Genomic DNA, 57,671 nt, shown 5'->3' with positions numbered 1-57,671 from the left:
CGCCCATCGCCTCGACCGGGTCGAACAGGCCCTCGCCCTCCTCGCTCGGGGTGCCCTCGTTGGCCCGGTGCAGGCAGAGGTAGTTGGAGCGGCCCTTGAGCATCGCGAACAGCGGGCGGCGCCGCAGCACCGGATGGAGCGCCTCCACGGTGCGCGGCAAGTCCCGCTCGACGAGCTGGCGTTGGAGCGCCAGGGTGGCGGTGGCGACCACCACCCGGTCGCCGTGGGCGAGCGCCGGCACCAGGTAGGCGAGGGACTTTCCGGTGCCCGTGCCGGCCTGCACCAGCAGGTGCTCGCCGTGGTCGACGGCGTCGGCGACGGCCTCGGCCATCCGGAGCTGGCCGGGGCGCTCGACGCCGCCGACGGCCGCCACCGCGGCGTGCAGCAGCTCGGGGACCTGGGCGCGGGGGACGGCCTCGACCGGGGCGTCCGCGGAACTCCCGGCCGGGTCGGCGTCCTCGGCGGGGAGCTGGGATTCGGAGTCGTTCGTCATGACCCTCCCACCCTACGGGGCGGGGGTGACAATCCGGTCCCGTTGTCCCGGCAGCGGCGTCGTCCCGTCCGCGGCGAGCGGGTTGGGCACGGTGCCGTGCCGGGCGGCGTGCGGACGGTGCGGGCGGTCCCCGTAGCCGTCCAGCAGCAGCCGGTTGCGGTTCAGGCAGAGCCGGTCGATCCGCGGCCGGAACAGGTCGAACAGCGCGAACCGGTCGGCGAGTTCCGGGAACCGCGCCTGGTGGCGCAGCACCTCGGCGCGCAGCAGCGCCCAGAACCGCGCCTCGGCCAGGCCGGTCCGCGCCTCCAGCAGCGGCGCCAGGAAGCGGAACACGCCGATGAACAGCCCGGAGTGCAGGAACTGGCACAGGCCCTGCGGGTCCTCGCGCAGCAGCACCGCGTCCACCTCGGCGGGCAGGCCGCGCAGCTCCGGCAGGTCCTGGTCGCTGAGGTTGACGTCGTCGACGAAGTCCTTGACCGCCAGCCGGACCGGCACGTCCCGCTCGTCGAACACCACGATGGCGTTCTCGCCGTGCGGGGAGAAGACCAGCCCGTACCGGTAGAGGAAGTGCAGCAGCGGCGGCAGCAGCGCGGCGAACAGCCGGGCGGTCCAGTCGGCGGGGGCGAGCCCGGAGCGGGCGATCAGCTCGGCGGCGAGCGGTCTCCCGTCGCGGCCGGTCTGCAGCAGGGCGGCCAGGGTGCGGGCGCGCTCGCCGGGCGCCAGCGCGGGGCCGAGCGGCTCGCGCCAGATCGCGCCGAGCAGCTCCTTGTACTGGTACGGGGCCTCGGGCAGCTCCCGGTAGAGCGGGTGGTCGACGGTGACCGAGGCGATCTCGCCGAGCAGCACCACCCGGCACTCGTCGCGCAGGAACGGGTCGGCGTCGCGCAGCCCGTGGATCCAGGCGGTGACGGCGGGCGCGGCCAGCGTGCGCTCGGTGGGCAGGCCGCGCCAGACCAGGGTGTTGAGGACGGCCAGCGGCAGCTTGACGGTGCAGCGCTCGGGGCGGCTCTCGTTGAAGAACGAGCGGATCGACTGCTGGGGCAGCCGCAGGTCGCCGTCGGTGCCGAGCGGGACGATCTCGCCGGAGGCGATCCACGGGGCGAACAGCGGCAGCACCGTCTCGTCCCACTGCCAGGGGTGCACCGGCAGCAGCAGGTAGTCGCCGGCGGCGGCGCCGAGCGGGGCGCACAGCGCGTCCGGGTCGTCCAGTTCACGGCGGTACAGCGCCGCGGGGTCGGCGACGCCGGCCACGCCCCGGTACTCGGCGAGCCGGCGGTGGACGGCGATCCAGGGCAGCGCGCGCGGGGTGCGGGCCTCGGGGGCCCAGTGGGCGGTGTCGGCGGCGGAGAAGCCGATCCGGCCCTTGTTGGGGACGATCCACGGGTGGCCGCCCTGCCGGCCCTCCAGTTCGGTGTGGCCGAGGTCGGCGAGTTCGGCGGCGGTGAGCTCGGTGGCGAGCAGCCGGGTGTCGGCGGTCAGCGTGGCGGTGAGTTCGCGCAGCAGGTGGCCGGTGGTGTCACCGCGCAGGCCGAGGGTGTGCCGGGCGCGGATGAGGAAGCGCAGCGGGTCGAGGTCCTCGGGCACGTCGCAGGTGACCGAGCCGGGGTCGACGAGCCAGCCGTCGTAGGCGCCGCGCCGGGCGGTGAAGCGGTACTCGGCCCCGGGCAGTCCGAGCGCGTAGCCGCCGGGGGCGCCCGTCCCGACGGGGGTGACGAGCTCCTCGTAGGCGAACTCGCCGAGCATCTTGGCCAGCAGCGCGCGGCCGGCCCGCCGCCAGTGCCCGGCGGTGAGCTGCGGCGGCAGGTACAGCGGTGGTTCAGCGGCCGGCGGTTGCGGCACGGGTCGGCTCCTGGGGTCGGGGAAGGGCGGGTACGGGAACGGGTGCGGCCGGCGGGGCGAAGCCGGTCCAGGCGGTGCGCTCGGGCAGCCGGTGGACGGTCCGCCCGGTGACGGCGTTGAGGATCACCGCGGCGCGGTGGGCGCCGAGGCCCAGGTCGGGGGCGCCCACCCCGTGGGTGTGCAGTTCGCCGTTCTGCACGTACAGCCCGCCGGTGACCTCCGGCCGGGTGGCCACCCGGTGGTCGAGGCCGACCCGGTAGCGGCCGGCGGCGTCCCAGTCGACGAGGTGGGCGAGCGGTTCCAGGGCGGCCGGGCGGGCGGCCCGGTAGCCGGTGGCGAGCACCACGGCGTCGGTGCGCAGCACGTGCCCGGTGCCGGAGTCGGTGTGCAGGCAGTCGAGTTCGAGCCCGCCGCAGGGGCCGGAGCGGGCGTCGGTGACGGCGGTTCCGGGGGTGATCTCGACCGGCGCCTCGCCGACCGGCCGGCCGACGGTGCGCGCGTAGAGGTGGTCGTGGATCTCGGCGAGGGTCTCGGCGGAGGCGGCCTTGTGCAGCTGCCACTGGGCCTCGACCAGGGTGTCGCGCACGGCGCCGGGCAGACCGTGGAAGTACCGGGTGTAGTCGGGGGTGAAGTGCTCGAGGCCGAGCTTGGAGTACTCCATCGGCGCGAGCGCCCGGGTGCGGGTGAGCCAGCGCAGCCGGACGCCGTCGCCGTCGTGGCGGCGCAGCAGGTCGAGGAAGACCTCGGCGCCGGACTGGCCGCTGCCGACGACGGTGATGTCCCGGGCGCCGGCCAGGTCCTCGCGCCGGTCGAGGTAGGAGGCGGAGTGGAAGACCCGGGGGTGGCCGTCGAGGGCGGCGAAGGCGGCGGGCCGCACGGGCAGGGTGCCGACGCCGAGCACGACGTTGCGGGCCTCGACGGTGTGCTGCCGGCCGGTGGCGCTCTCGCGCAGTTCGGCGCGGTAGCGGTCGCCGGTCCAGCGCAGGGCGGTGACCTCGGTGCCGAAGCGGCAGTTGGCGAGCCGGTCGGCGGCCCAGCGGCAGTAGTGGTCGTACTCGCGGCGGGTGAGCTGGAAGCGTTCGGTGAAGTAGAACGGGAACAGCCGGTCCTGTTCGCGCAGGTGGTTGAGGAAGGACCACGGGTTGGTCGGGTCGACCAGGGAGACCAGGTCGGCGAGGAACGGCACCTGCATCCGTGCGCCGTCGACGAGCATCCCGGGGTGCCAGCGGAACTCCGGGCGCCGGTCGCAGAAGAGGGTGCGCAGGCCGGGGACGGGGTCGGCGAGCGCGGCGAGCGAGAGGTTGAACGGGCCGATGCCGACGCCGAGCAGGTCGTACGGCCCGGGCGGGGGTGCGGGGGTGTCCATGGGCGGGTGCAGTCCTAGGCGGGGTGCGGGGTGCGGTCGCGGACCATCAGGGCGGCCCGTTTGCCGGGCAGGTCGATTTCGGCGGCGAGCCGGAAGCCGGCCCGTCGGAAGGCGTGGACGGAGCGCCGGTTGCGGACGTCGGGTTCGGCGAGCACCCGGGCGCAGCGCGGCCGTGCGTGCAGGAGTCGGTCGGCCAGGGCGGCGAGCAGGGTGGCGCCGAGGCCCCGGCCGCGGCTGGTGGCGGGGCCGAGCAGCAGGTGGAGGCCGGTGTCGTGGGGCCGGGCCGGGTAGTGGGCGGCGAGCGGGTCGAGGTCGGCGCGGTAGACCTCCCAGTAGCTCATCGGGGTGTCGTCGAGCAGGCCGAGGCAGGGCAGGCTGCGCCCGTCGCCGCCGAGCTGTCCGCGCAGGTGCCGCTCGGTGACGGCGGGCGGGCCGGCGAGCTCCCAGAAGGCGGCGACCTCGGGGTCGTTCATCCAGCCGGTGAGCAGGCCGAGGTCGGCGGGGAGCCGGACCGGGCGCAGCCGGAACTCGCCGGCGGCGGTGGGCATGGCGCCCCACCGGGCCGGTTCCCCGCCCGCGCCGGGTCCGGCCGGCCGCGCGGCGCCGCTCACGCGCCGGCCACCGGGTTGGGGATGTCGACGTACACGGACTGGGTGGCGACCGGGCCGACCAGTTCGTCCAGGCCCTGGATCCGGGTGAGCAGGTTGGCCTTGCAGGGCAGGGTCGGCGCGTCCAGCAGCAGGCCGGGCAGCGCCGAGCCGGTGGCGGTGGCGGCGGGCCCGGTCAGGAAGCGCCGGAGCGCGGCGAGCAGGACGGCCTCGTCGGCGAGCTGCTGGGAGCCGAGCGCGCCGACCAGGCCGAGCACGTGGTTGATGCCCAGGTAGTAGGCGAAGTGGTGGTCGATCACCGGGTCGTCGAGGAAGGTGTCGCTGCGGGTGCCGAGGCCGGACAGCCGGGCGGTGAGCCGGTCGGCGGCGCTGCGCCGGTAGTAGTAGCCCTGGTTGTCGCGGTAGCGGCCGCCGGTCGGCCAGCCGGCGGCGTCCAGCAGCACCAGGCTGTTCTGCTGGTGGGCCTCCAGGGCGATGCCGGCCACGCCGTCCAGCCAGAGCACGGGCAGGACGACGGCGTCCAGGTAGCGCAGGAGCCATTCGGCGGTGACCGTGGGCAGCGGGCGGCCGGTGCGGGCGGCGAGCGCGCGCAGCAGGTCGCCGAGCCGGGAGGGGACGGTGTCGCCGCCGGCGCCGTGCGGGCGTTCGGCGACCAGCCCGGCCACGCAGTGGACGCGGTCCCCGGGGGCGAAGGGCTGGGCGCGCAGCACGGTGTCCAGGCCGCCGGGGTCTCCGAGGCCGGGGTGGTCGACGCCGATCCAGGCGGGGTCGCGGACGATGTCGAAGCCGGGGTGGGCGGCCCGCCACTCGTCGGCCAGGCCGCTCTCCAGCAGCCGGTGCATCTCCAGGCCGCGGTGGAGTTCCTTGCGGAGGTTCTCCCGGCGGGAGTTGGTGATCCGCAGGCCGAGCGAGAGCTTGAGCATCCAGGGGGTGCCGGGCCGGTAGACGGTGCGCACCGAGGAGGTGGGGTACCAGGGGTCGCCGGCCTGGCCGAGGTCGTGCAGCCGGCCCTCGGCGAGCAGGGCGGCGACGGCGGGGCGGTGGGCGAGTTCGCGGGCCTGCCAGGGGTGCAGCGGCAGGGCGGCGGTGCCGGGCGGCAGCAGGGCGGGGTCGTCGAGCAGCCGGGCGGTGATCCGGTCGGCGCTGTCGGCGACGGCGGAGCCGGCGGCGAGCAGTTCGCGGTCGACGGCCCACCAGTGCAGTTGGAAGGAGCCGTGCAGTTCGGGCGAGTAGGCGGCGCTCTGGGCGGGGCCGAGGCCGTCGCGGCTCTTCGGGGTGGGGTGCATCGGGTGGCCGAGCAGCAAGGACTGCTCGGTGGCGAGGAACTCCGAGCGCTCGGGTCCGCCGGGCACCGGGGCGGTGGCGGCCCGGTGGTGGGCCAGGATGTCGGCGGTGCGGACCACCGAGTCGGCGACCCGGGCGGCGAGGTCGGCGATCTGCCCGGGGTCGGGCCGGTCGGCGGCCGCGGCGGCGAGCAGGGCGGCGGCGGTGACGGCGTCCACCGGGGCGTCGGCGAAGTCCCCCGCCGCGTCGGCCTCGCCGGCCGCGAGGGTGGCCGGGCCGAACCGGTGCCAGCCGGCCGGCGACCAGTGCCGCACCGGGGCGGAGAGCCGGGCGGCGCCGCCGAGGACGGCGATCCGCAGGTACCCGTCGGGGCCTGGGAGGGCGCCGGTCTCCCGGGCCCAGCAGCGCAGCAGGGCCTCCAGGGCGGCCTGTTCGGCGGCGACGACCGGGTCCGGGTGGAGCAGCCGGTCGGACGGGGCGGGCGCCGCTTCGGCGGCGGTCCTGGGGGCCGGGAGTCGGGGCGGGGCTCCGGTCAGGGCGGTGCTCAATGCTGCTCCTTGATGCGCGTGGAGTGCCGACGCGCAGGGGGTGGAGAGAACCGGCGGGCGCTCACACCGTCGCGTCAGGTAAGGGTTACCTATCCCTGAGGGGTGATCACAAGGACCGCTCACTCGTCCGGGTGAAGATCGGTGATTGTCCGCCGCGCGGGCGGGAAGGCGGGCCCGTCGTACGGCCGGACCGCCCGTCACCGCGTCACGGATCGGTGACCCTCGCCGGGGTCCGGAACCCGGGGGCCGCCGGGGGCCGTCCTGGTGGCCAGTGGCAGACTCCAGGACGGCGGTCCGCCGCCCACACCGAACTACCCAGGGGGACAGCACCATGCCAGCGATCCACCGGTCAGCCGCGGCGGCGGTCCTCGCCGCGGGGACCCTGTTCGCCGTCACCGCCTGCGGCCCGGACGGGCCCTCGGGCGGGGGCACCGCCGCACCGCCGCCCTCCGGCGGCGCCACCGCCTCCGCCACCGCCGCGGGGGGCGGCAGTGGCGTGATCGGCGGCATCACCCTGCCCTCGGGCCTTCCGACCGGCCTGCTGGAGGGCCTGCCGAAGAGCTGGGACGACCTGACGAAGTGGAAGTTCGAGGACTGGGACAACTGGGCGTCCAAGCACGTCTTCAACAACCCGATCGTCAAGGACTTCTGGAACCCCGACAAGATGGGCGACTCCAAGCCGGCCGACCCTGCGCCGCCCACCGCCAAGCCCGCCGAGGACGCCGGTGTCACCGACCCGGAGCCGTCGGTGGTCAAGGCCGTGACGGTGCCGCGCCCGTACACCAAGCAGCCCTCCGGCAAGGTCTTCTTCTCCGCCGAGGGCGGCCGCGGCAACTGCTCGGCCACCGTGATCCAGGACCCGGCGCACCCGGGGAAGAGCAACCTGGTCTGGACGGCCGGCCACTGCGTCCACCCGGGCAAGGGCGGCAACTACTTCAAGGACCTGGTCTTCGTCCCGGCCTACAACAACTCGGGCGCCTCCAGCGGTGGCAGGAAGGCCCCGCTGTCCGAGCTGGCGCCGCTCGGCACCTGGTGGGCCAAGGACGTGGTGACCTCGCCGCAGTGGCTGGTCGAGGGCGGCGGCACCGGTGACGCGGCGAACCAGTACGACTTCGCGATCATGCGGGTGAGCAACCAGAACGAGGGCGGCAAGTCGCTGGAGGAGACGGTCGGCGGGGCCGTCCCGGTCTGGTTCGACGCGCCGCGCGACAAGCTCGCCGTCACGGCGGTCGGCTACCCGCTGTACAAGCCGTTCGACGGCCAGGAGCTCTACAAGTGCGAGGGCGGGAAGCCGACCCGGCTCTCCTTCGAGCCCAAGCGCCCGTCGATGCTCACCATCGGCTGCAACATGACCCAGGGCTCCAGCGGCGGCGGCTGGTTCGCGCCGATGCCGGACGGCCGGCTCGCGCTGGTCTCCAACACCTCGATCGGCACCCAGGAGCACACCTCGCTGAGCGGGCCGTACCTGGAGACGGTCGCCGAGCAGGCGCTGGGCTGGATCTCGAAGAAGAAGTAGCCGGCGGAACGACGCGACGGGCCCCGGTTCCCCCTCACGGGAGGGAACCGGGGCCCGTTCGCGCGGTGCGGCTCAGCCCTGCGGGCTCAGCGCCACCGCGAAGTGCTCCAGTTCGGCGGCCAGCTCGGCCGGCACCTTGGCGTGCAGCAGGGTGCCCTCGGCGGTGTGCTCGGTGGCGAGCAGCTCGCCCTCGGCGTGCACCCGGGACACCAGCGCGCCCTGGGTGTACGGGACGAGCGCGTGCACCTCGACGGCCGGGCGCGGCAGCTCCTCGTCGATGAGCCTGAGCAGCTCCTCGATGCCCGCACCGGTGCGGGCCGACACCACGATGGCGTGCGGCTCGCGGCGCAGCAGGCGCTGCAGCACGTGCGGGTCGGCCGCGTCGGCCTTGTTGATCACGACGATCTCGGGCACGTTCTGCGCGTCGACCGAGACGACGACCTCGCGGACGGCGGCCAGCTGCGTCTCCGGCTCGGGGTGCGAGCCGTCCACCACGTGCAGGATGAGGTCGGCGTCCGCGACCTCCTCCATGGTGGAGCGGAACGCCTCGACCAGGTGGTGCGGCAGGTGCCGGACGAAGCCGACGGTGTCGGCCAGGGTGTAGACCCGGCCGCTCGGGGTCTGCGCCCGGCGCACGGTCGGGTCAAGGGTGGCGAACAGCGCGTTCTCCACCAGCACGCCCGCGCCGGTGAGCCGGTTGAGCAGCGAGGACTTGCCGGCGTTGGTGTAGCCGGCGATGGCCACGGACGGCACCTGGTGGCGCCGGCGCTCCTGGCGCTTGGTGTCGCGGCCCTTCTTCATGTCGGCGATCTCCTTGCGGAGCTTCGCCATCTTCTCGCGGATCCGGCGCCGGTCGGTCTCGATCTTGGTCTCACCGGGACCGCGGGTGGCCATGCCGCCGCCGGACGAGCCGGAGCCGCCACCACCCATCTGCCGGGAGAGCGACTGGCCCCAGCCGCGCAGCCGCGGCAGCATGTACTGCATCTGCGCGAGCGAGACCTGCGCCTTGCCCTCGCGGGACTTGGCGTGCTGGGCGAAGATGTCCAGGATCAGGGCCGTGCGGTCGACGACCTTGACCTTGACCACGTCTTCGAGGTGGATCAGCTGGCCCGGGGTGAGCTCACCGTCGCAGACCACGGTGTCCGCCCCGGTGGAGGCGACGATGTCGCGCAGCTCCTGGGCCTTGCCGGAGCCGATGTAGGTGGCCGCGTCGGGCTTGTCGCGGCGCTGGATGACGCCGTCCAGCACCTCGGAGCCGGCCGTCTCGGCCAGTGCGGCGAGCTCGGCCATCGAGTTCTCCGCCTCCTCCAGCGTGCCGTCGGTCCAGACGCCGACGAGCACCACGCGCTCCAGGCGGAGCTGGCGGTACTCGACCTCGGTGACGTCCTGGAGTTCGGTGGAGAGGCCGGCGACACGACGGAGCGCGGCGCGCTCGCTGCGGTCGTACTGGTCGCCGTCGAAGTGGTGGTCGAGGTCCTCGTCGATGGCCGCGCGGTCCTCGTCCATGAGGGCTTCCGCCCGCAGACCGTCGAGGCGGCGCGGGGCGTCGGCGTGGTCGCGGGTGTCGAACGTGGAGGTCATTCTGTCCTTAGGCTGCTGGAACGGGTGGCCTGTGCGCGACCGTACGGACGGTCGTGCCCGGAGTCTGCCCAGCTGCCGCCCCGTCTAGCACTCGGGCGAGGTGTGAGCTACCCCTCGGGGCCGCGGGACGGGCTGAGACTCCTCCGCCCGGTCAACGCCGCAGTCCGGCCGTGAATTCCCCATGATGGTCGCACGCCGGGCGTGCGCCGGTCATCCCCATTTCCCCGGACGGCGCCGCCGCGGCCGGCGGACGGCCCGGTCCCCCGCCCGCCGGGGCGTGCGGGCGCTCCACGTCGTACACCCCGGAGACCCGCAGCATGGCCCGCAGCACGGCGGCCAGCGCGGCCGGGTCCGGCAGCTCGACGGTGTAGGTGTGCCGCACCCGCAGCTCCTGCGGCGGCTCCACCTCGGCCGAGACGATCCCGACGCCCTCGGCCGAGATCGCGGCCGTGAGGTCGGCCAGCAGCCGGGGGCGGTTCAGCGCCTCGGCCCGCAGGGTGGCCCGGAAGCCGGCGGCCGGGGCGCCGCCGGGGCGCCAGTGGACCTCCAGGGCGCCGCGCCCGTCGGCCCGCATCCGCTCCCCCGCCGGACAGCCGGCCCGGTGCACGGCGACCGCGCCGGCGCGGATCGGGTAGCCGGCGATCTCGTCCGGCGGCACCGGGGTGCAGCAGCGGGCCAGCCGGACGGGCGCTCCGGGGCGCCCGGCCACGACGACCGGGGCGGCGGGCCGGCCGGCCGCGACCGGGCGGTCCGGCGGCGCGGGCTGGCCGGCGGACGGGCCGGTGCGGACCGCCGGGCGGCGCGGCGGCTGGTCGGCCGGGTGGTCGGCCAGCCAGCGCTCGATGGCGAGCCGGGCGGCCGGGGTGCGGGCGTGCGCCAGCCACTCGGGCGCCGGTCCGGCGGCGTCCTCGGTGAGGATGGCCACCCGGTCGCCGTCGTGGAGCACGGTGGAGAGCGCGGCGAGCCGGCCGTTCACCCGGGCCCCGATGCAGCGGTGGCCGGTCTCCTCGCCGAGCAGGTAGGCGGCGTCCACACAGGTGGCACCGGCTCTGAGCTGAAGCGTTTCGCCGCGCTCGGTGACCACGGTGATCTCGCGGTCCCCCGCCAGGTCGGCGGTGAGCGCGGACCAGAAGGCGTCCGGGTCCGGGGTCTCCTGCTGCCACTCCAGCAGGCGGGAGAGCCAGCCGGGCCGGGCCGGGTCGGTGCGGTCCAGCTCGTCGCGGCCCTGGTCGCCGCCGGTCCCGGGCTGGCGGGGGTCGCCGAGCGCGACCACCCCGGTCTCGGCCACCTCGTGCATCCGCCGGGTGCGCACCAGCACCTCGACCACCTCGCCGCCGGCCAGCGCCACCGCGGTGTGCAGCGACTGGTAGAGGTTGAACTTGGGCGCGGCCACGAAGTCCTTGAACTCCCCCGGCAGCGGCGTCCAGCAGGTGTGCAGCTCGCCGAGCACCGCGTAGCAGTCGGCGTTCTCCTCCACCACCACCAGCAGCCGCCCGAAGTCGGCCGGCTGCGGCCCCTGCGGCTTGCCGTCCGGCCCGGGGGCGGCGGCCCGCTTGAGCAGTACCCGGTGCAGCGAGACGCAGTGCCGGGGGCGGACGGTGACCTCGGCGGCGATCCCGGCCTCGGCGAGCTGGCGGGCCAGGCTGCGGGCGAACGGCGCCAGCAGGGAGTCGGGACCGGCCTCGTGCCGGCCGAGCAGGGCCCGGGCGCGGGTGTGCTCCTCGGGGTGCAGGGTGGCGAAGACGATGTCCTCCAGCTCCGCCTTGAGCACCTGGATGCCGAGCCGCTCGGCCAGCGGGATCAGCACGTCCCGGGTGACCTTGGCGATCCGCACCTGGCTGGCCGGCTTCATGTGCCGGATGGTGCGCATGTTGTGCAGCCGGTCGGCGAGCTTGATGACCATCACCCGGACGTCGTCCCCGGTGGCGACCAGCATCTTGCGGAAGGTCTCCGCCTCGGCCGCCGCGCCGAAGTCGACCTTCTCCAGCTTCGTCACCCCGTCGACCAGGTAGGCGACTTCGGGCCCGAATCCCTCGGCCACCTGGTCCAGCGTCAACTCGGTGTCCTCGACCGTGTCGTGGAGCAGCGAGGCGACCAAGGTGGTCGTCCCGGCGCCGAGTTGGGCCAGGATCATGGTGACGGCCAGCGGGTGGGTGATGTACGGCTCGCCGCTCTTGCGCTTCTGGCCGCGGTGGCTCGCCTCGGCCAGCCGGTAGGCGCGGCCGAGCAGGCCGAGGTCGGCCTGCGGATGGTGCCGGCGGTGGGCCTGGACCAGCGGTTCGAGCGCGTCCGGCACCGGCGGACGGCCGGTGGCCAGCAGCGCGGCGCGCCCGGCGCGGCCGAGCGCGGCCCGGCCCAACCCGCCGAGCGGGCGCCTGGGCCCGGTTTGCCGTGCGGGCGTCGGCTGCCCCGCCAGGGGCTGACCGGCTTCGATGGTCATCGGCACCTCCGGCAGCAGTACCGGGGGCGTGGGCCGACCCGGTGGTCCATGCTACCGAGCAGAGCACGTTCCGCGAGGCCCCGCTTCCCGTCCGCAGGGGGTATCACTCGAACGGGGGGATTCGATCCCGGACGAAATGGGCAAACGCGGGCCGTCGGGTGACGTCGGGTCAGGCTCCGCGCACCAGCGCCGACCAGGACGGGTCCAGTTCGCCGCGGGCGACGACGACCGCCGGACCGGTCTTCTCCACCCGGCCGTCCGGGTGCTCGGTGATCGTCAGCCGGCCGCCCAGGACGTCCACCGTGTACGTGACGGCCTCACCGGTGACCGCCGGGTCCACGCCGTCCCGGCGGGCGGCGGCCACCGCGACGGCGCACGCGCCGGTGCCGCAGGAGCGGGTCTCGCCGGAGCCGCGCTCGTGCACCCGCATCGCGACGTGCCGCGGCCCCCGGTCCACCACGAACTCGACGTTGACGCCCTCCGGGTAGACGCCCTCGGGGCTCACCGGCGGCGCGGTGCGCAGGTCGCCGGCGTGGTCCAGGCTCTCGACGAAGGCGACCGCGTGCGGGTTGCCCATGTTGACGTTCAGGGCCGGCCAGGTCCGGCCGCCGACCGTCACCTCGATCCCGTCCGGACCGGGCAGCAGGGCGCGCCCCATGTCGACGGTGATCTCGCCGGGCGTGCCGTCCTCGGCGTCCTCGGCGACCCGCACGGTCCGCAGTCCGGCCCGGGTGGCCACCGGCAGCTCGCCCGGCTTCGCCAGCCCGGCCTCGACCAGGTAGCGGGCGAAGACGCGGACGCCGTTGCCGCACATCTCGCCGATCGAGCCGTCGGAGTTGCGGTAGTCCATGAACCACTCGGCCCGGTCGGCCTGGCCGGCCGCCACCGGGTCGGCGGCGGAGCGCACCACGCGCAGCAGCCCGTCACCACCGATGCCCGACCGGCGGTCGCACAGCGCGGCCACGGCCTCGGGGCCGATGTCCAGCCGGCCCTCCGGGTCGGGGACGATCACGAAGTCGTTCTGGGTGCCGTGCCCCTTGAGGAAGGGGAGGCCGACGGGCTGCGCGGAGGATGCGGTCACCCTCCCGATGGTACCGAGGAGCACCGGACCGCCGCGCTCCGGTTCCCGGGGCGAAAGGGCCCGGGGCGCCCCGGGGGGCGGGCGGAGGAATCCGGTGGCTACCGTCCGGAGAGCCGGACCACCCGGTACAGCGCCAGCGCGCAGGCGGCCAGCACGATCAGCGTGTAGATCACGATCGCCTTCCACCCGGCCCGCTCGCCGGTGCCGCGGCGCGGCAGGCCGGGCCACTTGTACCCCGCGTGCCGGGCCGCCATCGCGCCCCAGCCGAGCGAGGCCGCGGTGAGCAACAGGCCGAGCATCCCGATCATCGCCGAGCCCGCCCCGGCCGAGCCGAAGGCCAGCGGGAAGGCGAACATCAGCGAGCCGGCGGTGGCCACCAGGGCGATCGGCAGGGTCTGCCACCAGCGGAGCCGGCGGCGCGGCCGGATCTCCCGCTCGTGCACCGCGCCGGCGGGGGCGCGGGTGTCCAGGGCCGGCAGCGCGACCGCGTAGGAGGTGGGCCCGTCGAGGCCGGGCAGCACCGGCAGGTCGGGCAGCGTCGAGGAGTCCAGGTCGTCGGCCTGTGCCGTGGCACTGCCGCCGTTGCCGGGCGCACCGTTCACGGACCTGGCGCTCTGGCCGGTTTCGGGGCCGGTACCCGTGGACACGCGGCCTCCCCTGACAGTTCGACACGAGTGCGGACTCGCGGTCGGGCACGGTCGGCCCGCCCGGGCCGACCCTTATGGCATCGATGATGGCATGTCCAGAGTGGCGTTCCGGGCCTGACCGGGGCAGACGGGTGATCCGTGGCCATCACGTGATCCGGCCGTGACCGCCATGCCGTCCTGCACGCCCGTCTGCGCGCGCAACTGCACCGCCGGATGGCCGGAAAGCGCCTACCGGACGGCGGATTCCTGACGGTCGATCAGTTCCAGCGACCGGTCCAGCAGCGCGACCGGGTCGGTGCCGGCCGGCCTGGCGAGCCAGTGGATCCGGTCGTCCCGGCGGAACCAGGACTCCTGCCGGCGGGCGAACCGCTTGGTGGCCCGGACCGTCTCGGCGCGCGCCTCGTCCTCCGTGCACGCGCCGGCGAAGTGGTCGAGCACCTGCTGGTAGCCGAGCGCCCGGGAGGCCGTCCGGCCGTCGCGCAGCCCGGCCTTCTCCAGCTCCCGCACCTCCTCCAGCAGGCCGTCCCGCCACATCCGGTCGACCCGCAGGGTGATCCGCTCGTCCAGCTCGGGGCGCGGCACGGCGACGCCGATCTGCACCGCGTCGTACACGGCGGTGTTGCTCGGCAGGTTGGCGGTGAACGGCTGCCCGGTGATCTCGATGACCTCCAGCGCCCGGACGATCCGCCGGCCGTTGCCGGTCAGGATCGCCTCGGCCGCGGCCGGGTCCAGCCCGGCCAGCCGGCGGTGCAGCGCGTACGGGCCGACCTGCTCCAGTTCCTCCTCCAGCCGGGCACGGACCACGGGGTCGGTGCCCGGGAACTCCATCTCGTCGATCGCCGCCCGGACGTACAGGCCGGAGCCGCCGACCAGCACGGGGGTGCGGCCGGCCGCGAGCAGGCGGTCGATCCCGGCCCGGGCCAGCCGCTGGTACTCGGCCACGCTGGCGGCCTCGGTGACGTCCCAGACGTCCAGCAGGTGGTGCGGGATGCCGCCGCGCTCCTCCTCGGTGAGCTTGGCGGTGCCGATGTCCATGCCGCGGTAGAGCTGCATCGAGTCGGTGTTGATCACCTCGCCGCCGAGGGCGCGGGCCAGGGCGACGGCCAGGTCGGACTTGCCGGCGGCGGTCGCGCCGACGACCGAGACGACGCGGGGGCGGGCGGACTGGGCGGTGGTGGGGCTGCTCACCGGTCAAGTCTGCCAGGGAACGCCCGCTCGCCGTCGGGCCGGCCGGTTGCGACCGGTTTCAGCCGATCCGCCCTCTTGCGAACGGTTCCGCCCTGACGGACGTTGTGAGAGGAACAGAGAGGAAGGGTGAGGCGTCATGGGTCTGATGGACAACCTCAAGGGCAAGGCCGGAGAGCTCAAGGGCAAGGCCAGCGAGTTCGCCGGCAAGCACAGCGACCAGATCGGGAGCGCGGTGGAGAAGGCCGGCGGAGCGATCGACAAGGCCACCAAGGGCAAGTACACCGAGAAGATCGAGCACGGCACCAGCAAGGCCAAGGGCGCCGTGGACGACTTCGCCCACAAGCCCCAGGCCCCCGGCGCCACGGCGGACGGTACCCCGGGCCCGGGCGGCACCCCAGGCCCGACCGGCTGACCGGCCCCGGCGGCCCGGCCCTCAGCTCCAGGAGGCGACCAGGTACCCGACGCCGTACGGCGCGTCCTGGTACCCCAGCCGCGCGGTGAGGCCGGCGCCCTCGGCGGCGCCGGCCAGCACCTGCCAGGGCGCCCGGCCCTCGGCCTTCAGCTCGGCGGCCAGTCCCGCGTCCAGGGCGGCCAGCGCCGCCGTGTCCGCCGAGCCCAGCGCCCGCGCCAGCCCGGCGTCGAAGCCCTCGGCGCGCTCGTCCAGGTAGCCGGGCGCCTTCAGCGACCGGCAGGCGCTGCCGTCCCCCATCACCAGCAGCCCGACCCGGTCGGCCAGCCCGGCCAGCCCCTGGCCCAGCCCGAGCATCCGGTCGGCGGGCGCGTCGGCGGGCACCGCGCAGGCGTGCGTCGGCAGCGTCACCCCGGCGCGCCCGAGCAGCCAGGCGCCGACGGTCAGCGAGGATGCCAGCTCCGGCCCCTCGGCCCGGCCTCCCGGCAGCGCGGCCACCAGCGGCACGCCGTACCGGTGGAACGACCCGGCCCCGCCCTCGGTCCACACCTCGGCCTCCGGCCCGGTGCCGACTACCACGAGCAGCTCCGGCCCGGCCGCGAGCACCACCCCGAGCGCCTCGTCGCAGGCCGCGCGCAGCGGCTCCAGCTCGGCCGCCGCCCCGGCGGCGACCTCGGGGACGAGCAGCGGCGGACAGGGACAGACGGCGGCGGCAACCAGCATGTGGATCACTCTAGCCAAGAACGCCGAACGGCCCGGCAGGACCGAAGGGTCCCGCCGGGCCGCACGCGCGTTCGGACGCGGTCAGTCGCCGCAGCAGGCGCCGCCGGCCGGGGCGGCGAGCGGCAGCGCCGCCGGGGCGCCGATCGACGGCAGGCCCAGCATCACGCCGGCCGGCTTGGCGGCGGGCTTGGCCTGGCGCTTCTCCCAGGCGTCGCCCGCCCGGGTGCGGCGCACCGAGAGCGCCGGGCCCTCGGCCAGCAGGTGGTGCGGGGCGGCGTAGGTGATCTCCACCGTGACCATGTCGCCCGGGCGGACCGGCTCGGCGGGCCTGGTGAAGTGCACCAGCCGGTTGTCGGGCGCCCGGCCGGAGAGCCGGTCGGTCCTGTCGTCCTTCTTGCCCTCGCCCTCGGCGACCAGGATCTCCAGGGTGCGGCCGACCTGCTTCTTGTTCTCCTCCCAGGAGATCTCCTCCTGGAGGGCGATCAGCCGGTCGTAGCGGGCCTGGACGACCGCCTTCGGGATCTGGTCGTCCATCTCGGCGGCCGGGGTGCCCGGGCGCTTGGAGTACTGGAAGGTGAAGGCGTTGGTGAAGCGGGCCTCGCGGACGACCTTCATGGTCTCCTCGAAGTCCTCCTCGGTCTCGCCGGGGAAGCCCACGATGATGTCGGTGGAGATGGCCGCGTCCGGCATCGCCTCCCGCACCTTGCGGATGATGTTCAGGAAGCGCTCCTGCCGGTAGGAGCGGCGCATCGCCTTCAGGACGGTGTCGGAGCCGGACTGCAGCGGCATGTGCAGCTGGTGCATCACGCTCGGGGTCTCGGCCATCGCGGCGATCACGTCGTCGGTGAAGTCGCGCGGGTGCGGCGAGGTGAAGCGGATCCGCTCCAGGCCCTCGATCTGGCCGGCGGCGCGCAGCAGCTTGGAGAAGGCCTCGCGGTCGCCCAGGTCGGAGCCGTAGGCGTTGACGTTCTGGCCGAGCAGGGTGACCTCGATGACGCCCTCGTCGACCAGCGCCTCGATCTCGGCGAGGACGTCGCCGGGGCGGCGGTCCTCCTCCTTGCCGCGCAGCGCGGGGACGATGCAGAAGGTGCACGTGTTGTTGCAGCCGACCGAGATCGCGACCCACGCGGCGTAGGCGGACTCCCGGCGGGTGGGCAGCGTGGAGGGGAAGGTCTCCAGCGACTCCAGGATCTCGACCTGGGCCTTGCGCTCGACCGCGGCCCGCTCCAGCAGGGCCGGCAGGTGGCCGATGTTGTGAGTGCCGAAGACCACGTCGACCCAGGGGGCCTTGCGGACGATGGTGTCGCGGTCCTTCTGCGCCAGGCAGCCGCCGACGGCGATCTGCATGCCCTGGTGGCGGCTCTTGACCGGGGCCAGCTGCCCGAGGTTGCCGTACAGCTTGTTGTCGGCGTTCTCCCGCACCGCGCAGGTGTTGAACACCACCAGGTCGGGGTCGCCGTCCCGCCCGGCCTTGACGTACCCCGCGTCCTCCAGCAGCCCGGAGAGCCGCTCGGAGTCGTGGACGTTCATCTGGCAGCCGTACGTGACGACCTTGTAGCTCTTCGATCCGCTGTCACCGCTCACCCAACCAGAGTACGGGCACCCGTGAAGAGGTTTTCCCTCCCGTTCGGCCGATGCGCCTGGCACTATCCCTTCCATGGCCCCCCGCACCCCCTCCCGTCTCCGCGCCGCGGCCCGCCGGCCGCTGTGGCGGATCGTGCTGGCCCTGGTGCTGGTGCTCACGGGCCTGGGCGGCTGGTGGCTGTCGACGGACGGCTCGGCGGGGCGCCCCAGCGGCGAGACCAGGCTGGCCACCGGCGTCGAGCAGGGCGTGTACGACCGGTACGGCAAGCTGCTGGACGCCCACCTGGCCAAGGCGATGCCCGGGGTCCGGCTGGAGCTGGACAACTCCGAGGGCTCGATCGACAACCTGGCCCGGGTCACCTCGGGCCGGGACGACTTCGCGATCGCCACCGCCGACTCCGTGGCCCAGTACACCGGCCCCGGCCGGGAGAAGCTGCGGGCCATCGCCCGGCTCTACGACGACTACCTCCAGCTGATCGTGCCGGCCGGCTCCCCCGTGCACAGCGCCGCCGACCTCAAGGGCCTGCGGGTCGGGGTCGGCCAGTCGCTCTCCGGTGTGAACCTGGTGACCCGCCGGCTGCTGGCGGCCGCCGGGCTGAACCCGGACCGCGACATCACCCCGGCGTTCCTGGGCATCGGCGACGCGGCGAACGAGCTGCGGGCCGGGCAACTGGACGCGTTCTTCTGGTCCGGCGGCCTGCCGACCACCGCGCTCACCGAGCTGTCCGAGCACGTCAGGATCCGGATCGTGCCGCTGGGCGACCTCGCCGAGCGGGTCCACCTGGTCGAGGGCGGCGGGACGGACGCCTACCGGGCGGCCACCATGCCGAAGGGCACCTACCCGAAGGCCGAGCCGCAGGCGGCGGTCGCCACCGTCGCCGTGCCCAACCTGCTGATCACCCGGGCGGACGTGGACGACGACCTGGTCCAGGGCATGACCCGGGCGGTGATCGACAGCCGCGACCAGATCGGCGCCCAGGTGCACGCCGCCCAGCTGGTCGACCTGCGCACCGCCGTCTACACCGACCCGCTCCCGCTGCACGAGGGCGCGGCCCGCTACTACCGCTCGGTGAAGCCCTGAGCTAGGCCTTCCTGCGCTCCGCCCGGGGCACCGCGAGGGTGACCGCGAGGCCGGACGGGGTCGCGGTGCCGAAGGTGAGCGAGCCGCCGGCCGCCTGGAGCAGGGTGCGGGCGATCGACAGCCCGAGGCCCGAGCCGTCCACGTTCTGGTGCCGGGTGCTGCGCCAGAAGCGGTCGCCGGCCCTGGCCAGCTCCTCCTCGGTGAGGCCGGGGCCCTGGTCCGAGACGGTCACCGCGACCTCTTCCTGCCGCACGGCGACCAGCGCCCGCACCCGGCTCCCCGCGGGGCCGAACTTCAGCGCGTTGTCGAGCACCGCGTCCAGCGCGCTGCCGAAACCGATCGGGTCCGCCATGCCGAGCGCCAGCGCCGGGCCCTCCCAGACCAGCTCGATCCCGCGCCGCCCGGCCAGCGGCCGCCAGGCGTCCACCCGCTCCAGGGTGAGCACGGCCAGGTCGGTGGGCTCGGGCTCGGGGCGGGCGTGCTCGGCGGTGGCCAGCCCGAGCAGGTCGTCCAGCACCCGGGCCAGCCGGGCGCCCTCCTCGCGCACCCCGCCGAGCTCCTCTTCGTGCCCCTCGGGCAGTTCCAGGCCCAGCAGCTCGACCCGCAGCAGCAGCGCCGCCAGCGGGTTGCGCAGCTGGTGCGAGGCGTCGGCGACGAAGGCCTTCTGCTGGTCCAGGGCGAGCACCACGTGGTCGGCCATCTCGTTGAACGAGCGGGCGAGCCGCTGCAGCTCGGGCGGGCCGCCGCCGGGCGCCACCCGGGCGTTCATCCGGCCGGTGGCGATGTCGTGGGTGGCCCGGTCCAGGGTGCGGACCGGGCGCAGCACCCACTCGGTGAGCCGGGCGGCGAGCAGCACCGCGACGATCATCGCGGCGGCCTCGCCGGCCCCGATCACCAGCCACTTGCGCACCACCCGGGCGCGAAGCGCCTCGGTCGGGGACTCGCTGAGCACCACGGCGACCACGTCGCCGTCGCGGACCACCGGGGTGGCGACGGTGAGCGTGCGGTCCGGGGTCCACGGCCAGACCTGCGGCGGGTTGTGGCTGCGCCGGCCGTCCAGCGCCTCCTGGAAGGCCTGGTCGGCCCAGCCGCTGGCGGGCACCCGCCAGTCGGACGGGGCGACCGCGATCGGCATGCCGTCGCGCTGGAAGATGCCGATCCGCACCCCGTAGAGCTCGTGGTAGCGCGCCACCTCGGTGTCCAGCGCGTGCCGGCGGCTGAGGTCGCCGGGGGCGGGCTGGGGGTCGCCCTTGAGCGCGGACTCCAGGCCGGAACCGGAGGTCGGCAGGTCCTGCGCGAACCGGGCGGCGTCGTCGAGCCGGTCGACGACCACCCGGCTCTGCTCGGCGGCCGCGAACGCCGCCGCGAGCGGCATGCCGAGCGCGGCGAGCACGCAGAGCATCAGCGACAGCAGGATGCCGAGCAGGCGGGTGCGCACGTGCGGTCAGTGCTCCGCGCGGGCCGGGGGCTGGCTGTCGGCGGCGGTGGGGCACTCGGGTATCAGCCGGTAGCCGACGCCCCGGACCGCCTCGACCAGGCCGGGCAGGGCGAGCTTGGTGCGCAGCGAGCCGATGTGCACCTCCAGGGTGCGGCCGTTGCCCTCCCAGCCGCTTCGCCAGACCTCGCTGAAGATCTGCTCGCGGCGGTAGACCACGCCGGGGCTCTGCGCGAGCAGCGCCAGCAGGTCGAACTCCTTGCGGGTGAGCGGCACGTCCCGGCCGTCGACGCTGACCCGGCGGCGCTCGCGGTCGATCACGATGCCGCGGGACTCCAGCGGGCCGCGCTGCTGCGGGACGGCGTCCGGGGCGGGCACGGCGACGGCGGCGGGGGCGGCGCCGCGGCGGGCGACGGCGTGGATCCGGGCGAGCAGCTCGCCCATGTCGTAGGGCTTGGTGATGTAGTCGTCGGCTCCGAGGTTGAGGCCGTGGATCCGGGAGCGTATGTCGGCGCGCGCGGTCACCATGATCACCGGCACGCCGCTGCCGGCCCGGATCCGGCTGCAGACCTCGAAGCCGTCCCGGTCGGGCAGGCCGAGGTCGAGCAGGACCACCCGGTAGGGCTCGTTGCCGTCCGGCACCAGGGCGTCCAGCGCCTCGTGGCCGCTGCGGGCGTGCCGGACCTGGAAACCGTGCCGGCCCAGGACCGCGACCAGCGCGGCGGCCACCCGTTCGTCGTCCTCGACGAGCAGCAGTCGCATGTGTCTCCTCCTCTCCCGGACGGTGCTCCGGGGGTCTCCCGCGGTCTCTCCCGCGGCCGTCGTACGGTCGTGACGGCTCCCCCTGCCGGGCAAGGTCCCGGTTCTGCGCAGTATGGGCCAGGTACGGCCCGGACGCCAGGCTCGGCCGGTGACGGCGGCCGGGGCGCGCGGCCCCGCCGGGGCTCCGCGATCATGGCCGCCGCTGTCGTCGGGCGCCCGCTCGCCTCCGGGGCGCTCTTGTCCGGCGCCGACGGTCGGCGGCCGCCGACGCTGCCACTGTGCCCGGTACGGCCCCCGGTGAACAGCACCCGCCGATCGTGTGGCCGGATCGTGATCCTCAAGTTCCGCTCAGATCGGCTGACGAGACATCGTCAGGCCTCCTATGGTCGCCCCACCGAGGGTCGCGACTCCGCCGGTCGCGGCCCTCGGATTCCTACCGCCATTGCCGCCCAAGGGAGTTAGCCTCCCCCGCGGCCGACCAGAGGGAGCCGGCGCGATGACCACGAGCCTCGGGAAGGACTCCCGCGCCGACGCCGATCCGCTGGTGGTCCTGCGCAACGTGAACAAGCACTTCGGTGCGCTGCACGTGCTCCAGGACATCGACCTGGAGATCCGGCAGGGCGAGGTGGTCGTGCTGATCGGCCCGTCCGGCTCGGGCAAGTCCACCCTGTGCCGGACGATCAACCGGCTGGAGACCATCGACTCCGGAACGATCACCATCGACGGCCGCCCGCTGCCCGCCGAGGGCCGCGAGCTGGCCCGGCTGCGGGCCGAGGTCGGCATGGTGTTCCAGAGCTTCAACCTGTTCGCCCACAAGACCGTGCTGGAGAACGTGGTCCTCGGCCAGGTCAAGGTCCGCGGCATCGCCCGCGACCAGGCCGTGGCGACCGCCCGGGAGCTGCTGGACCGGGTCGGCGTCGGCGCCCAGGCCGCGAAGTTCCCGGCCCAGCTGTCCGGCGGCCAGCAGCAGCGCGTCGCGATCGCCCGGGCGCTGGCGATGAACCCGAAGGTGATGCTCTTCGACGAGCCCACCTCGGCGCTCGACCCCGAGATGATCAACGAGGTGCTGGAGGTCATGCGCCGGCTGGCCGCCGACGGCATGACCATGGTGGTCGTCACCCACGAGATGGGCTTCGCCCGCTCCGCCGCCAACCGGGTCCTGTTCATGGCCGACGGCCGGATCGTCGAGCAGAACACCCCGGAGGCCTTCTTCACCGCGCCGCGCTCCGAGCGCGCCAAGGACTTCCTCTCCAAGATCCTGCACCACTGACTCCCCCGGGCCGGATCCCGGCCGACGGCGGCAAGGGCGCCGCCGCGCGCCCGCCCGCCCGCTTGCCCCACCTTCGAACTTCCCTTCGCCAGAGCCCGGTTGAACCGTGGCCCAGCCCGAGGAGAGCACCCTCATGAGGACTCGTCGCACCTTCGCCGTCGCGCTCTGTGCCGTCGCGCTCACCGCCACCGCCGCCTGCGGCAAGGACGGCACCCCCGGCGCCGCCGCCACCGGTGCCGGCGGCACCCCCGCACCGGCCCTGCCCACCTACGCCGTGAAGACCGACGTCAAGGTGGACTCGGCGATCCTGGCCGCCGCCAAGCAGCGCGGCCAACTGATCATCGGCGCCAAGGCCGACCAGCCGTTCCTCGGCTTCGAGGACCTCGCCACCGGCGACCGCAGCGGCTTCGACATCGAGATCGCCAAGATGGTCGCCGCCGACCTCGGCTTCACCCCGCAGCAGATCAAGTGGCAGACCCTGGTCTCCTCGCAGCGCGAGCCGGCCATCTCCAAGGGCCAGATCGACTTCTACGTCGGCACCTACAGCATCAACGACGAGCGCAAGAAGACCGTCTCCTTCGCCGGGCCGTACTACATCGCCGGCCAGGACCTGCTGGTCAAGGCCGACAACACCGCCATCACCGGCCCGGACTCGCTGAACGGCAAGAACGTCTGCACCGCCACCGGCTCGACCTCGATCAAGAACATCGAGAAGTACTCGCCGAAGATCACCCAGTTCGACACCTACTCGGCCTGCGTCGAGAAGCTGTCGTCCGGCGAGGTCGACGCGGTCACCACCGACGACGCCATCCTCAAGGGCTACGCCTCCAAGTACGCGCCCAAGCTCAAGGTGGTCGGCCAGACGTTCACCAAGGAGAACTACGGCGTCGGCCTGAACAAGGACGACAAGGCGCTGCGCGACGCGATCAACGACGCGATCAAGGCCCACCAGGACAACGGCGACTGGAAGAAGGCCTACGACGCCACCCTCGGCCTCTCCGGCTCCACCGCGCCGCAGCCGCCGGCCCTCGACCGCTACTGATCCGCCCGACCCCCGGGTCGACGAACCCCTGAGAGGAGGGCCGCCGGATGGGCTTCCTGTTCGAGAACGGCAACTTCGCGCTGTTCCGCGACGGCTTCCTGCAGACGATCGAGCTGAGCGCGCTCAGCGCGCTGCTCGCCCTGCTGCTGGGCACCCTGCTGGCGGCCTTCCGGGTCTCCCCGATCCCGGTCCTGCGGGCCTTCGGCACCCTGTGGGTGACGATCTTCCGCAACACCCCGCTGACCGTGCTGTTCTTCGCCGTGACCTTCGGCCTCCCGCCGCTCGGCGTGCACTTCGACCACCTCACCTTCGCGGTGCTGGCGCTCGGCGGCTACACCGCCGCGTTCGTCTGCGAGGTGCTGCGCTCCGGCATCAACACGGTGCCGCTCGGCCAGGCCGAGGCCGCCCGCAGCCTCGGCCTGACCTTCGGCCAGACCCTGGTGCACATCGTCCTGCCGCAGGCGGCCCGAACCGTGCTGGCGCCGATGAGCAGCGTCTTCATCGCCCTGCCCAGGAACTCCGCGATCGCCGGCGCGTTCAGCGTCGGCGAGCTGTACAGCGTCCAGCAGGGGTTCTCCGACGGGGACGGCTACTCGATCTTCGCGATCTTCTTCTGGGTGGCCTGCGCCTACCTGCTGATCAGCGCCACCGTCGCCCTGCTGTTCCGCTTCCTGGAGTCCCGACTGGCGGTGGCCCGATGAGCAAGCTCCTCACCCGTCCCACGACGGCCGGCGTCCTCTTCGACGCCCCCGGCCCCAGGGCCCGCACCCGCTACCGGGTCTTCGGGGTGCTCTCGCTGCTCGGCATCGCCGGGCTGCTCTGGTACGCCTTCAGCGCGCTGAACGACAACGGCCAGTTCGACCCCCTGCTCTGGGACGCGTTCCAGTACACGACCATCCAGCAGCGGATCGTCGACGGCCTGCTCGCCACCCTGCGGGCCTTCGGGCTGGCCGCGGTGTTCTCGCTGGTGCTGGGCGCGCTGCTGGCCGCCGGGCAGCTCTCCGACCACCGGCCGGTGCGCTGGGCGTGCGTCTCCTTCGTCCAGTTCTTCCGGGCGATGCCGCTGCTGATCCTGATCGTCGCCCTCTACTACGGGTTCTTCGCCAAGGACCCGCTGTGGGCGCTGGTGCTCGGGCTCAGCCTCTACAACGGCTCGGTCCAGGCGGAGATCATCCGCAGCGGCGTCAACGCCGTCCCCCGGGGCCAGGGCGAGGCGGCGTTCGCGCTCGGGATGCGCAAGACCCAGGTGATGACGACCATCCTGGTCCCGCAGGCGGTCCGCTCGATGCTGCCCTCGATGATCGGCCAGCTGGTCGTCACCCTCAAGGACACCTCGCTCGGCTTCGTCATCACCTACTCCGAGCTGCTCTTTGTCGGCAAGGCCATCGCCACCCAGCCGATCAACGCCGCGGGCTTCCCCTACATCCCCGTGGTGCTCGTGATCGGGCCCGTCTACATCGCGATGTGCCTGCTGCTCACCGCGCTCGCCCGGTGGATCGAGGCACGCGGCCGAAGCGGCGCGAACCGGCGCACTTCATCTGCTGCTTGACGGGCACGCAGGTGAACTGTTGCATTGCTCTTCGTGACACCATCCGGGAGCATCCACGCGGCATATGACGCCACCTCGTCGAACGGCCCCTGCCCGGAGGTCCACGGCCGCACCGCAGCGGACCGTCCGGGCCCGAAGGGGCCGGCATGGACCCGGTGATCGTGGTCGGGGCCGGGCCGGTCGGCCTGGCCCTGGCCCTCGCGCTCGCCCGGCACGAGGTGCCGACCGTCGTCCTCGACGAGGGCTCCGGGCTCTGCCCCGAGAGCCCTCGCAGCGTCGTCCTCGGCAGCGGGACCGCCGCCTTCCTCACCAGGATCGGCTACCCCCGGGCCGCCGCCGACGCCGCCCGCTGGGACGCCTTCACCGTCTGGCGCCGCCGCCAGGAGGTGCTCCGGATCGACCTCTCCGACACCCCCGTCCTGCACCTTCCCCAGCACCGCCTGCAGCGCGGACTCCAGGACGCCCTCACCGGCACCCCGCTGGTCCGACTGGTCCCGCTCAGCCGGGTCACCCGGCTCGAACAGGACCGCGACGGCGTCAGCGTGCTCTCCCGCAGCCCCAAGGACGGCACCGAGACCTGGTGGCGCGGCAGCCACCTGGTCGGCTGCGACGGCGCCCGCTCGGCCGTCCGCAAACTGCTGAAGATCCGCTTCCCCGGCCGGCCCGCCGTCGACCGCAGCGCCGTCGCGACCGTCCGGGTCGACCTGCCGTTCACCGAACCCCGGCTGCACCGCGAGCCGCCGTGGCGCGGCGACCGCGAGGCCACCGCCCGCCCGCTGCCGCAGGGCGTCTGGCGGCTCGACTGGCGGCTCCCCCCGGGCCGGCCCACCGTCACCGAACCGGTCGACCCGCACGCCACCTGGCCCGGCATCGTCACCGGCGACACCCTGCTCACCCGGGTCACCGCCACCCTCACCGGCTGGTGCGGCGAACTCCCGAAGTTCGACCTGCTCGCCGCCGCCGACCACACCGCCCAGCAGCGGCTGGCCGCCCGTTTCCGGGTCGGCCGCTGCTTCCTGGCCGGCGACGCCGCCCACCTGCACGGCGCGCTCGGCATGCAGAACCTCACCGACGGCCTGCGCGACGCCGACAACCTGGCCTGGCGGCTCGCCCTCGCGTGGCACCTCCACTCCGGCGGCCCGCAGCCCGGCGGCTCCCTGCTCGACGGCTACGAGGCCGAGCGGCGCGGCGCGGTCGGCGCCCGGCTGCGCGCCGTCGACCAGTCCATGCCGCTGCTGCGCCCGCTGCGCGGCTGGGCGCAGACCCGGCGCTCGCTGCTCACCGGCTCGTTCCGCAAGCACGCGCCGCTGCTCGCCGACGGCCACCTCGGCACCGGCCGGTTCGGCGGCGCCCCCGCCTACCCGGCCGCCCCCGCGGGCGTGCCCGGGCGGGTCCCGGTCCAGCGCGGCACCCGCGGCGCCACCTCGCTCAGCGAACTGCTGCCCGCCACCGCGCCCGGTGTGCTCGTCCCCGACCTGCCGGTACTGGCCACCGACGGCACCCCGGACCAGCTGCACGCCCGGCTCGGCGCCGGCTTCCTGCTGCTGCTGGTCGCCCCCGGCACCGCCGTCTGGTCCGCCGAGCGCTGGCTCGGCGCCGGGCTGATGCCCCGGCTGGCCGAGGTCGCCGCCGCGCTGCCGGTGCCGGCCGAGGTCCTGGTCACCGAGGCCTACCCGGGCGCGGGACCGCACACCGTGCTGCTGATCCGGCCCGACGGCCACCTCGTCGGGGTCACCCAGGGCGCGGACGCCGAGGACCTCCAGGCGCTGGCCGACCGGGCCCGGGGCGGCCCGGCCTCGCTCACCGGCGTTCCCGAGCCCGAGCCGGAGCCGCCGACCGCCCGCCCGGCCGGTGCCCAGGGCGCCGACGCTCCTAGCGGGCCACCTCGGTGACCCGGCTCTCCCGGACCACCGTGACCCGGATCTGGCCCGGGTAGGTCAGCTCCTCGGCGACCTGCTTGGCGACCTCGCGGGCGATCATCTGCGCCCCGAGGTCGTCCACCACCTCCGGGCGGACCATCACCCGGACCTCGCGGCCGGCCTGCATCGCGTAGACGTCCGCCACGCCGTCGTGCGCCCGGGCGATCGCCTCCAGCCGCTCCAGCCGGCGCACGTACACCTCCAGCGACTCCTTGCGCGCGCCCGGCCGCCCGCCCGAGCAGGCGTCGGCGGCCTGCACCAGCACCGCCTCCACGGTCTTCGGCTCCACCTCGCCGTGGTGCGCGGCGATCGCGTGCACCACGTCCGCCGGCTCGTCGTGCCGCCGGGCGAAGTCCGCGCCGACCGCCGCGTGGCTGCCCTCGACCTCGTGGCTCAGCGCCTTGCCGATGTCGTGCAGCAGCGCCGCACGCCGCACCGGCTCCGGATCCACCCCCAGCTCGGCGGCCATCATCCCGGCCAGGTGCGCCGACTCCACCAGGTGGCCGAGCACGTTCTGCCCGTACGAGGCCCGGTAGCGCAGGGTGCCCAGGGTGCGGACCAGCTCCGGGTGCATGCCGCCGACCCGGGCGGCGAGCAGCGCGTCCTCGCCGGCCCGCACGCAGCGGCGCTCCACCTCGGCGCGGCTGCGCGCGTGGACGTGCTCGATCCGCAGCGGGTGGATCCGGCCGTCCTCGACCAGCTGTTCCAGGGTGAGCCGGGCGGTCTCCCGGCGGACCGGGTCGAAGCAGGAGAGCTGCACCACCGCCGGGGTGTCGTCGATGATCAGATTGACGCCGGTGACGGCCTCGAAGGTCTTGATGTTGCGGCCCTCGCGCCCGATCACCCGGCCCTTCATCTCCTCGGTGGGCAGCCGGAACACCGACACCGCGGTCTCCGCGGTCTGCTCGGCCGCCAGCCGCTGGATCGCCCCGGCCACGATGCCCCGGGCCCGCTGCTCGCCCTCCTCGCGGGCGGCGCGCTCGATCTCCCGGACGGCGACCGCCGCCTCCCGGCGGGCCTGCGCCTCGGCGGCGCGGACGAGTTCGGCGCGCGCCTGGTCCGCGGAGAGTCCGGCGGTCCGCTCAAGTTCGGCCGCCCGGTGCCGGATCAGCTCCGCCGCCTCGTCGCGGGCGCGTGCCACCTCGGCCGTCCGCTCGGCGAGTTCGCCCTCGCGGGCGCGCAGCCGGTCGAGCTCGCCGGCCAACCACTGCTCGCGCCGGTCGAGTTCGGCGCGCAGCCGGTCCGCCTGCTGTTCGGCCTGCCGTCGCGCCCGCTCGGTCTCGGCGACGGCCCGGCGCTGCGCGCCTCGGATCCGCCGGGCCAGCAGCCAGGCCGTCGCCAGGGCCGCCAGCACGGCCGCCACCAGCAGGGAGGCGGCCGGTCCGGCGCCCACCGCGATCCTCATGCTGCCCACTCCCCGTCCCACCGCGGCACTCCGCCCGGGACCCTCGCGCGGCCGGCCCGCAACCGCCGGACCGCAGGCATGGCCGGGAGCGCGGCCGGGGGTGGCCGAGGGATGATCGACGTGCTCCCGCACTGAGTGCGAGGCTAAGCGCGGGTTACGAAACGGTCAAGACTGGCCAGGCAGTTGACCAACCGTCGGGTAACCCCCGGTGACCCGGGCGTCAGTCCTCGTACGCCGTGTCCCCGTACGCCGCACCGTGGTCCCCGGCGCCGGCCTCCTCCTCGTCCAACGCCTCGCGGACCACCCGGAAGGCCAGCCCTTCGGAGTAGCCGCGACGGGCGAGCACGCCGACCAGCCGGCGGGTGCGGGTCTGCCGTTCCAGGCCCCGGGTGGTCCGCAGCCGGCGCTCGACCAGGGCGCGGGCCGCCTCGGTCTCGTCGTCCGGGTCGAGCTGGGCGAGGGCCTGCTCGGCGAGGTCCCCGGCGACCCCCTTGGTCCGCAGCTCCTGCGCCAGCGCGCGCCGGGACAGGCCCCGGACACTGTGCCGGGACTCCACCCAGGCGCGGGCAAAGGCCGCGTCGTCGATCAGCCCGACCTCCTCCAGCCGGGTCAGCACCTCCTCGGCGACCTCCTCCGGGATCTCCCGCTTGCGCAGGGCGTCGGCGAGCTGCTTGCGGGTCCTGGCCGCGCCGGTGAGCAGGCGCAGGCAGATGTCCCGGGCCCGGCCCTCGGGGTCGGCCGGCTCCTCGGCCCGGGAACGCCGGGACGGGCCGGGACGCCCGGAAGCACCGTCCGCGTCCTCCGAGTTGTCCGGGCCATCCGGACCCTCGTGGTCGGACCCGCGCCGGGAACGGCCGGAGCGCCGCCGCGGCCGCTCCTCCGGGAACGCCGGGGCGGGGGCGGCCGCACCCCCGTGACCGGCCGCCCCCGCTCCGTCGCCCGGGTCGTCCCGGTCGCTCTCGACGGCCGAGCGGCGCCGACGCCGCCCCGAGGGCAGCTCGGAGGCGGAGACGAGCCCGAGCTCCCCGACGTCCGCCGGCCGCGCGGCGGGCCTCGATGCGGACCTCGGTGCGGACCGGACGCGCTCCGGTCCGAACTCGGGCTCGGGTCCGGGCCCGGGCTCCGGTTCGGCCACGGCCGCGAACCAGTCCGGCGGCCCGTAGTCGTCGTCCTCCTCCGGGCCGGCCGGCCCACTGTGCTGCGTCAACGGCTCAGGCCTTGGCGGCCGCCGCCGTCTTCTTCGCCGCGGCCGTCTTGGCGGCGGTCGCGGTGATCGGCTTGGCCGCCGGCTCGGCGGCACCCGCCGCGGCGTCGGCCGCCGGCTCCTCGACCTTGGGGCCGATGCCCAGCTTGCCCTTGATCTTCCGCTCGATCTCGTCGGCCAGCTGCGGGTTGTCCCGCAGGAAGTTGCGGGCGTTCTCCTTGCCCTGGCCGAGCTGGTCGCCCTCGTAGGTGTACCAGGCGCCCGACTTGCGGATGAAGCCGTGCTCGACGCCCATGTCGATCAGGCCGCCCTCACGGCTGATGCCCACGCCGTAGAGGATGTCGAACTCGGCCTGCTTGAACGGCGCGGCGACCTTGTTCTTGACGACCTTGACGCGGGTGCGGTTGCCGACCGCCTCGGTGCCGTCCTTCAGGGTCTCGATCCGGCGGATGTCCAGACGGACCGAGGCGTAGAACTTCAGCGCCCGGCCACCGGTCGTGGTCTCCGGCGAGCCGAACATCACGCCGATCTTCTCGCGCAGCTGGTTGATGAAGATCGCGGTGGTGTTCGACTGGTTCAGCGCACCGGCGATCTTCCGCAGCGCCTGGCTCATCAGACGCGCCTGCAGACCGACGTGCGAGTCGCCCATCTCGCCCTCGATCTCCGCGCGCGGGACCAGCGCCGCCACGGAGTCGATGATCACCAGGTCGATCGCGCCGGAGCGGATCAGCATGTCGGTGATCTCCAGGGCCTGCTCACCGGTGTCCGGCTGGCTGACCAGCAGGGCGTCGGTGTCCACGCCGAGCTTCTTGGCGTACTCCGGGTCGAGCGCGTGCTCCGCGTCGACGAAGGCGACCGTGCCGCCGGCCTTCTGGGCGTTGGCCGCCAGGTGCAGGGTCAGCGTGGTCTTGCCGGAGGACTCGGGGCCGTAGATCTCGATCACCCGGCCGCGCGGGATGCCGCCGACCCCGAGGGCGACGTCCAGGGCGGTGGACCCGGTGGAGATCACCTCGACCGGCTCGTTGGCCTTCTCGCCGAGGCGCATCACCGAGCCCTTGCCGAACTGCCGCTCGATCTGGGCGAGCGCCGTCTCAAGGGCCTTCTCGCGGTCCGTACCTGCCATGGCTTCCACCCTCGGGTTCTGTGCTGTGCGCTTCATCGTCCTCGACGCTAGCGCGTCCCACCGACAATCGGCTCCGACCCGGCTCCGCCTGGGGAGAACTCTGCGCCGGAGAGTACAAAGAACACGTGTTCGAATCAAGCCTATGCCGTTCGAGCCTTGATCGACTCCGGGCTACTTCCGGTCCGAGTCCCCGCCGACCATCCGCCGCAGCCGGCGCGCCGCCTCCCGGCGCAGCGCCCGCCGCTGTCGGCGCTGCTCGCCGCGGTCGACCCGCGGGTCGGTCACCTCGTACCGCCGGACGTACGTGCCGACGAAGCCCTGCAAGGTGGCCGCCGCCGGGATGGCGATCAGCGCGCCGACCCCGCCGAGCAGCGCCGCGCCCGCGAGCACCGAGCCGAACGCCACCGCCGGGTGCACGTCCACCGTCTTCGCGGTGATCCGCGGGTGCAGCAGGTAGTTCTCGATCTGCTGGTAGACCACCACGAACACCAGCACCCAGACCGCGTCCACCGGCTCGTCGGTGGTGAGCGCCACCAGCACCGGCAGCGCCCCCGCCAGATAGGTGCCGATGGTCGGCACGAACTGCGACATGACACCGACCCAGACCGCCTGCGCGGCCGCGTACGGGAGGTCGAGCAGCGCGAACATCACCCAGTGCGCGAGCGAGGAGGCGACCGCGAGCAGGGCCCGGGAGTAGAGGTAGCCGCCGGTCTTGGCCAGCGCGATCTCCCAGGCGCGCAGCACCTCGGCCTGCTTGGCGGGCGGCAGCATCGAGCAGACGGTCCGCCGCACCCGGGGCCCGTCGGCGGTGAAGTAGAAGGTGAAGAGGCCAACGGTGAAGGCCTGGAACAGCCCGCCGATCAGGGTCGAGGAGACACCCCAGACGTTGTCCGCGGCCGACTGCGCGTAGCTCTCGATCGCGCCGGAGTCCTTGAGCAGCTTCTTCTGCAACTCGTCCAGCGAGAGTTCCTGGTGGAAGGTGCGGTTGACCCAGTCGATCAGATTGTCGAGCAGGTGCGGGAGGTCGCCGGCGATCTTCGCCACCTGGTCGACCAGCAGGGTGCCGAGCGCCGTCACGAAGCCGGCGACGGCGATCGCCAGCACGACGAAGACCAGGAAGGTGCCGACCCCCCGGCGCACCCCGCGGGCGGCCATCCGGTCCACCGCGGGCTCCAGCGCCAGCGACAGGAAGAAGGAGACCAGCAGCATCACGAAGAGGTCGATCAGCTCGTGGAAGGCCCAGTCGGCGAGCTGGAACAGCCCGACCAGGACCAGCGCCAGCACCATCGCCCGGGGCAGCCAGCGCGGCATGCCGGAACCCCAGAGGCCGTCCCCCGCGGTACGGGTCGGCCCCGCTCCCGACGGCGGCGCGGGCGGGGAGACGGGCGTAGGGCCCGCGGCCTCGTCGGCGACCTGCGCCGACCTGTCCGAATTCTGCTGTTCTGCACTGCTTGCCACCCGCACAGTCTGACCCATCTCCGACGTGCGTTCGAGCATCGGACGGGGGTCGCCGCCGGGGGTCGGGGCCGGGCCCGGTCAGCGGAGCGCGGAGGAGACGCCCTGGGTGTCGCAGACCACCCGCCAGACGTCCTTGGCCTCCCAGCCCGCCTCCAGCGCCTGACGGACCGTCCGCCCGCCGAGTTCGCTCATCACGTGGTCGCTCGCGAAGGACTCCGCGTACACCTCGCCGAAGTGCTCGTACATCCGCCGCCAGAACTCCGTCAGCCTCATGCCCATCAGTATCCCGGACCGTCCCGCCGGTCCCTACGGGCGCCAGCCGGCCGCCGTCAGGGCGTACTCGACCTCGCCGTGCTCACTGCCCGGGACCGGCTCCGGATAATCCTCGTGGAAGGTCCGCACGTACGAGAGCCCCGCCTTCTCCATCACCCGCCGCGAGCCGGCGTTGACCGCCATGGTGTACGCCGCCACCCGCTCGACGCCGAGCCCGGTGAAGCCCCGGCGGATCAGCGCCCGGGCGCCCTCGGTGGCGTAGCCGCGCCCCCAGGCCGGGCGGCGCAGCCGGTAGCCCAGCTCGACCTCGGCGCGGTCGCCGTCCGGGGGCCGGAACTCGAACCAGCCGAGGAAGGCCCCGCCCGCCCGCTCCTCGGCGGCCCACCAGCCGAGGTCGCCGTACCGGCGGTAGTGGTCCAGGTAGAGCGGCAGCAGGGTGTGCTCGACCACCTCCCGGGGAGTGGGCCGTCCGCCGGTCAGGTAGCGGGTCACCTCCGGGTCGGCGTCCAGTTCGACCAGGGCGTCCACGTCGGCGGCGGTGAAGCGGCGCAGCACCAGCCGCTCGGTGGTGAGGAAGACGTCCATCCCCCGATCCTCGCCCGCCCGCCCCGGCCCGTCACCCGGTTTTCCGGGCGGCGGCTCAGCGCGGCAGGACCAGCGCCCCGGCGCCGTAGTACTCGTGGTCGCCGCAGGCGTGCGGGCCGGGCGTACAGGCGGCGTCCGCGGCGCTGGCCAGCAGCGCGGCGAGCCGGTCGGCGTCCCAGTCCGGGTGCAGCGCGGCGGCCACCGCGACCGCGCCGGTGACGTGCGCCGCGGCCATCGAGGTGCCGGCCAGTGCGGCGTACCGCTCGCCGGGCCAGTCGGAGACCACCGCCCCCCGGGTGCCGCCGTCCGGGTCCCCGCCGGGGGCGGCGAGCGAAACCCGGCCGCGCCCGTGGTTGGTGTAGGCGGACGGGCGGCCGTCCCGGTCGACGGCGGTCACGGTGACCACGCCGGGCAGTTCGCCGGGCAGCCGGAGGCAGTCGGGGCCCAGCTCGCGGGTCTGCGGGGGTCCGGTGGTGCGGTCGTTGGGGCTGCGCTCGTCGGTGCGGACGGCGCCGAGGTCCTGCGCGTCGTTGCCGGCCGAGGCGACCACCACGGCGCCCTGCCGGCGGGCGTACGCGACGGCCCGGCCGACGGCGGCGGTCAGCGCGGCCTGGTCGGCGTCGTCGGGGCAGTTGTACTTCCAGGGGTCGGCGAAGTAGCTGTTGTTGATCGCCCGGGCGCCGTGGTCGGCGGCCCAGAGCATGCCGCAGACGATGTTCTCGGCGTAGTACTGGCCGAGCGGGCCGAGCAGCCGGACGGCGGCGATCCGCACGCCGGGGGCGACGCCGCTGACGCCGCGGCCGTCCCGGGTGGCGCCGACGATCCCGGCGACGTGGGTGCCGTGGCCGCTCTCGCCGACCCCGGTGTCGGGGCGCCAGGACCCGGTGCGGGCGTCGGGGCGGCCGTCGGCGCAGGAGACGGAGCTCCTCGGGTCGACGGCCGCCCGCAGGTCGGGGTGGGTGTCGTCGACGCCGGAGTCGAGGACGGCGACCAGCACCCTGCGCAGGGCGTCGGCGCCGGGGGCGTCCGGGCCGCGCGGCGAGCGGGGGGTGGTGTCCGCGGCCGCGCCTGCGGCGCCGAGCAGCGCGAGGTTCCAGGCGTCGCGCTCGCCGGGGTCGGGGACCGTGACAGTGGTGTCGTCCCCGCCGTCCCCGCCGTCCCCGCCGTCCCCGACGGCCGCCCCGGCCCTGGAGTCCCCGCCGTCCGTCCCGGCCCGGAAGTCGCCAGCGCCCTCCACCGACCGGGGCGGGCCGGGCACCGGGGAGGTGCGGGTGGCACCGACGGCGGCCACCCCGGGCCGCCCGCGGACCTTCTCCGCGAAGCCCCCGGCGGCGTAGGCGAGCACCACCCCGATCTGCGGGTACTCCTGGACGACCTGCCCGCCGGCCGCCCGGGTCTGCTCCGCCGCACGGCCGGCCCCCTCGGCGTCCGCCCGCTCGGCGAGGACCAGATAGCTGAGGTACGCCCGCCCCGGTCCGGCCACGTACGGCACGGCGCCGCCGACGACCAGCGCGGTGAGCAGCATCGCGAGCAGGACCCGCAGCGGCCCCCGGCCCCGGCGCCGGGCGCTCCCGGCCGGCCCGGCCAGCCGGACGGCGACCGGGACGGGACCGCGGCCGGACGGGTCCGCCTGCGCCATGGCACGGCCTCCGCTCGTCGGGTCCCGGCGGCCGCACCGGGGCGGCCGGCCGCAGGGGGCTGGTCTTCACAGGGGCATCACAAGGACTGAATCATCACCATATGATCCGATTGTCCGTTCTGCCTTTCCGGTTGCCCCGAACGGCCACCGCCCCGCCCGCCCCGCCCCGGTTGTCGGTGCCACCCGGCACCATGGGGGCATGGCGACCGCGCACCCGACCCCGCCCCCGGCCGACCCGCTGGCCGGCTTCGCCCCCGCCACCCGGGCCTGGTTCAGCGGCGCCTTCTCCGCGCCCACCACCGCCCAGGCCGAGGCCTGGCGCGCCATCGCCCGGGACACCGACGTCCTGGTGGTCGCCCCCACCGGCTCCGGCAAGACCCTCGCGGCCTTCCTCTCCGCCCTGGACCGGCTCAGCAGCACCCCGCCGCCCGCCGAGCCCAAACGCCGCTGCCGGGTCCTCTACATCTCCCCGCTCAAGGCCCTCGCGGTCGACGTCGAGCGCAACCTCCGCGCCCCGCTGGCCGGCCTGCGCCAGGCCGCCGTCCGGCTCGGCCTGCCCGAACCGGACGTCCAGGTCGGCATCCGCTCCGGCGACACGCCCGCCGCCGACCGCCGCCGCTTCGCCACCCACCCGCCGGACATCCTCATCACCACCCCCGAGTCGCTCTTCCTGCTGCTCACCTCCGCCTCCCGGGACGCCCTGCGCGGCATCGACACGGTGATCCTGGACGAGGTGCACGCCGTCGCCGGCACCAAGCGCGGCGCCCACCTCGCGCTCTCCCTGGAGCGGCTGGACGAGCTGCTCGACCGCCCGGCCCGCCGGATCGGCCTCTCCGCCACCGTCCGCCCGGTCGAGGAGGTAGCCCGCTTCCTCAGCCCCGGGCGCGGCGCCGAGGTGGTCCAGCCGCCCGCCGCCAAGGAGTTCGACCTCTCGGTGGTCGTCCCGGTCCCCGACCTCGACGACCTGCCCGCCGCCCCCGCTGTCGGCGGCGCCGCCGACAGCGACCCGCAGCGGCAGGCCTCCATCTGGCCGCACGTCGAGGAGCGGATCGTCGACCTCGTCCAGGCCCACCGCTCGACCATCGTCTTCGCCAACTCCCGCCGCCTCGCCGAGCGGCTCTGCAACCGGCTGAACGAGATCGCCCACGAGCGCGCCACCGGCGACGGACTGCCCGAGGCGCACGCCCCCGCCCTGCTGATGGGCGGCTCCGGCGCCGCCAAGGGCGCCCCGGCGGTGATCGCCCGCGCCCACCACGGCTCGGTCTCCAAGGAACAGCGCGCCCTGGTCGAGGAGGAGCTCAAGGCCGGCCGGCTGCCCGCCGTGGTCGCCACCTCCAGCCTGGAGCTCGGCATCGACATGGGCGCCGTCGACCTGGTGGTCCAGGTCGAGTCCCCGCCCTCGGTCGCCTCCGGCCTGCAACGGGTCGGCCGGGCCGGCCACCAGGTCGGCGCGGTCTCCACCGGCGTCGTCTTCCCCAAGTACCGGGGCGACCTGGTGCAGTCCGCCGTGGTCACCGAGCGGATGCGGGCCGGGCGGATCGAGGCGCTGCGCATCCCGCGCAACCCGCTCGACGTGCTCGCCCAGCAGTTGGTCGCGATGACCGCGATGGACACCTGGCAGGTCGACGAACTGCTCACCGCGGTCCGCCGGGCCGCGCCCTTCGCCACCCTCCCGCAGTCCGCCTTCGACGCGGTGCTCGACATGCTGGCCGGCCGCTACCCCTCGGACGCCTTCGCCGAGCTGCGCCCCCGCCTGGTCTGGGACCGGGTCGCCGGCACCGTCAGCGGCCGCCCCGGCGCCCAGCGGCTCGCCGTCACCTCCGGCGGCACCATCCCCGACCGCGGCCTGTTCGGCGTCTTCATCGCCGGCAGCGATCCGAAGAAGGGCGGCGGCCGGGTCGGAGAGCTGGACGAGGAGATGGTCTACGAGTCCCGGGTCGGCGACGTCTTCACCCTCGGCACCACCTCCTGGCGGATCGAGGACATCACCCACGACAAGGTGCTGGTCACCCCCGCCCCCGGCGTCCCCGGCCGGCTCCCGTTCTGGAAGGGCGACAGCCTCGGCCGCCCGCTCGAACTCGGCCGCGCCCTCGGCGCCTTCACCCGCGAACTCGGCGCGCTCGACCCGCAGACCGCCACCGCCCGGCTGAAGCAGGCCGGCCTGGACGACTGGGCCGCCGGCAACCTGCTCGACTACCTCGCCGAGCAGCGCACCGCCTGCGGCCACCTCCCCGACGACCGCACCATCGTGGTCGAGCGCTTCCGCGACGAGCTCGGCGACTGGCGGATCGTCGTGCACTCCCCCTTCGGCGCCCAGGTGCACGCCCCCTGGGCACTCGCCCTCGCCGCCCGGCTGCGCGAGAAGCACGGCCTCGACCCGCAGGTGATGCACGCCGACGACGGCATCGTGCTCCGCCTGCCGGACGCCGACCTTCTCGACTTCCCTTCGGACAAGCCGGTCACCGACGACGCCCCGGTCGGCGCCGACGCCGCCCTGTTCGACCCGCAGGAGATCGAACAGCTGGTCACCGACCAGGTCGGCGGCTCCGCCCTGTTCGCCTCCCGCTTCCGCGAGTGCGCCGGCCGCGCCCTGCTGCTCCCCCGCCGCAACCCCGGCAAGCGCACCCCGCTCTGGCAGCAGCGCCGGCGCGCCGCCCAACTCCTGGAGGTCGCCGCCGAGTACGGCTCCTTCCCGATCGTCCTGGAGGCCGTCCGCGAGTGCCTCCAGGACGTCTTCGACGTCCCCGGCCTGGTCGAGCTGATGGGCGACCTCGAATCCCGCGCCGTACGGCTGGTCGAGGTCACCACCCCCGAACCCTCCCCGTTCGCCCGCTCCCTGCTCTTCGGCTACGTCGCCCAGTTCCTCTACGAGGGCGACTCCCCGCTCGCCGAGCGCCGCGCCGCCGCCCTCTCGCTCGACTCCCGGCTGCTGTCCGAACTCCTCGGCCAGGCCGAACTGCGCGAACTCCTCGACCCGCAGGTCCTCGCCGACCTGGAGGCCGAACTCCAGCGGCTCACCCCCGAGCGCCGGATCAAGGACGCCGAGGGCGTCGCCGACGCGCTGCGCCTGCTCGGCCCGCTCAGCGAGGCCGAGCTGACCGCCCGCGGCGCCGAACCGCTCTGGGCCCTGGAGCTGGAGGCCGCCCGCCGGGTGATCCAGGTCCGGATCGGCGGTGATCAGCGCTGGGCCGCCATCGAGGACGCCGGCCGGCTGCGCGACGCCCTCGGCACCCCGCTGCCGGTCGGCGTGCCCGAGGCCTTCACCGAACCGGTCAAGGACCCGCTGGGCGACCTGCTCGCCCGGCACGCCCGCACCCACGGACCGTTCACCGCAGCCGAGGCCGCCGCCCGCTACGGCCTCGGCTCCGCCGTGGTCACCGGCACCCTGCACCGCCTCACCGCCAACGGCCGCCTGGTCCAGGGCGAGTTCATCCCGCCCGTCGCCCACCACCCTTCGTCGGAAGCGCTGCGCGCTGCCCCTCTCGAGGGCCACACCATCACCGTCGAGTGGTGCGACGCCGACGTCCTGCGCAGGCTGCGCCGCCGCTCGCTGGCCGCCCTGCGCCAGGAGGTCGAACCCGTCCCGCCGCGCGCCCTGGCCGCCTTCCTGCCCCAGTGGCAGCACCTGGCCGGCCACCGCCTGCGCGGCCCGGACGGCCTGCTCCGGGTGGTCGAACAGCTCCAGGGCACCGCGCTGCCCGCCTCCGCCCTGGAGAAGCTGATCCTCCCGGCCCGGCTCGCCGACTACTCCCCCGGTCTGCTGGACGAGCTGATGGCGGCCGGCGAGGTCGGCTGGGCCGGCGCGGGCGCGCTGCCCGGCAAGGACGGCTGGATCAGCCTGCACCTGGCCGAGAACGCCCATCTGCTGCGCCCCGAACCGGTGCCGCCCGCCGTCACCCCCGTGCACACCGCGGTGCTGGAGGCGCTGGCCGGCGGCTACGGGCTGTTCTTCCGCCAGCTGGCCGCCCAGCTCCCCGAGACGCCCGAGCCCGAACTCGTCGAGGCCCTGTGGGACCTCGTCTGGGCCGGGTACGCCGGCAATGACACCCTGGCCCCGCTGCGCGCCCTGCTCGGCTCGGGCCGGACGGCCGGCGCCACCGCCCACCGGGCGCCCCGGGCCACCCCGCGCGGGCGCTTCGGCGGCGCCGGACGCCCCTTCGGCCGGGTCGGCGGCGCGCTGCGCAGCGGCCCGCCGACGGTCGGCGGCCGCTGGTCGCTGCTGCCCCCGTTCGCCGCCGACCCGACCGTCCGGGCCACCGCCCAGGCGCAGAGCCTGCTGGACCGGCACGGCCTGCTCACCCGGGGCACGGTCGCCGCCGAGCGGGTCCCGGGCGGCTTCGCCGGGGTCTACCGGGTGCTCGCCGCCATGGAGGAGCGCGGCCACACCCGCCGGGGCTACTTCGTCGAGGGCCTGGGCGGCGCCCAGTTCGCCATGGAGGGCGCGGCCGACCGGCTGCGCTCGGTCAGCGGCCGGCTGGAGCGGGCCCGGGGCGCCGAGTGGCCGGCCGCCCCGAGCGCCGAACCGCCGCAGGCCCTGGTGCTGGCCGCCGCCGACCCGGCGAACGCCTACGGCGCCGCGCTGCCCTGGCCCGAGCCGCCCGCCGGGTCCACCGAGGCGGCGGGCAAGGCGCACCGCCCCGGCCGGAAGGCCGGCGCCCTGGTGGTGCTGGTCGACGGCGAGCTGTGCCTGTACGTGGAGCGCGGCGGCAAGTCGCTGCTGGCCTGGGTGCAGGACGAGGCCACCCTCGCCGCGGCGGCGTCCGCGCTGGCCGGGGCGGCCCGGGCCGGGGCGCTGGGCAGCGTCACCGTCGAGCGGGCCAACGGCGAGCCGGCCCTCGGCTCGGCGCTCGGCGGCGCCCTGGAGCAGGCGGGCTTCCACGCCACCCCGCGCGGCCTGCGGCTGCGCCCCTGAGCCGGTCGCGGAGCACGAGGACTCCGGAGAAACGACGAGGGCCGTGGGACCGATCGGTCCCACGGCCCTCGTCCGCGTCCTGTCATCCGGCCGGAGGTCCCGCCTCCCAGCGCGGCTCCACCCGGGTCACCGGCTCACCCGCCCGGCGCCGTGACGGCCCGGTGGACCGCCAGTCGGCGTGCACCGGGATCAGCCCGAGCCCCCAGCCGCCGGCGGCCAGCAGGCCGAGCACCGCGCCACCGGGCAGCCGCCCGGGGCCGATCGTCAGCCACCAGCCGAGCCCGCCGGCCAGGACCACCAGGAGTCCCAGGCCCAGCCGGAACCGTATTCGGGCCCCGGCACACCTCGCCGCCGCACTGCGCACGACCGCCTCCTTCGCTCAACCCGGGCCCGACGGACCCGTACCGAGGCCAGGTCAGGCGGCGACCACGTCCATCGCGGCGGCCTTGGGCGACATGTTCGCCCGGTCGGTGCCGGGAGCCGGCAGCGGAACCGGTTCGAGCACCGGCCTCAGCAGTTCACCTTCGGAGAGGGTGGCCATCGCCGCAAGTTCGGCGAGCGACAGTTCGTCGCTGACCTCGCGCATGACCTCGGACATCCGGACGTCGAGCGCGTCGCAGATGGCGGAGAGCAGCTCCGAGGAGGCCTCCTTCTGTCCCCGCTCGACCTCGGAGAGGTATCCGAGCGAAACCCTGGCGGCCGCCGACACCTCGCGGAGTGTGCGGCCCTGGCGCTGGCGCTGCCGACGCAGTACATCGCCCAGTAGGCGACGGAGCAGGATCATCGGTGCCTCCCTCCTCGGACTGCGGATCGAGATGTCACGCCCCCACCGTACCGCCTTGCCCGCTTCGCGTGCGGGGACCATGGTCGTGTTCACTCTGGGCTGCAAGGCTGTCCCCTCCCCTGTTTCGGTGTCGCACCCGGGTCCGCGGGTACCTTGTCGTACCCTCCGGGCGGCACTCGGCCACCGCCACGCCACTCGTTCGCCACCTGGTTTCTGCCCAACCAGGCCCTCCGATGTAACACGATCCTCCAGGTGTGCGATGCCCGCACGCCAGTTCGGCAGATCTCGGTTCGGTGGAGATCTTGGCGGGCGGCCCCCGGCGGGCACCGGGGGCGGGAACGGCGGGTGGCCGGCAGGGCGGACGGTGACGACGGTGCGGACGACGACTCAGTGCGCGGGCGTACCGGACGGGAGCCGCCCGACGAGCAGCTCCAGGGCGGCGGTCACCGCCCTGTGACGGATTGTGGCACGCTCTCCCGACAACCGTGGCGAACTGACCAGAGTTCCCCCCGGACCGGCGACCGCGAGGTGTACCGTGCCGACCGGCTGCCCGTCCTGCGGCTCCGGGCCGGCCACTCCGGTGGTCGCGACCCCGTAGGTCGCCCCGAGCAGCTTGCGCACGCCCTCGGCCATCTGCCGGGCCACCACCGGGTGGACCGGGCCGTGCACGTCGAGCAGGCCCTCGTCGACCCCGAGCACCGAGGCCTTGAGCTCGGTCGCGTAGGCCGTCACCGAGCCCCGGAAGGTCGCGGACGCCCCGGGGACGTCCACCAGCGCGGCGGCCAGCAGTCCGCCGGTCAGCGACTCCGCGACCGCCACCGTGCCGCCCTGGGCCCGCAGCGCGCTGTGCGCCCGCTCGGCCAGCCCGTGGTCCGCCACCCGTTCGGCCAAGCCTTCGGACATCCCCGCGGACGTCCCGTCGGACACCCCTTCGCCCGCCCCGCCCGGCTCCGCGACGCCCCCGGCCCGCACGGTCTCGGATCTGCCACTCATCCCGACGTCCCTCCCTCGCGCTCCCCCGGGCCCGCCCCGGAGTACCCGCCATTGTGCGGCCCGGGGGCCGCCCGCGGCCGCGATCCGCGCGCTTTCACCCCTGCGGGCGCCGCGCCGCCAGACCCTCCCGGCGCAGGCGCAGCGCCTGCCCCACGTAGTCCAGCGCGGTACCGACGGTCAGCACCACCGCGAGGCCCATCAGCACGGCCCGGGCGGTGGCCAGCCAGCCGGTCAACTCCAGGACGTACATGCCGACGGCGATGCCCTGGGTGAGCGTCTTGAGCTTGCCGCCCCGGCTGGCCGGGATCACCCCGAAGCGGATCACCCAGAACCGCATCAGGGTGATGCCGAGCTCGCGGGCCAGGATCACCACGGTGATCCACCACGGCAGGTCGCCCAGCACCGAGAGGCCGATCAGCGCCGCGCCCATGATCGCCTTGTCGGCGATCGGGTCGGCGATCTTGCCGAAGTCGGTGACCAGGCCCTTGCGCCGGGCCAGCTCGCCGTCGAACAGGTCGGTGATCATCGCGATCGCGAAGGACGCCCAGGCCACCGAGCGCCACTTGGGGTCGTGGCCGCCCTCGGCGAAGAGCAGGGTGACGAAAACCGGGACCAGCAGCAGCCGGACCATGGTCAGCACGTTCGCGATGTTCCAGATCCCCGGCGCCGGGGGCACCGCGGCCGCCGGTCTGCCCGGGTGGGCCGCGGCCGGGGCGCCGGGCCCCTGGGTCATTCCCCGGCTCCCGGCGCCCGGCGGACCCGCACCTGCTCCAGCGCCTCGGCGACCAGGTCGACGCCCTCGCTGGCGACCACCCGGGCCCGGTAGAACCGGCCGACCTCGGGGTCCTCGACGCCGGTGAGCGTGGTGAGGCCGTCCGTCTCGGGCGCCTGGTGGGCGGCCCGGCCCTCGACCAGGTCGCCGTCGACCGACTCGACCAGCACCTCGACCTCGGTGCCGATCCGCTGCTCGGCCCGCTGGGCGGTCATCTCCTCGGCGAGCCTGCTGAGCCGGGCCAGCCGGTCGGCGACCACGTCCTCGGGCAGCTTGCCGTCGTAGCCGGCGGCCTCGGTGCCCTCCTCGTCGGAGTAGCCGAAGACGCCGATCGCGTCCAGCCCGGCGTGCGTGACGAAGCGCTCCAGCTCGGCGAAGTCCTCCTCGCTCTCGCCGGGGAAGCCGACGATGAAGTTGGACCGGGCGCCGGCCTGCGGGGCCTTGTCGCGGATGGTCTTCAGCAGCTCCAGGAACTGGTCGGTGGAGCCGAAGCGGCGCATCCGGCGCAGCACGGCCGGCGCGGAGTGCTGGAACGACAGGTCGAAGTAGGGCAGCACGCCCTCGGTTCCGGTCATCGCGTCGATCAGCCCGGGGCGCATCTCGGCGGGCTGGAGGTAGGAGACCCGGACCCGCTCGACGCCGTCGATCGCGGCGACCTCGCCGAGCAGGGTCTCCAGCAGCCGGATGTCGCCGAGGTCCTTGCCGTACGAGGTGTTGTTCTCGCTGACCAGGACGACCTCGCGGACGCCCTGCGCGGCCAGCCACTGGGCCTCGTGCAGCACGTCGGAGGGGCGGCGGGAGATGAACGAGCCGCGGAAGGCCGGGATGGCGCAGAACGAGCAGCGCCGGTCGCAGCCGGAGGCGAGCTTGACCGAGGCGACCGGGCTGTCGTCCAGGCGCTTGCGCAGGGTGCGCGGCCCGGAGGCGGGCGCGAGGCCGTCCGGCAGGTCCTCGGGGGCGCCGTGGCCCGGCACGGCCACCTCGGTGGCGGCGGCCTGGCGCTCGACGGGGCTGAGCGGCAGCAGCTTGCGGCGGTCGCGCGGGATGTGCGGCGCGTGGTGGCCGCCGGACAGGATGGTCTGCAGGCGGTCGGAGATGTCGGCGTAGTCGTCGAAGCCGAGCACGCCGTCGGCCTCGGGCAGCGCGTCGGCCAGCTCCTTGCCGTAGCGCTCGGCCATGCAGCCGACCGCGACCACGGCCTGGGTGCGGCCGTGGTCCTTGAGGTCGTTGGCCTCGAGGAGGGCGTCGACGGAGTCCTTCTTGGCGGCCTCGACGAAGCCACAGGTGTTGACGACGGCGACGTCGGCGTCGGCGGCGTCGTCCACCAGCAACCAGCCGTCGGCTTCCAGTCGCCCGGCGAGTTCCTCGGAGTCCACCTCGTTGCGGGCGCATCCGAGCGTGACAAGGGCGACAGTACGGCGTTCAGGCATAGGGCCAAGATTAACGCGCGACTGCGGGAGGCGTTCGCCCCGGAGGGCGCGCGCCCCGTCCGGCCGGTCGCGCCCCCGTCCGGCCGACCCCCGCGATCAGCCCGCCTGCGGGTCCCCGGGGGTGTACGTGACGTGCACCACCTGGCCGTTCTTGCCCGCCGGTCCGAGGTCCTTGCCGTTGACGTACACGTGCACGGCGCCCGCGTTGCCGATCACCAGCTTGATCTGCTTGGGGTCGGTGAAGGTCTGGTCCTGGCCTTCCTCGATGTTGTTCTGGAACAGCGACTTCCCGGTGCCGTCCACCGCCGAGACCCAACTGGTGTCCTTCTCGGCGACCAGCTTCACGGTGACCTTGTCGGCCGGGGCGGCGGCGATCGCGGGGGCGCTGGGCGCCGGGGCGGGCGGCTGCACGGTCGGGGTGGGCGCGGGGGTCACCGGGGCGACCGAGCCGGTGCCGGAGCCGGCGGGCAGCGGGGCGCTGGCCGAGCCGGTGGTCCCGGTCCCGGCCTTCCCGCTCACCAGGTTGAAGCCGATCACCCCGACCACCACGACGATCGCGGTGACCATGGCGATGGTCCAGTTCGGCCGGCCCCGGCCGGGGACCTTGATCGGGCCGCTCTCGATCAGCTCGGTGGGCCGCTTGGAGGCCGGGGAGCCGCCGTGCGCGGCGTCGTAGCGGGCCACCAGCGCCTCGCCGTCGACGCCGACCAGCTGGGCGATCGCGCGGATGTGGCCGCGGGCGTAGAAGTCACCGCCGCACCGGCCGAAGTCGTCCTCCTCGATGGCGTGCACGATCGGCACCCGGACCCGGGTGGCACTGCTCACCTGGTCCACCGTGTACCCGGCCTCGATCCGGGCGGCGGACAGCACCCTGCCGATGCTCGGGGCATCGGCCACCGGTTCCGCGGCGCCGGCGGGCTCGGCGGGGGTCGGGGCGTTCTCGCGGTCGGGGGACTTGCCGATGGTCACGGTGCACGCCTTTCGAGCGGTGGGCCACCTGCTGGGGAACAGTCTAGGGGCGCGGGCGGATCGTTTCTCAAGCGGAACAGGCCCGAATGCGCTCGGCCGTCCCGGCCCCGGGCCGGGCGTGCACTGACCGCCCGTCAATGCGGCGGGCCGCCGTCCCCGGGGCCCCCGCACCGCCGCCCGCGCGTCCGGTGTCGCTCATGGGACGCCGTACGCACCCGATCGGTTCCGCACCGGCCGCCTACCCGCATCCGGACGGGTGAACACCCGTCAGCGGCCCGCGGGCCTCAGCCGCGGATGGCGACGATCACCCCGTCCAGCTCGTCCGGCTTCACCAGGACGTCGCGGGCCTTGGAGCCCTCGCTCGGTCCGACGATGCCGCGCGACTCCATGAGGTCCATCAGCCGCCCGGCCTTGGCGAAGCCGACCCGCAGCTTGCGCTGGAGCATCGAGGTGGAGCCGAACTGGGTGGAGACCACCAGCTCGGCCGCCTGGATCAGCAGCTCCAGGTCGTCGCCGATCTCCTCGTCGATCTCCTTCTTCGGTCCGCCGCCGACCATCACGTCGTCCCGGTAGACGGCGGAGAGCTGGTCCTTGCAGTGCTTCACCACGGCGGCGATCTCGGCCTCGGTGACGAAGGCGCCCTGCATGCGGATCGGCTTGCTTGCGCCCATCGGCAGGAACAGCGCGTCGCCCTTGCCGATCAGCTTCTCGGCGCCGGGCTGGTCCAGGATGACCCGGGAGTCGGCCATCGCCGAGGTGGCGAAGGCCAGCCGGGACGGCACGTTGGCCTTGATCAGACCGGTGACCACGTCGACCGAGGGCCGCTGGGTGGCCAGCACCAGGTGGATGCCGGCCGCACGGGCGAGCTGGGTGATCCGGACCACCGAGTCCTCGACGTCGCGCGGGGCGACCATCATCAGGTCGGCCAGCTCGTCGACGATCACCAGCAGGTACGGGTACGGCGTCAGCTCGCGCTCGCTGCCGAGCGGCGGGGTGACGGTGCCGGCCCGGACCGCCGCGTTGAAGTCGTCCACGTGCCGGAAGCCGAACGCGGCGAGGTCGTCGTAGCGCATGTCCATCTCGCGGACCACCCACTGGAGGGCCTCGGCGGCCTTCTTCGGGTTGGTGATGATCGGCGTGATGAGGTGCGGGATGCCCTCGTACGCGGTCAGCTCGACCCGCTTGGGGTCGACCAGCACCATCCGCACCTCGTCCGGGGTGGACCGGGCGAGGATCGAGGTGATCAGGCAGTTGATGCAGGACGACTTGCCGGCGCCGGTGGCACCGGCCACCAGGATGTGCGGCATCTTGGCGAGGTTGGCCATCACGGTGTGGCCCTCGACGTCCTTGCCCATGCCGACGACCATCGGGTGGGTGTCCTCGGCGGCGGTGCGCGAGCGCAGCAGGTCGCCGAGGTTGACCATCTCGCGGTCCCGGTTGGGGATCTCGATGCCGACCGCGGACTTGCCCGGGATCGGGCTGATGATCCGCACGTCCGGGCTGGCCACCGCGTACGCGATGTTCTTGGCCAGCGCGGTGATCCGCTCGACCTTGACCGCCGGGCCGAGCTCGACCTCGTAGCGGGTGACCGTCGGGCCGCGGGTGAAGCCGGTGACCCTGGCGTCCACCTTGAACTCGGTGAAGGTGCCGGTGAGCTGGGCCACCACCTCGTCGTTGAGGGCGCTGCGGGCCTTGGCCGGGCCGCCGCGCTCCAGCAGGTCGAGCGAGGGCAGGGCGTAGGTGAGGCCCTCGGCGAGCTGGAGCTGCTCCATCCGGACCGGCGCGGGGCCGTGCTCCTCGGGGGCGCCGGGGCCGGCGCCCCCGGTGCGGGCGGCCGGGACGGCGGGCTCCTCCGGCGGGGCGGTGCGGTCCTGCACCTGGTGCATCATGTCCGCCACCGCCGAGGAGGCGGGCACGCCGTAGACCAGCGCACCGTCCAGGTCCGCGGCGGCGCCGGCGGCGAGGTTACGGGTGGTGTACGGGTCCAGCGGCTCCTTGGCGAACATGTCCGGCTCGTCCGCGGGCGCCTCGTCGGGCTGCTTGCGCTTGCGGCGGCGCCGGCGGGCCACCTCGTCCGAGGGGTCGTCACCGTCCGTGTCCACCGTGAACGGCAGCGCGGAGGGATCGGCGTCCTCGGGGGGCTCGTTGGAAAGTTCGCGCTCCGGCGCACGCCCCCCTTCGAGGTCCTGCGGACCGGGTTCCACCACGCCCAGCCGGACGCCCACCGCGCGCATCCGCTCGGGGATCCGGTTGATCGGGGTGGCGGTGGTGACCAGCAGGCCGAAGAACGCCAGCAGCAGGAGCAGCGGCACCGCGAGGGCCGGCCCCGCGGCGGCCATCATCGGGGTGGAGGCGGCCCAGCCGATGATCCCGCCGGCCGTCCGTATCCGGGTCGCGCCGCTGCCCATCACGGGCGCGCCGCAGCCGATGTGGACCAGTCCGAGGACGCCGACCAGCAGGGTGGTCAGGCCGATCATGATCCGGCCGTTGGCCTCCGGCAGTTCCGGGTGGCGCATCAGCCGGATCGCGACGGCCGCCAGCAGGAACGGCACCAGCACGTCGAGCCGGCCGAACAGGCCGGAGACCACGTTGGTGGCCGCCTCGCCCAGCCAGCCCTGCGGGCTGAACCAGGTGCCGGCGGCGGTGACCAGGGCCAGCGCGAACAGCATCAGGCCGAGGCCGTCCTTGCGGTGCGCCGGGTCCAGGTTCTTGGCGCCGTCGCCGAAGCCGCGGAAGACCGCACCGATGGCGTGCGCCATGCCGAGCCAGAGGGCGCGCACGGCGCGGAAGAGTATCGGCCGGGACGCGGGGGGCGGCGGGGCGGCCGTCTTCCTGGCCGCCGTCTTCTTCGCCGGGGCGGCCTTCTTCGCGGCCGCCTTCTTGGCGGGAGGCTTGGCCGGAGCCTTCGCCGCGGCCTTCTTGGACGGTCCCGGCCCCGGGTTGCGTGCCGCGCTTCCGGGCGTACGTGTGGCCATGGGTCAGCAGCCTACCGGGGCACACCACCTGTGCCCACGTCGTGCGTCCGGGCCCCCGGGACGTGTCGCCGACACACCGTCACCCTGCTCGGGTTCACCCGGACGGGTGAACCCGGGGCACGCTCAGTCGGTGCCGGGGCGCAGCGCGTCCAGCGCGCGCCGCAGGCCGGCCAGCTTGCGCTCCAGGTGCGCCGCGGTGGCCGCCGCCCCGCCGTCCTCGGTGCCGTCCAGCTGCTTGGTCAGCGACTCGGCCTGCTCCTCGACCGCCGCCAGCCGGGCCGACAGCTCGCCGAGCAGCGCGCCGCCGATGGCCGGCTCGGCGCCGCTCGCCTCCAGTTGCAGCCGCAGCAGCGCGGCCTGCTCCTTCAGCTGGCAGTTCTTCATGTAGAGGTCGACGAAGACCGAGACCTTGGCGCGCAGCACCCAGGGGTCGAACGGCTTGGAGATGTAGTCCACCGCGCCGGCCGCGTAGCCCCGGAAGGTGTGGTGCGGGCCGTGGTTGATCGCGGTGAGGAAGATGATCGGGATGTCCCGGGTGCGCTCGCGGCGCTTGATGTGGGCGGCGGTCTCGAAGCCGTCCATCCCGGGCATCTGGACGTCCAGCAGGATCACCGCGAAGTCGTCCGTGAGCAGCGCCTTGAGCGCCTCCTCGCCGGACGCCGCCCGGACCAGGGTCTGGTCCAGCGCCGAGAGGATCGCCTCCAGCGCCAGCAGGTTCTCCGGCCGGTCGTCGACCAGGAGGATCTTCGCCTTCTGCATCACGACGCGCCCTCCTGTCGCCTGCCTACCTGGGGAAGGCACCCGCGTACTGCCCACCACTACCCCGGTCATGCTAGCCGCACCCCCTCGCCCGGCACATCGCTCCGTCGCGTCCGGATCCGGAGCGGCGCGCAGTCAGTGCACCGGCGTACGCTCACCAGCGAGTCGCCACTCGGTCACTGTTCGCAACGATCGGTGACCCTACCGGGTTCCCGGCCCTCCTCGCCAGCAAACCGCCCGCCCCTACGGCGTGAATCCCGGAGCGTACTCCGGGATTCACGCCCCCGTCATCCGATCGGTCCCAACCGCGGCTGATCCGGGCCCGCCGGGCACCGTCCGGGGGCCTCAGGGCTTCCGGACGGTGAGCCATTCGTGCATCACCGACAGCAGGTGGTCGGTCTCCACCGGCTTGGTGATGTGGTCGGTCGCGCCGGCCTCCAGGGACTTCTCCTTGTCGCCCTTCATCGCCTTGGCGGTCAGCGCGATGATCGGCAGCCCGGCGAACTGCGGCATCCGGCGGATCGCCTCGGTGGTCGCGTAGCCGTCCATCTCCGGCATCATGATGTCCATCAGGACCAGCGCGACGTTCTCGTGCTGCTCCAGCATCTCGATGCCCTCGCGGCCGTTCTCGGCGTACAGCACGGTCAGGCCGTGCTGCTCCAGCACGCTGGTGAGGGCGAACACATTGCGCACGTCGTCGTCGACGATCAGCACCTGCTGGCCGTCGAAGCGGCTGTCGGTACGGCCGGACGGACGGGCCGCCAGGGCCGCCTCGGGCGCCCTCGCCTCCGTCCGGCCACCGGCCCCGCGCCCCTCGGCGGTCCCGCCCGCGCCCCCGCGGCCGGTGGGGCGGACGTCCGACGGCGGCGCGTCCGCACCCGCCGCGCGACGGCGCTCGACGGCGCCCCGGCGGCGGACCTCGACCAGCTCGCGGACCTCCTGGGCCCAGTGGTCGGCCGGGCTCTCGCCCACCGGCACCGGCGCCCCCAACGGGGTCGTCCCGACCGAGGCGCGCAGCGCGCCCCCGCCCGGCCCCGGCTGCCCGGCGCCCTCCGGCGCCTCGGCGCGCAGCGGCAGGTACAGGGTGAACGTCGAGCCCTTGCCCAGCTCGCTCTCGGCGTGGATCTCGCCGCCCAGCAGCCGGGCGATCTCCCGGCTGATCGACAGCCCGAGGCCGGTGCCGCCGTACTTGCGGCTGGTGGTGCCGTCGGCCTGCCGGAACGGCTCGAAGATCTCCCGCAGCTTGTTGCCGGGGATGCCGATCCCGGTGTCGGAGACCGTGAAGGCGATCAGCGGGTCGTCCGGGCCCTTGATCGCGCCCGCCTCCAGCAGCTGCTCGCGCACGTGCTGCGGCACGCCCTGGCCCGCCGGACTGATCGAGAAGTCGACGGCACCGGTGTCGGTGAACTTCACCGCGTTGGAGATGAGGTTGCGCAGCACCTGCTGGAGCCGCTGCTCGTCGGTGTGCATGGTGACCGGAAGCGCCGGCGAGACCCGCACGCCGAACTCCAGGTTCTTGTCCAGCGCGACCGGCTGGAAGGTCGCCTCGACGTAGTCGACCAGCTGGACCAGGGCGATCCTGGCCGGGCGGACGTCCATCTTGCCCGCCTCGACCTTGGACAGGTCCAGGATGTCGTTGATCAGCTGGAGCAGGTCGGAACCGGCGCCGTGGATGGTGTCGGCGAACTCGACCTGCTTGGGCGACAGATTGCCCTCGTTGTTGTCCGACAGCAGCTTGGCCAGGATCAGCAGCGAGTTCAGCGGGGTGCGCAGCTCGTGCGACATGTTGGCGAGGAACTCGCTCTTGTACCGGGAGGCCAGCGCGAGCTGCTCGGCGCGCTCCTCCAGGACCTGCCGGGCCTCCTCGATCTCGCTGTTCTTGATCTCGATGTCCCGGTTCTGCTGGGCCAGCTGCTCGGCCTTCTCCTGCAGCTCCTCGTTGGTGCGCTCCAGCTCCTCCTGGCGCGCCTCCAGCTCGGCCGACCGCATCGACAGCTCGGCGGTCAGCCGCTGGGACTCCAGCAGCAGCCCCTCGGTCTTGGTGTTGACGCTGATGGTGTTGACGGTGACGCCGATGAGGTCGGCGATCTGGTTGAGGAAGTCCAGCGCGACGGTGGTGAACGAGCTGAAGGTGGCCAGCTCGATCACGCCCAGCAGCCGGCCCTCGAACAGCACCGGGAGCACCACGATGTGGGCCGGCGAGGCCTCGCCCAGGCCGGAGGCGATCTTCAGGTACCCGGGCGGCGCCTCCTTGAGGATGATCGCCCGCTTCTCCACCGCCGCCTGCCCGATCAGCGACTCACCGGGGCGGAAGGTGGTCGGCATCGCCCGCCGCTGGTAGCCGTAGCTGCCGATCAGCCGCAGCACGGTGTCGTTCTCGTCGTCGTCCTCGGTGATCAGCTCGGCGGTCCGGCCGGCCGGCTGGGCGAGGAAGAAGGCGCCGTGCTGTGCCGAGACCACCGGGGTGAGCTCGGTCATGATCAGCGAGGCCACCGCCTCCAGGTCGCGCCGGCCCTGCAGCAGGCCGGAGATCCGGGCCAGGTTGGTCTTCAGCCAGTCCTGCTCCTGGTTGGTGCGGGTGGTCTCGCGCAGGTTGGCGATCATCTGGTTGATGTTGTCCTTGAGCTCGTCGAGCTCGCCGGCGGCGTCCACGTCGATCCGCAGCGACAGGTCGCCCCTGGTCACGGCGGTGGCGACCTGCGCGATCGCACGCACCTGCCGGGTGAGGTTGTTGGCCAGCTCGTTGACGGACTCGGTGAGGTCCTGCCAGGTGCCGTCCACGCCCGGCACCCGCGCCTGACCGCCCAGCCGCCCGTCGGTTCCCACCTCGCGGGCGACCCGGGTGACCTCGTCGGCGAACGCCGACAGCTGGTCGACCATGGTGTTGATGCTGGTCTTGAGCTCCAGGAACTCGCCGCGCGCGTCGACGTCGATCTTCTGCGACAGGTCACCGCGGGCCACCGCCGTGATCACCAGCGCGATGTTCCGCACCTGACCGGTGAGGTTGTTGGCCATCAGGTTGACGTTGTCGGTCAGGTCCTTCCAGATCCCGGCCACGCCCGGCACGCTCGCCTGGCCGCCCAGGGTGCCGTCGGTGCCCACCTCACGGGCCACCCTGGTCACCTCGACCGCGAACGCCGACAGCTGGTCGACCATCGTGTTCAGGGTCCCGGCCAGCCCGGCGACCTCTCCCTGGGCCTCGATGGTGATCTTCTTGGAGAGGTCGCCCGAGGCCACCGCGGCCGCCACCTCGGCGATGTTCCGCACCTGGCTGGTCAGGTTCGACGCCATGAAGTTGACGTTGTCGGTCAGGTCCTTCCAGATGCCCGACACCCCGCGCACCCGGGCCTGGCCGCCCAGGTTCCCCTCGGTGCCCACCTCACGGGCGACCCGGGTGACCTCGTCGGCGAACGCCGACAGCTGGTCCACCATGGTGTTCACGGTGGTGACCAGCTCCAGGATCTCGCCCCGGGCGTCGACGGTGATCTTCTTCGAGACGTCCCCGCGCGCCACCGCCGTGGTCACCTCGGCGATGTTGCGGACCTGGCTGGTCAGGTTGTTGGCCATCAGGTTGACGCTGTTGGTCAGGTCCTTCCAGGTGCCGGACACCCCCGGCACGCTCGCCTGGCCGCCGAGGATGCCCTCGGTGCCGACGTCCCTGGCCACCCTGGTCACCTCGTCGGCGAAGGCGCCCAGCTGGTCGACCATCGTGTTGATGGTGTTCTTCAGCTCCAGGATCTCCCCGCGGGCGTCCACCTGGATCTTCTGCGAGAGGTCGCCGCGGGCGACGGCGGTGGTCACCTGGGCGATGTTGCGCACCTGATCGGTGAGGTTGTTCGCCATGAAGTTGACGTTGTCGGTGAGGTCCCGCCAGACGCCGGCCGCCCACGGCACCTGCGCCTGCCCGCCGAGGCGTCCCTCGGTGCCCACCTGACGGGCCACCCGGGTCACCTGCTCGGCGAAGCCGGAGAGCTGGTCGACCATCGTGTTGATGGTGTTCTTCAGTTCGAGGATCTCGCCGCGCGCGTCCACCTCGATCTTCTGCGAGAGGTCGCCGCGCGCCACCGCCGTGGTCACCTGGGCGATGCTGCGGACCTGGCCCGTCAGGTTGTCCGCCATGAAGTTCACCGAATCGGTGAGGTCCCGCCACACGCCCGCGACGCCCGGCACCTGCGCCTGGCCGCCCAGCCGGCCCTCCGTGCCCACGTCCCTGGCCACCCGGGTCACCTGTGCCGCGAAGCCGTTCAGCTGGTCCACCATCGTGTTGACGGTGTTCTTCAGCTCCAGCATCTCGCCGGCCACCTCGACCGTCACCTTGCGGGACAGGTCGCCCTTGGCCACCGCGGTGGTCACCTGCGCGATGTTGCGCACCTGCGCGGTCAGCCGCCCGGCCATGGTGTTGACCGAGTCCCCGAGGTCCTTCCAGCTGCCGGACACGCTGCGGACCTTCGCCTGGCCGCCCAGCTTGCCCTCGGTGCCGACCTCACGGGCCACCCGGGTCACCTCGTCGGTGAACTCCGACAGCTGGTCCACCAGCCCGTTGACGGTCCGGCCGATCTTCAGGTACTCGCCGCGCAGCGGGTGGCTCACCCCGTTGCTGTGCAGCGAGCGCAGCTCCATCTTCTGGTCCAGGTCGCCCTCGGCGATCGACGTCAGCACCCGGCCCACCTCGGCCATCGGCCGCGCCAGGTCGTCGATCAGCGCGTTGCAGTTGTCGACCGCCGCCATCCAGGCGCCCTCGCCGGCGCCCGTCTCCAGCCGCTCGTTCAACCGGCCCTCGCGGCCCACCGCCCGCCGCACCCGGGCCAGCTCGCCCGTGAGGTGCTGGTTGCGCTCCGCCACCTCGTTGAACACCGCGGCGATCTCCGCCAGCGGTCCGTCCCCGGGCACCGTCAGCCGGCGCCGGAAGTTTCCGTCGCGCATCGCCGTCAGCGCGGCCAGCAGCTTGCGCAGCTCGGCCGGCTCGGCGCCGCGGTTGTGGTTGACACGCCGGCCGGCCGCGCTCCGCGGCGCGGCCCCGGGGCGCCCGCCACGCTGAGCGGGCGGCGTCGTACCGGTTGCGTCCTTGGTGGCCGAACTCAACGGGCCCCTCCCAGATCGTGAACTGTCCGGCGCCCCGCGAACGCGCCCCCGCCGGGGGCCCGCCGCGCAGCACCGTCCCGGCGCTACCGTCCCGGTGGCCGGGCAGGCCCACCGGAACCCGCAACGACCGTACTGCTCGGACCGGACATCGCGGACCCCCCAGTCTGGCAGCACTCGCGCCCGGTACAAGCTCGGTTGCGCTCGGTTGGCACCGGCCCGTCCGAAACGGGTGGGCAGAATCACCCTCCGGTGCCTGTTTCGACTCCCCGCCCCCACGGGGAACCAAGCGGAAAGTAGGGTGGAGCGCTGCACCGGGCCACAACCGCCCCGGCGGCGCCGCCCACACCGCCGGCGCGCACCGGGATTCGGCGCCGCACCCCGGACAGCCAGGGCCAGAGCAGAGGAGACGTGGCAACGTGGTCACCGCGCGCGCAGCCGCCACCTTCGAACCCGTGGGTCGGTCGGCCGGTGCCGCCCGCTCCTTCGTCCGGGACGCGCTGCTGGGCTGGGGCCTGCCCGAGGTCGTCGACGACGCGGTGGTCCTGGTCAGCGAACTCGTCACCAACGCGGTCGTGCACGCCGGCACCGCCGCCGAGGTCTGCTGCCTGCGCGAGGACGGCACCGTCCGGATCGAGGTCGCCGACCGCCACCCCGAACGCGGACTGCCCAGCTTCGCCGACATCCCCACCACCGCCTCCGACCACTACGCCGACGCCGACGGCGAGGGCGGCCGCGGCCTGCTGATGTGCGCCGCGCTCGCCGAACGCTGGGGCGTCGAGTACGGCTCCGGCCGCAAGACCGTCTGGTTCCGGCTCGCCCTGCCCGCGCACACCGCCGGCACCCGCTACGCCCTGCCCGCCGCGCCCGGCGGCGAACTGCCGCACAGTCACGGCCCGGTCCACGTCGCCGTCGTCCAGCTCGACGACGACGGCCGCGTGCTCGCCTGGAACCCCGACGCCGAGTCCCTCTTCCAGCACCCCGCCGACACCGTGCTCGGCCGCCCCTGGGCCGACCTCGCCGTCTGGCCGCAGCCCGCCGACGGCGGCCTCGGCCTCGCCGCCGTCCTGCGGCTCGCCCGCTGGGAGGGCGGCTACGCGCTGCGCCGCGCCGACGGCACCGAGGTCGACGTCTACGGCGTCCAGGTCCGCCTGCGCGACACCGACGGCACCCCGACCACCCTGTGCCTGCTCGTCCACGACGACGACCGCGCCGTCCTGCGCTCCCCCGCCCGCGCCCTGCCCGGCGACCGCGGCGAACCCGCCGGCCGGCTCGACCTGCTGGCCGGCCTCGGCACCGGCGAGGACCTCGACACCCTGCTCCAGCACACCGTCGAACGCGCCCGCGACCTGCTCGACGCCGACGCCGCCTACCTGCTGCTCACCACCGACGACGAGGCCGAGTTCGAGCTGCGCGCCAGCACCGGACTGCCCACCGCGCCGCGCCCGCACAGCCGCTTCCCGGTCGACACCGGCAACCGCTACGACTCGCCGCGCCTCCCCTCCGTCCACGAGGACCTCGCCAGCCGGCCCACCGGCCTGCCGGTCCTCGACGACAGCGGGCTGCGTTCGCTGCTCACCGTCCCGCTCAAGGTCGAGGGCCGGCTGATCGGCTCGCTCGGCATCGCCACCGGCACCCCCGGCCGCTACGACAACGAGGACGCGCTGCGCCTCCAGTTCGCCGCCGACCGGCTCGCCCTGGCCGTCGAGTCCACCCGGCTCGCCGAACTCGAACGGCTGCGCCGCGGCTCGCTCTCCTTCCTCGTCGAGGCCTCCGACCTGCTCGCCGGCACCCTCGAACACGAGCAGACGCTCGCCCTGATGGCCCAGATGGCCGTCCCCACCCTCTCCTCCTGGTGCGCCGTCTACACCAACGGCGACCACGGCGCCCCCGCCTCGCTCGCCTTCGTCCTGCACGAGGACGAGGACCGCATCGACCCGCTGCGCGCCCTGCTCGACAAGACACCCGCCCCGGACAGCGGCCCCACCCACGGCACCCGGTTCTGGACCGCCCCCGCCGAGACCGCCGACGGCAACGGCTTCGCCGACGAACCCGGCCTCACCGGCCTGCTCGGCGAGACCGTCGTCCTGCCGCTGACCGCCCGCAACCGGGTGATCGGCCTGCTCGCCCTCGGCACCGCGGCCGGCGTGCGGTTCCGCCAGGAGATCCTGGAACTCGCCGAGGACCTCTCCCGTCGGGCCGCCCTCGCCCTCGACAACTCGCGCCTGTACTCCGAGCGCACCGCCACCAGCCAGGCCCTGCAACGCAGCCTGCTGCCCCCGGACCTGCCCGACATCCCGGGCGTCGAGGTCGACGTCTACTACCAGGCGGCCGGCGAGGGCAACGAGGTCGGCGGCGACTTCTACGACCTCTTCCCGATCCGCGAGGGCACCTACGGCTTCGCCATCGGCGACGTCTGCGGCACCGGCCCGGAGGCCGCCTCGGTCACCGGCCTCGCCCGGCACTCGCTGCGGCTGCTCGCCCGCGAGGGCTTGGACGCCCCTCAGGTCCTCAGCCGGCTCAACACCGCCATCCTGGACGAGGGCGCGCGCAGCCGCTTCCTCACCCTGCTGTACGGCGAGCTGACGCCCCGTCCGGACGGCAGCACCGAACTGTCCCTGGTCTGCGCCGGCCACCCGCTGCCGCTGCGGCTGCGCACCGACGGCCGGGTCGACCGGGCCGCCACGCCGCAGCCGCTGCTCGGCGTCATGGACGACCTCGACCTGACCGCCGAACACCTGGTGCTCAACCCCGGCGAGGTCCTGCTCTGCGTCACCGACGGCGTCACCGAACGCCGCGAGGGGCGGCGGATGCTGGGCGACGACGGCCTCGCCGAGGTGCTCACCGGCTGCACCGGGCTCACCGCCGGAGCGGTCGCCCTGCGCGTCCAGCGGGCGGTCGAGCGGTTCGCCCCGGAGCCGCCCTCCGACGACATGGCGATCCTCACCCTGCGGGTGCCCACCCAGCGCACCGTCTGAACGAACCGGAGCGAACCGGAGCGACACCTGTCGCACCGGCTGTCGGAGCGTGACCGAACCGTGCCCGACGGCGTCGGAAAATGTGCGATTCACAAGGGTACAAGCCCGCTCACTCCGGGTACACCGACCTCACCGGGGAACCCCCCGGCGGGGACGTGACCAGCGGCTCTCCCGCTGGCCCAGCATTCGGACCGCAGCCGTCGCACGCTCCAGCCGTGCGCGCCCGGAGCGGTCACGCGCCTTCACCTCATCGACACTCACCCGCGTTCACTGCGCCCTGCGCGCGCCCATGAGTGAAAGGAGCCTCCGGTGAGCAATGAAGCTACCGGGGCACTGAACGCCCGCTCCACCGGCGCCGACGCGGGTAACCTCGGTTACCTCGCACTCGGCCTGACCCTCCTCGCCTACGGCCTGCTCTCCACCGGCATCCTCAGCGGCACGGCCGTAGGGAACTCGGCCCACCTCGCCCACATCGTCGGCGGCCTCACCCTGTTCATCGCGGGCCTCTGGCAGTTCCGCGGCGGCGAGGGCTTCACCGGCACCGCCTTCACCAGCCTCGGCGCCTTCTGGGCCACCTGGTCCACGGCCTCCGGCGCCGGCAAGAACGCGGCCGGCCTGTTCCTGCTCCTGTGGGCCCTGCTCGCCCTCACCCTGACCGCCGCCAGTTGGAACGCGGGCCTCTTCAGCCGCGCCGTCTACGGCCTGCTGACGCTCTCCCTGGTGCTCTCCGCCATCGCCACCTTCAGCACCTCCGGCGGCCTCGCCAAGACGGCCGGCTGGATCGCCGCCGCCTCCGGCCTGGCGGCCTGGTACTGGGCCACCGCGTCGCTGACCAACAGCGCGTGGGGCCGAGAGGCCCTGCCGGTCAAATAACGGCGGGTCAACCGGAGGGCCGGACCCCACCCCCACGGGGCCCGGCCCACCGGCATGCCGTGGCCCCGTGCCGGTGCCCTCAGCCCTGCACGGCCAGCCGCTCCCTCTCCTCCACCGCCCGGACGTCCCCCGCCCGCCGGGCCCGCCTACGGGCCACCGCCCGCTGCGCCGCGTACGTCAGCGCCAGGATCGCCACCGCGACCAGGCCGTCCGCCCAGAAGTGGTTGGCCGTCACCACGACGACCGTGATCGTCAGCACCGGGTGCAGCACCATCAGCCAGCGCAGCGGGCTCTTCGACACCCGCACCACCGCGACCGCCACCAGCACGCACCACGCCACGTGCACCGACGGCATCGCCGACAGCTGGGCCGCCTTGACCCCGCCGACCGCGGCTCCGTACACCGATTGCCCGTACTCCGCCGCGACGTCCACGAACCCGTTCTCCGGCAGCATCCGCGGCGGCGCCACCGGCAGGAACTGGACGACCAGGCAGACCGCCGTCGTGACGACCACCGTGGTCCGCACCCAGGCGTACCGCTCGCGGTGTCTGAGGAAGACCCAGAGCAGCACCCCGATCATCACGGTGAAGTGCATGGACGCGTAGTAGTAGTTCGCCAGCTTGATCAGCGCCGGGTACGGCGTCACCGCGGCCTGCCAGGCGGCCTCGTCGGGCAGGCCGAACGCCAACTCCGTCCGGTGGATCCACCGCGCCCGGTCCAGCGCGTGCTCGGTGCTCATCAGCGACAGGCGGCCGACCAGCTGCCAGAGCGCGAACAGCGCGAGCAGGGTGCCGGCCTCCCGCAGGATCGCCGAGGCTCCCGCCCGCCGCACCCTGGCGGCCGCGTACGCGCCACCGTAGAGAGCGACCGCGGCGCCCCCGGCGGACTGCCAGGTCAGGGTCAGGTTCTGCAACGGTCCGCGCCTCTCCACCAAGCTCCGATGTGGTGGAGAGACGTTAACGCAAAAAGACCCCCTCCTGAACCGGAGGGGGTCTTTTTGGAATGATTGTTCGGCGGCGTCCTACTCTCCCACAGGGTCCCCCCTGCAGTACCATCGGCGCTGTGAGGCTTAGCTTCCGGGTTCGGAATGTAACC

Annotated in this window: 42 protein-coding genes and 1 rRNA gene (1 of these 43 running past the window's edge); 11 read left to right on the top strand and 32 right to left on the bottom strand. The window is 74.2% G+C overall.

Annotation, left to right across the window (positions count from 1 at the left end; translation table 11 throughout):
• The 5 genes in view from ACFZBX_RS24995 to ACFZBX_RS24975 are tightly spaced (at most 14 nt apart) and all read right to left on the bottom strand, a layout consistent with a single transcriptional unit that may run on beyond the window.
• Window positions 1-493, bottom strand: partial view of an ATP-dependent DNA helicase gene (locus tag ACFZBX_RS24995; RefSeq protein ID WP_391536017.1) — the beginning only. The gene continues 1,640 nt to the left of window position 1, outside the view; the window shows 493 of its 2,133 coding nt (coding positions 1-493); it begins with the start codon at window positions 491-493; its stop codon lies beyond the left edge, outside the window.
• 12 nt (window positions 494-505) lie between these two features.
• Entirely contained in the window at window positions 506-2,332 is a 1,827-nt protein-coding gene (locus ACFZBX_RS24990; protein WP_391536016.1) for an IucA/IucC family protein, read from the bottom strand.
• Window positions 2,310-3,698, bottom strand: coding sequence for a lysine N(6)-hydroxylase/L-ornithine N(5)-oxygenase family protein (locus ACFZBX_RS24985; protein ID WP_391536015.1), 1,389 nt, complete (start codon window positions 3,696-3,698; stop codon window positions 2,310-2,312). Before ACFZBX_RS24985 ends, ACFZBX_RS24990 begins: the two co-directional genes overlap by 23 nt.
• Window positions 3,699-3,712: 14 nt before the next feature.
• Window positions 3,713-4,414, bottom strand: a complete 702-nt coding sequence (locus ACFZBX_RS24980; RefSeq protein WP_391536102.1) for a GNAT family N-acetyltransferase — start codon at window positions 4,412-4,414, stop codon at window positions 3,713-3,715.
• On the bottom strand, window positions 4,306-6,138 hold the full coding sequence (locus tag ACFZBX_RS24975) for an IucA/IucC family protein (protein ID WP_391536014.1): 1,833 nt from the start codon (window positions 6,136-6,138) through the stop codon (window positions 4,306-4,308). The genes ACFZBX_RS24980 and ACFZBX_RS24975 overlap by 109 nt, the downstream gene beginning before the upstream one ends.
• Before the next feature lie 331 nt (window positions 6,139-6,469).
• Here ACFZBX_RS24975 and ACFZBX_RS24970 point away from each other — a divergent pair, with 331 nt between their 5' ends.
• The gene (locus tag ACFZBX_RS24970) at window positions 6,470-7,654 is read left to right on the top strand and encodes a trypsin-like serine peptidase (RefSeq protein WP_391536013.1); all 1,185 of its coding nucleotides are present in this window, start codon (window positions 6,470-6,472) and stop codon (window positions 7,652-7,654) included.
• A gap of 72 nt (window positions 7,655-7,726) precedes the next feature.
• On the opposite strand, the gene hflX is transcribed toward ACFZBX_RS24970, so the two are convergent.
• The 5 genes from hflX to miaA form a co-directional block, all read right to left on the bottom strand.
• Entirely contained in the window at window positions 7,727-9,235 is a 1,509-nt protein-coding gene (hflX, locus tag ACFZBX_RS24965) for a GTPase HflX (RefSeq protein ID WP_391536012.1), read from the bottom strand.
• Between the two features lie 151 nt (window positions 9,236-9,386).
• Window positions 9,387-11,675: a RelA/SpoT family protein gene (locus ACFZBX_RS24960; protein ID WP_391536011.1), complete on the bottom strand. Its 2,289-nt coding sequence runs from the start codon at window positions 11,673-11,675 to the stop codon at window positions 9,387-9,389.
• A 169-nt stretch (window positions 11,676-11,844) separates the two neighbouring features.
• Window positions 11,845-12,756, bottom strand: coding sequence for a diaminopimelate epimerase (gene dapF, locus ACFZBX_RS24955; RefSeq protein WP_391536010.1), 912 nt, complete (start codon window positions 12,754-12,756; stop codon window positions 11,845-11,847).
• 98 nt (window positions 12,757-12,854) lie between these two features.
• Entirely contained in the window at window positions 12,855-13,403 is a 549-nt protein-coding gene (locus ACFZBX_RS24950) for a hypothetical protein (protein ID WP_391536009.1), read from the bottom strand.
• A gap of 228 nt (window positions 13,404-13,631) precedes the next feature.
• A complete protein-coding gene (miaA, locus tag ACFZBX_RS24945; protein ID WP_391536008.1) occupies window positions 13,632-14,591 on the bottom strand; it encodes a tRNA (adenosine(37)-N6)-dimethylallyltransferase MiaA in 960 nt (319 codons plus the stop codon).
• 136 nt (window positions 14,592-14,727) lie between these two features.
• Here miaA and ACFZBX_RS24940 point away from each other — a divergent pair, with 136 nt between their 5' ends.
• A complete protein-coding gene (locus tag ACFZBX_RS24940) occupies window positions 14,728-15,003 on the top strand; it encodes an antitoxin (RefSeq protein WP_391536007.1) in 276 nt (91 codons plus the stop codon).
• Between the two features lie 21 nt (window positions 15,004-15,024).
• On the opposite strand, the gene ACFZBX_RS24935 is transcribed toward ACFZBX_RS24940, so the two are convergent.
• Together ACFZBX_RS24935 and miaB are read right to left on the bottom strand one after the other, a co-directional pair.
• Window positions 15,025-15,723: a class III extradiol dioxygenase subunit B-like domain-containing protein gene (locus tag ACFZBX_RS24935; RefSeq protein ID WP_391536006.1), complete on the bottom strand. Its 699-nt coding sequence runs from the start codon at window positions 15,721-15,723 to the stop codon at window positions 15,025-15,027.
• A gap of 81 nt (window positions 15,724-15,804) precedes the next feature.
• Window positions 15,805-17,307, bottom strand: a complete 1,503-nt coding sequence (miaB, locus tag ACFZBX_RS24930; RefSeq protein ID WP_391536005.1) for a tRNA (N6-isopentenyl adenosine(37)-C2)-methylthiotransferase MiaB — start codon at window positions 17,305-17,307, stop codon at window positions 15,805-15,807.
• Between the two features lie 73 nt (window positions 17,308-17,380).
• Here miaB and ACFZBX_RS24925 point away from each other — a divergent pair, with 73 nt between their 5' ends.
• Window positions 17,381-18,388: a TAXI family TRAP transporter solute-binding subunit gene (locus tag ACFZBX_RS24925; protein WP_391536004.1), complete on the top strand. Its 1,008-nt coding sequence runs from the start codon at window positions 17,381-17,383 to the stop codon at window positions 18,386-18,388.
• A 1-nt stretch (window position 18,389) separates the two neighbouring features.
• Here ACFZBX_RS24925 and ACFZBX_RS24920 read toward each other — a convergent pair whose 3' ends face one another.
• On the bottom strand, window positions 18,390-19,826 hold the full coding sequence (locus ACFZBX_RS24920) for a sensor histidine kinase (protein WP_391536003.1): 1,437 nt from the start codon (window positions 19,824-19,826) through the stop codon (window positions 18,390-18,392).
• 6 nt (window positions 19,827-19,832) lie between these two features.
• Window positions 19,833-20,585, bottom strand: coding sequence for a response regulator transcription factor (locus tag ACFZBX_RS24915; RefSeq protein WP_391536002.1), 753 nt, complete (start codon window positions 20,583-20,585; stop codon window positions 19,833-19,835).
• Between the two features lie 496 nt (window positions 20,586-21,081).
• On the opposite strand from ACFZBX_RS24915, the gene ACFZBX_RS24910 reads away from it, so the two are divergent.
• From ACFZBX_RS24910 to ACFZBX_RS24890, 5 genes are all read left to right on the top strand, one after another.
• Window positions 21,082-21,855 (top strand): amino acid ABC transporter ATP-binding protein, encoded by a 774-nt coding sequence (locus ACFZBX_RS24910; protein WP_391536001.1) that lies wholly within the window; start codon window positions 21,082-21,084, stop codon window positions 21,853-21,855.
• 133 nt (window positions 21,856-21,988) lie between these two features.
• A complete protein-coding gene (locus ACFZBX_RS24905; RefSeq protein WP_391536000.1) occupies window positions 21,989-22,897 on the top strand; it encodes a glutamate ABC transporter substrate-binding protein in 909 nt (302 codons plus the stop codon).
• Between the two features lie 47 nt (window positions 22,898-22,944).
• Window positions 22,945-23,598 (top strand): amino acid ABC transporter permease, encoded by a 654-nt coding sequence (locus ACFZBX_RS24900; RefSeq protein WP_391535999.1) that lies wholly within the window; start codon window positions 22,945-22,947, stop codon window positions 23,596-23,598.
• Complete coding sequence (locus ACFZBX_RS24895) at window positions 23,595-24,446, top strand: amino acid ABC transporter permease (protein WP_391535998.1); 852 nt, start codon at window positions 23,595-23,597, stop codon at window positions 24,444-24,446. Before ACFZBX_RS24900 ends, ACFZBX_RS24895 begins: the two co-directional genes overlap by 4 nt.
• A gap of 146 nt (window positions 24,447-24,592) precedes the next feature.
• A complete protein-coding gene (locus ACFZBX_RS24890) occupies window positions 24,593-26,338 on the top strand; it encodes an FAD-dependent monooxygenase (RefSeq protein WP_391535997.1) in 1,746 nt (581 codons plus the stop codon).
• Here the strand turns inward: ACFZBX_RS24890 and rny are convergent.
• From rny to ACFZBX_RS24855, 7 genes are all read right to left on the bottom strand, one after another.
• Complete coding sequence (gene rny, locus ACFZBX_RS24885; RefSeq protein WP_391535996.1) at window positions 26,319-27,770, bottom strand: ribonuclease Y; 1,452 nt, start codon at window positions 27,768-27,770, stop codon at window positions 26,319-26,321. The genes ACFZBX_RS24890 and rny overlap by 20 nt on opposite strands.
• Before the next feature lie 220 nt (window positions 27,771-27,990).
• Window positions 27,991-28,977 (bottom strand): regulatory protein RecX, encoded by a 987-nt coding sequence (locus tag ACFZBX_RS24880; protein ID WP_391535995.1) that lies wholly within the window; start codon window positions 28,975-28,977, stop codon window positions 27,991-27,993.
• Window positions 28,978-28,981: 4 nt separating this feature from the next.
• Window positions 28,982-30,097, bottom strand: coding sequence for a recombinase RecA (recA, locus tag ACFZBX_RS24875; protein ID WP_391535994.1), 1,116 nt, complete (start codon window positions 30,095-30,097; stop codon window positions 28,982-28,984).
• 171 nt (window positions 30,098-30,268) lie between these two features.
• Window positions 30,269-31,555: an AI-2E family transporter gene (locus ACFZBX_RS24870; RefSeq protein WP_391535993.1), complete on the bottom strand. Its 1,287-nt coding sequence runs from the start codon at window positions 31,553-31,555 to the stop codon at window positions 30,269-30,271.
• Between the two features lie 78 nt (window positions 31,556-31,633).
• On the bottom strand, window positions 31,634-31,828 hold the full coding sequence (locus ACFZBX_RS24865) for a DUF3046 domain-containing protein (protein ID WP_391535992.1): 195 nt from the start codon (window positions 31,826-31,828) through the stop codon (window positions 31,634-31,636).
• 33 nt (window positions 31,829-31,861) lie between these two features.
• Entirely contained in the window at window positions 31,862-32,413 is a 552-nt protein-coding gene (locus tag ACFZBX_RS24860; protein WP_391535991.1) for a GNAT family N-acetyltransferase, read from the bottom strand.
• Window positions 32,414-32,468: 55 nt separating this feature from the next.
• Window positions 32,469-34,052 carry a S8 family serine peptidase gene (locus ACFZBX_RS24855; protein WP_391535990.1) on the bottom strand — a complete coding sequence of 528 codons (1,584 nt, stop codon included), beginning with the start codon at window positions 34,050-34,052 and terminating at the stop codon, window positions 32,469-32,471.
• A 199-nt stretch (window positions 34,053-34,251) separates the two neighbouring features.
• Between ACFZBX_RS24855 and ACFZBX_RS24850 the strand changes: the two genes are divergently transcribed.
• A complete protein-coding gene (locus tag ACFZBX_RS24850; protein WP_391535989.1) occupies window positions 34,252-38,964 on the top strand; it encodes an ATP-dependent helicase in 4,713 nt (1,570 codons plus the stop codon).
• 82 nt (window positions 38,965-39,046) lie between these two features.
• On the opposite strand, the gene ACFZBX_RS24845 is transcribed toward ACFZBX_RS24850, so the two are convergent.
• The 9 genes from ACFZBX_RS24845 to ACFZBX_RS24805 form a co-directional block, all read right to left on the bottom strand.
• Window positions 39,047-39,328: a hypothetical protein gene (locus ACFZBX_RS24845; protein ID WP_391535988.1), complete on the bottom strand. Its 282-nt coding sequence runs from the start codon at window positions 39,326-39,328 to the stop codon at window positions 39,047-39,049.
• 51 nt (window positions 39,329-39,379) lie between these two features.
• Window positions 39,380-39,748: a helix-turn-helix transcriptional regulator gene (locus ACFZBX_RS24840; RefSeq protein WP_350551437.1), complete on the bottom strand. Its 369-nt coding sequence runs from the start codon at window positions 39,746-39,748 to the stop codon at window positions 39,380-39,382.
• A 387-nt stretch (window positions 39,749-40,135) separates the two neighbouring features.
• Entirely contained in the window at window positions 40,136-40,651 is a 516-nt protein-coding gene (locus tag ACFZBX_RS24835; protein WP_391536101.1) for a CinA family protein, read from the bottom strand.
• A gap of 184 nt (window positions 40,652-40,835) precedes the next feature.
• Window positions 40,836-41,474, bottom strand: a complete 639-nt coding sequence (gene pgsA, locus ACFZBX_RS24830; RefSeq protein WP_391535987.1) for a CDP-diacylglycerol--glycerol-3-phosphate 3-phosphatidyltransferase — start codon at window positions 41,472-41,474, stop codon at window positions 40,836-40,838.
• The gene (rimO, locus tag ACFZBX_RS24825; protein WP_391535986.1) at window positions 41,471-42,943 is read right to left on the bottom strand and encodes a 30S ribosomal protein S12 methylthiotransferase RimO; all 1,473 of its coding nucleotides are present in this window, start codon (window positions 42,941-42,943) and stop codon (window positions 41,471-41,473) included. Before rimO ends, pgsA begins: the two co-directional genes overlap by 4 nt.
• Window positions 42,944-43,039: 96 nt before the next feature.
• The gene (locus ACFZBX_RS24820) at window positions 43,040-43,912 is read right to left on the bottom strand and encodes a helix-turn-helix domain-containing protein (protein WP_391535985.1); all 873 of its coding nucleotides are present in this window, start codon (window positions 43,910-43,912) and stop codon (window positions 43,040-43,042) included.
• A gap of 284 nt (window positions 43,913-44,196) precedes the next feature.
• Entirely contained in the window at window positions 44,197-46,887 is a 2,691-nt protein-coding gene (locus ACFZBX_RS24815) for a DNA translocase FtsK (protein WP_391535984.1), read from the bottom strand.
• A 123-nt stretch (window positions 46,888-47,010) separates the two neighbouring features.
• On the bottom strand, window positions 47,011-47,649 hold the full coding sequence (locus tag ACFZBX_RS24810) for a response regulator (protein WP_380763854.1): 639 nt from the start codon (window positions 47,647-47,649) through the stop codon (window positions 47,011-47,013).
• A 342-nt stretch (window positions 47,650-47,991) separates the two neighbouring features.
• The gene (locus ACFZBX_RS24805) at window positions 47,992-52,569 is read right to left on the bottom strand and encodes a HAMP domain-containing protein (RefSeq protein WP_391536100.1); all 4,578 of its coding nucleotides are present in this window, start codon (window positions 52,567-52,569) and stop codon (window positions 47,992-47,994) included.
• A 575-nt stretch (window positions 52,570-53,144) separates the two neighbouring features.
• Between ACFZBX_RS24805 and ACFZBX_RS24800 the strand changes: the two genes are divergently transcribed.
• Window positions 53,145-55,703, top strand: a complete 2,559-nt coding sequence (locus ACFZBX_RS24800; protein ID WP_391535983.1) for a SpoIIE family protein phosphatase — start codon at window positions 53,145-53,147, stop codon at window positions 55,701-55,703.
• Window positions 55,704-56,012: 309 nt separating this feature from the next.
• Window positions 56,013-56,576, top strand: coding sequence for an acetate uptake transporter (locus tag ACFZBX_RS24795; protein ID WP_391535982.1), 564 nt, complete (start codon window positions 56,013-56,015; stop codon window positions 56,574-56,576).
• 79 nt (window positions 56,577-56,655) lie between these two features.
• Here the strand turns inward: ACFZBX_RS24795 and ACFZBX_RS24790 are convergent, their stop codons facing one another.
• Together ACFZBX_RS24790 and rrf are read right to left on the bottom strand one after the other, a co-directional pair.
• The gene (locus ACFZBX_RS24790; RefSeq protein ID WP_391535981.1) at window positions 56,656-57,489 is read right to left on the bottom strand and encodes a phosphatase PAP2 family protein; all 834 of its coding nucleotides are present in this window, start codon (window positions 57,487-57,489) and stop codon (window positions 56,656-56,658) included.
• Between the two features lie 95 nt (window positions 57,490-57,584).
• Window positions 57,585-57,671 (bottom strand): 5S ribosomal RNA (rrf, locus tag ACFZBX_RS24785); the annotation flags it as partial.

It is taken from the genome of Kitasatospora sp. NPDC008115 (assembly GCF_042957205.1).
GTDB lineage: Bacteria > Actinomycetota > Actinomycetes > Streptomycetales > Streptomycetaceae > Kitasatospora.
The sequence above is the reverse complement of the archived record's forward strand: the minus strand, read 5'-3'. Positions and strand labels throughout refer to the sequence as shown.

Bases quoted from the DNA above. Each gene is read 5' to 3' on its own strand.
- recA (WP_391535994.1), bottom strand. From the start codon at position 30,097: ATGGCAGGTACGGACCGCGAGAAGGCCCTTGAGACGGCGCTCGCCCAG.
- ACFZBX_RS24890 (WP_391535997.1), top strand. From the start codon at position 24,593: ATGGACCCGGTGATCGTGGTCGGGGCCGGGCCGGTCGGCCTGGCCCTG.
- rimO (WP_391535986.1), bottom strand. From the start codon at position 42,943: ATGCCTGAACGCCGTACTGTCGCCCTTGTCACGCTCGGATGCGCCCGC.
- ACFZBX_RS24925 (WP_391536004.1), top strand. From the start codon at position 17,381: ATGGCCCCCCGCACCCCCTCCCGTCTCCGCGCCGCGGCCCGCCGGCCG.
- ACFZBX_RS24970 (WP_391536013.1), top strand. From the start codon at position 6,470: ATGCCAGCGATCCACCGGTCAGCCGCGGCGGCGGTCCTCGCCGCGGGG.
- ACFZBX_RS24835 (WP_391536101.1), bottom strand. From the start codon at position 40,651: ATGTCCGAAGGCTTGGCCGAACGGGTGGCGGACCACGGGCTGGCCGAG.
- ACFZBX_RS24940 (WP_391536007.1), top strand. From the start codon at position 14,728: ATGGGTCTGATGGACAACCTCAAGGGCAAGGCCGGAGAGCTCAAGGGC.
- pgsA (WP_391535987.1), bottom strand. From the start codon at position 41,474: ATGACCCAGGGGCCCGGCGCCCCGGCCGCGGCCCACCCGGGCAGACCG.
- ACFZBX_RS24905 (WP_391536000.1), top strand. From the start codon at position 21,989: ATGAGGACTCGTCGCACCTTCGCCGTCGCGCTCTGTGCCGTCGCGCTC.
- ACFZBX_RS24960 (WP_391536011.1), bottom strand. From the start codon at position 11,675: ATGACCATCGAAGCCGGTCAGCCCCTGGCGGGGCAGCCGACGCCCGCA.
- ACFZBX_RS24895 (WP_391535998.1), top strand. From the start codon at position 23,595: ATGAGCAAGCTCCTCACCCGTCCCACGACGGCCGGCGTCCTCTTCGAC.
- ACFZBX_RS24910 (WP_391536001.1), top strand. From the start codon at position 21,082: ATGACCACGAGCCTCGGGAAGGACTCCCGCGCCGACGCCGATCCGCTG.
- ACFZBX_RS24855 (WP_391535990.1), bottom strand. From the start codon at position 34,052: ATGGCGCAGGCGGACCCGTCCGGCCGCGGTCCCGTCCCGGTCGCCGTC.
- ACFZBX_RS24915 (WP_391536002.1), bottom strand. From the start codon at position 20,585: ATGCGACTGCTGCTCGTCGAGGACGACGAACGGGTGGCCGCCGCGCTG.
- ACFZBX_RS24935 (WP_391536006.1), bottom strand. From the start codon at position 15,723: ATGCTGGTTGCCGCCGCCGTCTGTCCCTGTCCGCCGCTGCTCGTCCCC.
- ACFZBX_RS24815 (WP_391535984.1), bottom strand. From the start codon at position 46,887: ATGGCCACACGTACGCCCGGAAGCGCGGCACGCAACCCGGGGCCGGGA.
- ACFZBX_RS24860 (WP_391535991.1), bottom strand. From the start codon at position 32,413: ATGGACGTCTTCCTCACCACCGAGCGGCTGGTGCTGCGCCGCTTCACC.
- ACFZBX_RS24900 (WP_391535999.1), top strand. From the start codon at position 22,945: ATGGGCTTCCTGTTCGAGAACGGCAACTTCGCGCTGTTCCGCGACGGC.
- ACFZBX_RS24985 (WP_391536015.1), bottom strand. From the start codon at position 3,698: ATGGACACCCCCGCACCCCCGCCCGGGCCGTACGACCTGCTCGGCGTC.
- ACFZBX_RS24805 (WP_391536100.1), bottom strand. From the start codon at position 52,569: ATGCGCGACGGAAACTTCCGGCGCCGGCTGACGGTGCCCGGGGACGGA.
- ACFZBX_RS24850 (WP_391535989.1), top strand. From the start codon at position 34,252: ATGGCGACCGCGCACCCGACCCCGCCCCCGGCCGACCCGCTGGCCGGC.
- rny (WP_391535996.1), bottom strand. From the start codon at position 27,770: ATGAGGATCGCGGTGGGCGCCGGACCGGCCGCCTCCCTGCTGGTGGCG.
- hflX (WP_391536012.1), bottom strand. From the start codon at position 9,235: ATGACCTCCACGTTCGACACCCGCGACCACGCCGACGCCCCGCGCCGC.
- ACFZBX_RS24840 (WP_350551437.1), bottom strand. From the start codon at position 39,748: ATGATCCTGCTCCGTCGCCTACTGGGCGATGTACTGCGTCGGCAGCGC.
- ACFZBX_RS24865 (WP_391535992.1), bottom strand. From the start codon at position 31,828: ATGAGGCTGACGGAGTTCTGGCGGCGGATGTACGAGCACTTCGGCGAG.